General features: G+C 67.3%; 61 protein-coding genes, 2 pseudogenes and 1 other annotated feature (1 of these 64 cut by a window edge). Of the genes and pseudogenes, 31 read left to right on the forward strand and 32 right to left on the reverse strand.

All coding sequences use genetic code 11. From position 1 onward, the window contains the following. The first annotated feature begins 274 nt into the window (after positions 1 to 274). Entirely contained in the window at positions 275 to 715 is a 441-nt protein-coding gene (locus tag CA982_RS14510; RefSeq protein ID WP_049942645.1) for a hypothetical protein, read from the forward strand. 20 nt (positions 716 to 735) lie between these two features. Then, a complete protein-coding gene (locus CA982_RS14515; protein WP_014928975.1) occupies positions 736 to 1296 on the forward strand; it encodes an RNA polymerase sigma factor in 561 nt (186 codons plus the stop codon). Positions 1297 to 1314: 18 nt separating this feature from the next. On the opposite strand, the gene CA982_RS14520 is transcribed toward CA982_RS14515, so the two are convergent. Further along, positions 1315 to 3264 (reverse strand): MucR family transcriptional regulator, encoded by a 1950-nt coding sequence (locus tag CA982_RS14520; protein ID WP_044508777.1) that lies wholly within the window; start codon positions 3262 to 3264, stop codon positions 1315 to 1317. Positions 3265 to 3319: 55 nt separating this feature from the next. Beyond that, positions 3320 to 3745 carry an Rv3235 family protein gene (locus CA982_RS27195; protein WP_425269086.1) on the reverse strand — a complete coding sequence of 142 codons (426 nt, stop codon included), beginning with the start codon at positions 3743 to 3745 and terminating at the stop codon, positions 3320 to 3322. Positions 3746 to 4116: 371 nt separating this feature from the next. Here CA982_RS27195 and CA982_RS14525 point away from each other — a divergent pair, with 371 nt between their 5' ends. Together CA982_RS14525 and CA982_RS14530 are read left to right on the forward strand one after the other, a co-directional pair. Then, entirely contained in the window at positions 4117 to 4569 is a 453-nt protein-coding gene (locus tag CA982_RS14525; protein ID WP_158097810.1) for a lipoprotein LpqH, read from the forward strand. A gap of 539 nt (positions 4570 to 5108) precedes the next feature. Next, positions 5109 to 5549, forward strand: a complete 441-nt coding sequence (locus CA982_RS14530; protein ID WP_208617955.1) for a hypothetical protein — start codon at positions 5109 to 5111, stop codon at positions 5547 to 5549. Between the two features lie 170 nt (positions 5550 to 5719). Here the strand turns inward: CA982_RS14530 and CA982_RS14535 are convergent, their stop codons facing one another. Continuing rightward, positions 5720 to 5938: a hypothetical protein gene (locus CA982_RS14535; RefSeq protein ID WP_244176275.1), complete on the reverse strand. Its 219-nt coding sequence runs from the start codon at positions 5936 to 5938 to the stop codon at positions 5720 to 5722. A 234-nt stretch (positions 5939 to 6172) separates the two neighbouring features. Here CA982_RS14535 and CA982_RS14540 point away from each other — a divergent pair, with 234 nt between their 5' ends. Both CA982_RS14540 and CA982_RS14545 read left to right on the forward strand, forming a co-directional pair. After that, complete coding sequence (locus CA982_RS14540) at positions 6173 to 6499, forward strand: hypothetical protein (RefSeq protein WP_014928971.1); 327 nt, start codon at positions 6173 to 6175, stop codon at positions 6497 to 6499. Then, complete coding sequence (locus tag CA982_RS14545; protein WP_044508773.1) at positions 6496 to 6708, forward strand: hypothetical protein; 213 nt, start codon at positions 6496 to 6498, stop codon at positions 6706 to 6708. Before CA982_RS14540 ends, CA982_RS14545 begins: the two co-directional genes overlap by 4 nt. 97 nt (positions 6709 to 6805) lie before the next feature. On the opposite strand, the gene ligD is transcribed toward CA982_RS14545, so the two are convergent. Next, a complete protein-coding gene (ligD, locus tag CA982_RS14550) occupies positions 6806 to 7759 on the reverse strand; it encodes a non-homologous end-joining DNA ligase (RefSeq protein WP_044508770.1) in 954 nt (317 codons plus the stop codon). Between the two features lie 48 nt (positions 7760 to 7807). On the opposite strand from ligD, the gene CA982_RS14555 reads away from it, so the two are divergent. Beyond that, entirely contained in the window at positions 7808 to 8116 is a 309-nt protein-coding gene (locus tag CA982_RS14555) for a hypothetical protein (protein WP_044508768.1), read from the forward strand. 214 nt (positions 8117 to 8330) lie between these two features. Here CA982_RS14555 and CA982_RS14560 read toward each other — a convergent pair whose 3' ends face one another. The 6 genes from CA982_RS14560 to CA982_RS14585 form a co-directional block, all read right to left on the reverse strand. Beyond that, positions 8331 to 8537, reverse strand: coding sequence for a hypothetical protein (locus CA982_RS14560; protein WP_044508856.1), 207 nt, complete (start codon positions 8535 to 8537; stop codon positions 8331 to 8333). A 127-nt stretch (positions 8538 to 8664) separates the two neighbouring features. Further along, a complete protein-coding gene (locus CA982_RS14565) occupies positions 8665 to 9750 on the reverse strand; it encodes a GmrSD restriction endonuclease domain-containing protein (RefSeq protein WP_086536015.1) in 1086 nt (361 codons plus the stop codon). A gap of 205 nt (positions 9751 to 9955) precedes the next feature. Beyond that, positions 9956 to 10657 carry a helicase associated domain-containing protein gene (locus tag CA982_RS14570; RefSeq protein WP_014928967.1) on the reverse strand — a complete coding sequence of 234 codons (702 nt, stop codon included), beginning with the start codon at positions 10655 to 10657 and terminating at the stop codon, positions 9956 to 9958. Between the two features lie 4 nt (positions 10658 to 10661). Further along, positions 10662 to 11309: a helicase associated domain-containing protein gene (locus CA982_RS14575; RefSeq protein ID WP_482793322.1), complete on the reverse strand. Its 648-nt coding sequence runs from the start codon at positions 11307 to 11309 to the stop codon at positions 10662 to 10664. Positions 11310 to 11404: 95 nt separating this feature from the next. Then, complete coding sequence (locus CA982_RS14580; protein ID WP_014928965.1) at positions 11405 to 12157, reverse strand: RES domain-containing protein; 753 nt, start codon at positions 12155 to 12157, stop codon at positions 11405 to 11407. Beyond that, a complete protein-coding gene (locus CA982_RS14585; protein WP_014928964.1) occupies positions 12154 to 12546 on the reverse strand; it encodes a hypothetical protein in 393 nt (130 codons plus the stop codon). Before CA982_RS14585 ends, CA982_RS14580 begins: the two co-directional genes overlap by 4 nt. Positions 12547 to 12694: 148 nt before the next feature. Between CA982_RS14585 and CA982_RS14590 the strand changes: the two genes are divergently transcribed. Next, positions 12695 to 13330 (forward strand): helicase associated domain-containing protein, encoded by a 636-nt coding sequence (locus tag CA982_RS14590; RefSeq protein ID WP_014928963.1) that lies wholly within the window; start codon positions 12695 to 12697, stop codon positions 13328 to 13330. A 27-nt stretch (positions 13331 to 13357) separates the two neighbouring features. Here the strand turns inward: CA982_RS14590 and CA982_RS14595 are convergent. Next, positions 13358 to 14429: pseudogene (locus tag CA982_RS14595) on the reverse strand (IS3 family transposase). Beyond that, positions 14023 to 14151: a sequence feature (AL1L pseudoknot), on the reverse strand. Its footprint overlaps the pseudogene before it by 129 nt. A gap of 47 nt (positions 14430 to 14476) precedes the next feature. Between CA982_RS14595 and CA982_RS14600 the strand changes: the two are divergent. Beyond that, positions 14477 to 15175, forward strand: a pseudogene (locus CA982_RS14600) (low temperature requirement protein A); the annotation flags it as partial. Positions 15176 to 15228: 53 nt separating this feature from the next. Here the strand turns inward: CA982_RS14600 and CA982_RS14605 are convergent. Further along, positions 15229 to 16125 (reverse strand): LysR family transcriptional regulator, encoded by an 897-nt coding sequence (locus CA982_RS14605; protein ID WP_086536016.1) that lies wholly within the window; start codon positions 16123 to 16125, stop codon positions 15229 to 15231. Positions 16126 to 16209: 84 nt separating this feature from the next. Between CA982_RS14605 and CA982_RS14610 the strand changes: the two genes are divergently transcribed. Then, positions 16210 to 16986 (forward strand): SDR family oxidoreductase, encoded by a 777-nt coding sequence (locus CA982_RS14610; protein WP_086536017.1) that lies wholly within the window; start codon positions 16210 to 16212, stop codon positions 16984 to 16986. Between the two features lie 29 nt (positions 16987 to 17015). Then, positions 17016 to 17327, forward strand: a complete 312-nt coding sequence (locus CA982_RS14615; protein WP_086536018.1) for a nuclear transport factor 2 family protein — start codon at positions 17016 to 17018, stop codon at positions 17325 to 17327. A 35-nt stretch (positions 17328 to 17362) separates the two neighbouring features. Here CA982_RS14615 and CA982_RS14620 read toward each other — a convergent pair whose 3' ends face one another. From CA982_RS14620 to CA982_RS14635, 3 genes are all read right to left on the reverse strand, one after another. Next, positions 17363 to 17875: a hypothetical protein gene (locus tag CA982_RS14620; RefSeq protein WP_086536019.1), complete on the reverse strand. Its 513-nt coding sequence runs from the start codon at positions 17873 to 17875 to the stop codon at positions 17363 to 17365. Between the two features lie 181 nt (positions 17876 to 18056). After that, entirely contained in the window at positions 18057 to 18440 is a 384-nt protein-coding gene (locus tag CA982_RS14625) for a hypothetical protein (protein WP_144066033.1), read from the reverse strand. A gap of 242 nt (positions 18441 to 18682) precedes the next feature. Beyond that, entirely contained in the window at positions 18683 to 19306 is a 624-nt protein-coding gene (locus CA982_RS14635; protein ID WP_086536022.1) for a TetR/AcrR family transcriptional regulator, read from the reverse strand. Positions 19307 to 19495: 189 nt separating this feature from the next. Between CA982_RS14635 and CA982_RS14640 the strand changes: the two genes are divergently transcribed. The 4 genes from CA982_RS14640 (at position 19496) to CA982_RS14655 (ending at position 22596) form a co-directional block, all read left to right on the forward strand. Beyond that, positions 19496 to 20797 (forward strand): glycosyltransferase, encoded by a 1302-nt coding sequence (locus CA982_RS14640; protein WP_086536023.1) that lies wholly within the window; start codon positions 19496 to 19498, stop codon positions 20795 to 20797. 94 nt (positions 20798 to 20891) lie between these two features. Next, complete coding sequence (locus CA982_RS14645) at positions 20892 to 21302, forward strand: ester cyclase (protein ID WP_086536024.1); 411 nt, start codon at positions 20892 to 20894, stop codon at positions 21300 to 21302. Next, positions 21299 to 22300, forward strand: a complete 1002-nt coding sequence (locus CA982_RS14650) for an alpha/beta hydrolase (protein WP_244176280.1) — start codon at positions 21299 to 21301, stop codon at positions 22298 to 22300. Before CA982_RS14645 ends, CA982_RS14650 begins: the two co-directional genes overlap by 4 nt. A 44-nt stretch (positions 22301 to 22344) precedes the next feature. After that, positions 22345 to 22596 (forward strand): DUF6480 family protein, encoded by a 252-nt coding sequence (locus tag CA982_RS14655; protein ID WP_086536025.1) that lies wholly within the window; start codon positions 22345 to 22347, stop codon positions 22594 to 22596. A 19-nt stretch (positions 22597 to 22615) separates the two neighbouring features. Here the strand turns inward: CA982_RS14655 and CA982_RS14660 are convergent, their stop codons facing one another. Together CA982_RS14660 and CA982_RS14665 are read right to left on the reverse strand one after the other, a co-directional pair. Then, positions 22616 to 23071 (reverse strand): hypothetical protein, encoded by a 456-nt coding sequence (locus CA982_RS14660; protein WP_086536026.1) that lies wholly within the window; start codon positions 23069 to 23071, stop codon positions 22616 to 22618. A 78-nt stretch (positions 23072 to 23149) separates the two neighbouring features. Beyond that, on the reverse strand, positions 23150 to 23821 hold the full coding sequence (locus CA982_RS14665) for a helix-turn-helix transcriptional regulator (protein WP_208617956.1): 672 nt from the start codon (positions 23819 to 23821) through the stop codon (positions 23150 to 23152). A 268-nt stretch (positions 23822 to 24089) separates the two neighbouring features. Between CA982_RS14665 and CA982_RS14670 the strand changes: the two genes are divergently transcribed. Further along, a complete protein-coding gene (locus CA982_RS14670; protein WP_086536027.1) occupies positions 24090 to 24827 on the forward strand; it encodes an MSMEG_1198 family transcriptional regulator in 738 nt (245 codons plus the stop codon). Here the strand turns inward: CA982_RS14670 and CA982_RS14675 are convergent, their stop codons facing one another. From CA982_RS14675 to CA982_RS14695, 5 genes are read right to left on the reverse strand one after another with little or no spacing between them, the layout of a single operon-like run. After that, entirely contained in the window at positions 24828 to 25682 is an 855-nt protein-coding gene (locus CA982_RS14675; protein WP_086536028.1) for an HAD family hydrolase, read from the reverse strand. It lies immediately after the preceding gene. Then, positions 25679 to 26803, reverse strand: coding sequence for a cysteine protease StiP family protein (locus CA982_RS14680; protein WP_086536029.1), 1125 nt, complete (start codon positions 26801 to 26803; stop codon positions 25679 to 25681). The genes CA982_RS14675 and CA982_RS14680 overlap by 4 nt, the downstream gene beginning before the upstream one ends. Further along, the gene (locus CA982_RS14685) at positions 26803 to 28101 is read right to left on the reverse strand and encodes a phosphoribosyltransferase family protein (RefSeq protein ID WP_086536030.1); all 1299 of its coding nucleotides are present in this window, start codon (positions 28099 to 28101) and stop codon (positions 26803 to 26805) included. Before CA982_RS14685 ends, CA982_RS14680 begins: the two co-directional genes overlap by 1 nt. Continuing rightward, positions 28098 to 29315: an HpcH/HpaI aldolase/citrate lyase family protein gene (locus tag CA982_RS14690; protein ID WP_086536031.1), complete on the reverse strand. Its 1218-nt coding sequence runs from the start codon at positions 29313 to 29315 to the stop codon at positions 28098 to 28100. The genes CA982_RS14685 and CA982_RS14690 overlap by 4 nt, the downstream gene beginning before the upstream one ends. Beyond that, positions 29312 to 30424, reverse strand: a complete 1113-nt coding sequence (locus tag CA982_RS14695; protein WP_086536032.1) for a coiled-coil domain-containing protein — start codon at positions 30422 to 30424, stop codon at positions 29312 to 29314. Before CA982_RS14695 ends, CA982_RS14690 begins: the two co-directional genes overlap by 4 nt. A gap of 247 nt (positions 30425 to 30671) precedes the next feature. Here CA982_RS14695 and CA982_RS14700 point away from each other — a divergent pair, with 247 nt between their 5' ends. Genes CA982_RS14700 through CA982_RS14710 form a run of 3 tightly spaced genes read left to right on the forward strand, consistent with a single transcriptional unit; the run spans position 30672 to position 32780 of the window. Further along, a complete protein-coding gene (locus CA982_RS14700; protein WP_086536033.1) occupies positions 30672 to 31292 on the forward strand; it encodes an AIM24 family protein in 621 nt (206 codons plus the stop codon). A gap of 16 nt (positions 31293 to 31308) precedes the next feature. Next, positions 31309 to 32019, forward strand: coding sequence for an AIM24 family protein (locus tag CA982_RS14705; protein WP_086536034.1), 711 nt, complete (start codon positions 31309 to 31311; stop codon positions 32017 to 32019). Next, the gene (locus CA982_RS14710) at positions 32016 to 32780 is read left to right on the forward strand and encodes an AIM24 family protein (protein WP_086536035.1); all 765 of its coding nucleotides are present in this window, start codon (positions 32016 to 32018) and stop codon (positions 32778 to 32780) included. The genes CA982_RS14705 and CA982_RS14710 overlap by 4 nt, the downstream gene beginning before the upstream one ends. 126 nt (positions 32781 to 32906) lie before the next feature. Here the strand turns inward: CA982_RS14710 and CA982_RS14715 are convergent, their stop codons facing one another. The 5 genes from CA982_RS14715 to CA982_RS14735 all read right to left on the reverse strand — a co-directional run bounded on the left by CA982_RS14715 (position 32907) and on the right by CA982_RS14735 (position 37460). Further along, positions 32907 to 34073: a DUF475 domain-containing protein gene (locus CA982_RS14715; protein WP_086536036.1), complete on the reverse strand. Its 1167-nt coding sequence runs from the start codon at positions 34071 to 34073 to the stop codon at positions 32907 to 32909. A gap of 145 nt (positions 34074 to 34218) precedes the next feature. Continuing rightward, on the reverse strand, positions 34219 to 34794 hold the full coding sequence (locus tag CA982_RS14720) for a TerD family protein (protein ID WP_086536037.1): 576 nt from the start codon (positions 34792 to 34794) through the stop codon (positions 34219 to 34221). A gap of 181 nt (positions 34795 to 34975) precedes the next feature. Next, positions 34976 to 35401 (reverse strand): hypothetical protein, encoded by a 426-nt coding sequence (locus tag CA982_RS14725; RefSeq protein WP_086536038.1) that lies wholly within the window; start codon positions 35399 to 35401, stop codon positions 34976 to 34978. 213 nt (positions 35402 to 35614) lie between these two features. After that, positions 35615 to 36706 (reverse strand): inositol-3-phosphate synthase, encoded by a 1092-nt coding sequence (locus CA982_RS14730; RefSeq protein WP_086536039.1) that lies wholly within the window; start codon positions 36704 to 36706, stop codon positions 35615 to 35617. Continuing rightward, on the reverse strand, positions 36699 to 37460 hold the full coding sequence (locus CA982_RS14735) for a PadR family transcriptional regulator (protein ID WP_086536040.1): 762 nt from the start codon (positions 37458 to 37460) through the stop codon (positions 36699 to 36701). Before CA982_RS14735 ends, CA982_RS14730 begins: the two co-directional genes overlap by 8 nt. Positions 37461 to 37746: 286 nt before the next feature. Between CA982_RS14735 and CA982_RS14740 the strand changes: the two genes are divergently transcribed. The 4 genes from CA982_RS14740 (at position 37747) to CA982_RS14755 (ending at position 42738) form a co-directional block, all read left to right on the forward strand. After that, positions 37747 to 38139 carry a DUF5318 family protein gene (locus CA982_RS14740; protein WP_086536041.1) on the forward strand — a complete coding sequence of 131 codons (393 nt, stop codon included), beginning with the start codon at positions 37747 to 37749 and terminating at the stop codon, positions 38137 to 38139. Positions 38140 to 38265: 126 nt separating this feature from the next. After that, a complete protein-coding gene (locus CA982_RS14745; RefSeq protein WP_086536042.1) occupies positions 38266 to 40611 on the forward strand; it encodes a transglycosylase domain-containing protein in 2346 nt (781 codons plus the stop codon). After that, positions 40571 to 42214, forward strand: a complete 1644-nt coding sequence (locus CA982_RS14750) for a glycosyltransferase family 87 protein (RefSeq protein ID WP_086536112.1) — start codon at positions 40571 to 40573, stop codon at positions 42212 to 42214. Before CA982_RS14745 ends, CA982_RS14750 begins: the two co-directional genes overlap by 41 nt. Positions 42215 to 42330: 116 nt before the next feature. Next, positions 42331 to 42738 (forward strand): hypothetical protein, encoded by a 408-nt coding sequence (locus CA982_RS14755; protein ID WP_086536043.1) that lies wholly within the window; start codon positions 42331 to 42333, stop codon positions 42736 to 42738. Between the two features lie 7 nt (positions 42739 to 42745). On the opposite strand, the gene CA982_RS14760 is transcribed toward CA982_RS14755, so the two are convergent. Continuing rightward, the gene (locus CA982_RS14760; RefSeq protein WP_086536044.1) at positions 42746 to 43318 is read right to left on the reverse strand and encodes a GNAT family N-acetyltransferase; all 573 of its coding nucleotides are present in this window, start codon (positions 43316 to 43318) and stop codon (positions 42746 to 42748) included. Then, on the reverse strand, positions 43315 to 44799 hold the full coding sequence (locus CA982_RS14765; protein WP_167383360.1) for a hypothetical protein: 1485 nt from the start codon (positions 44797 to 44799) through the stop codon (positions 43315 to 43317). The genes CA982_RS14760 and CA982_RS14765 overlap by 4 nt, the downstream gene beginning before the upstream one ends. Positions 44800 to 44966: 167 nt before the next feature. Between CA982_RS14765 and rpsF the strand changes: the two genes are divergently transcribed. The 4 genes from rpsF (at position 44967) to rplI (ending at position 46705) form a co-directional block, all read left to right on the forward strand. Beyond that, on the forward strand, positions 44967 to 45248 hold the full coding sequence (gene rpsF / locus CA982_RS14770) for a 30S ribosomal protein S6 (protein WP_004020660.1): 282 nt from the start codon (positions 44967 to 44969) through the stop codon (positions 45246 to 45248). Positions 45249 to 45373: 125 nt separating this feature from the next. Continuing rightward, positions 45374 to 45889 (forward strand): single-stranded DNA-binding protein, encoded by a 516-nt coding sequence (locus CA982_RS14775; RefSeq protein WP_086536045.1) that lies wholly within the window; start codon positions 45374 to 45376, stop codon positions 45887 to 45889. An 83-nt stretch (positions 45890 to 45972) separates the two neighbouring features. Beyond that, the gene (gene rpsR, locus CA982_RS14780) at positions 45973 to 46230 is read left to right on the forward strand and encodes a 30S ribosomal protein S18 (protein ID WP_004020662.1); all 258 of its coding nucleotides are present in this window, start codon (positions 45973 to 45975) and stop codon (positions 46228 to 46230) included. A gap of 19 nt (positions 46231 to 46249) precedes the next feature. Then, positions 46250 to 46705: a 50S ribosomal protein L9 gene (gene rplI / locus CA982_RS14785; protein WP_004020663.1), complete on the forward strand. Its 456-nt coding sequence runs from the start codon at positions 46250 to 46252 to the stop codon at positions 46703 to 46705. 255 nt (positions 46706 to 46960) lie between these two features. On the opposite strand, the gene CA982_RS14790 is transcribed toward rplI, so the two are convergent. After that, positions 46961 to 47623 carry a hypothetical protein gene (locus tag CA982_RS14790; protein ID WP_086536046.1) on the reverse strand — a complete coding sequence of 221 codons (663 nt, stop codon included), beginning with the start codon at positions 47621 to 47623 and terminating at the stop codon, positions 46961 to 46963. Between the two features lie 573 nt (positions 47624 to 48196). Here CA982_RS14790 and dnaB point away from each other — a divergent pair. The 3 genes from dnaB (at position 48197) to CA982_RS14805 (ending at position 53052) form a co-directional block, all read left to right on the forward strand. Continuing rightward, a complete protein-coding gene (dnaB, locus tag CA982_RS14795) occupies positions 48197 to 50428 on the forward strand; it encodes a replicative DNA helicase (protein ID WP_086536047.1) in 2232 nt (743 codons plus the stop codon). 190 nt (positions 50429 to 50618) lie between these two features. Next, positions 50619 to 51626 carry a hypothetical protein gene (locus CA982_RS14800; RefSeq protein ID WP_244176290.1) on the forward strand — a complete coding sequence of 336 codons (1008 nt, stop codon included), beginning with the start codon at positions 50619 to 50621 and terminating at the stop codon, positions 51624 to 51626. Positions 51627 to 51780: 154 nt separating this feature from the next. Then, entirely contained in the window at positions 51781 to 53052 is a 1272-nt protein-coding gene (locus CA982_RS14805; RefSeq protein WP_086536114.1) for an MFS transporter, read from the forward strand. On the opposite strand, the gene CA982_RS14810 is transcribed toward CA982_RS14805, so the two are convergent. Both CA982_RS14810 and CA982_RS14815 read right to left on the reverse strand, forming a co-directional pair. Continuing rightward, complete coding sequence (locus tag CA982_RS14810) at positions 53049 to 53921, reverse strand: LLM class F420-dependent oxidoreductase (RefSeq protein WP_086536049.1); 873 nt, start codon at positions 53919 to 53921, stop codon at positions 53049 to 53051. The genes CA982_RS14805 and CA982_RS14810 overlap by 4 nt on opposite strands. A 131-nt stretch (positions 53922 to 54052) precedes the next feature. Next, a complete protein-coding gene (locus CA982_RS14815) occupies positions 54053 to 54604 on the reverse strand; it encodes an OsmC family protein (protein ID WP_244176281.1) in 552 nt (183 codons plus the stop codon). Between the two features lie 112 nt (positions 54605 to 54716). On the opposite strand from CA982_RS14815, the gene CA982_RS14820 reads away from it, so the two are divergent. Next, positions 54717 to 55222, forward strand: the 5' portion of a protein-coding gene (locus CA982_RS14820) for a helix-turn-helix domain-containing protein (RefSeq protein ID WP_208617959.1). It continues 526 nt past the right edge of the window; the window shows 506 of its 1032 coding nt (coding positions 1-506); the start codon lies at positions 54717 to 54719; its stop codon lies beyond the right edge, outside the window.

A 55222-nucleotide genomic window follows, 5' to 3' on the forward strand; every position in this document is an offset into this window, starting at 1 on the left:
CGCATCGGCGCGCATCGGCGGGGGCAGCGTCGGGGTTGTAGGGCTCGTCGGGGCTGATGATGGGGGCGTCGCTGCTGGGGGTACCGGACATGGTGGGTCCTCTTTCGAACTCGGTCTGTGAGCGTGTCGGGAATCTGTTGCCACCAGGAATGAGGAATGTTCCCGCCCACGATCGCCGCGACCCCGAATCCGCGTCTATCTGGCGAGGAGGATTACATCACAGCTGTCGGGACCGGGTCGGGAACACCAGGGGTGGGCCGTAACATCTCACCTGGTGACCGGGCCGACGGCGACCTTCGTCGGCGACCACCTCACCAGAAACGGAGGTCAACACATGCAGGAGGACGAACCGTCGCCGGTTCTGGCGTCACTCGGCATCGACCCCGCCACCCTCGCCGCCGACCTGCCGCCGGGAGTGTGGGACAACGCGTTGCAGGCCGCCTTCGACCCCGACGCCGTCGCCGACCCCGACACCGTCCCCGACATGGACGACACCCCGCCGGCCGATCCCGATGAGGACATCGACCTGGGCGACGACGACCCCGACGGCCCGCCCGAGGCGCCGGCTGATCCGCCGGTCGCTCAGGCCGCCCAAGACGCCTCCGAGGAGGGACAGCTCCCGCCCGCCGAGGAGGGCAGCGCGAGTGTCGACCTCGCCGACGCCGGTGTCGAGGACCCGCACCCCGGTGCCCACGACACGCACGACGACATCTGAGAATCGGGTTGGGGGAGTTGATGGACGAAGCACGTCTGCTGCTGCAAGCACGTAACGGCGACCAGCACGCCTTCGCCGAGCTCGTCGGCGCTCACCGCACGCACGTGTGGGCGGTGTGCCTCAATATCTGTTCCAACCCCCACGACGCGGAGGACGCCCTGCAGAACACCCTTGTCGCGGCGTGGCAGAACCTGCACAAGTTCCGCGGTGAGTCGAAGTTCAGCACCTGGTTGCACCGGGTGGCCGCGAACAACGCCTTGATGGTCGTGCGGCGCCGCAAAGCCAACACCACCATCACCGACTTCACCGACCCTGACCAGCCGATCCAACTCGTCGACGACACCCACCAGTCAGCGTTTGATGACCAGATCGCGCTGCGCGACGCGGTACGCGACGCTCTGGCACAACTGCCCGAGGATTTCCGAGAAGCCGTGGTGCTGCGCGAATTTGGCGATCTCACCTACGCCGACATCGCCGCCCACCAGGGCGTTGGTGTTCAGACCGTCAAATCCCGATTGAACCGAGCCCGCACCCAACTCGCCGAGCTGCTACGCGACACCGCCGCAGCGACAGGCCAGTAGCGTCGAACGAGACATCGATCAGCGAGATTGGTCGTTGAGGAGGGCTGACGGTAGATCGGTCAGGCGTGGCGCGTTCGGGTTTCGGCGGAACAGTTCCGAGGTTCGGGGGTTGGTAGCGACCTGGTGCTGCTGCCGCTCGCGAATCTCGGTAGAGACCAGCCCGATGCGCTGTTCGATGCCGTGGCGCTGTTTGTACTCGCGGGCGGTCAGGTCGTGGGTTTCCAGATGGGTGCGGGTCAGTGCACGGAAGCGCTCACCGCATTCATGGCAGGCGATTGTCTCGCCGTCGTCGTCGAGGTGTCCCCACCAGCCATGTCCTGACCGGCGAGGAGTCGGCGTGGTGGAGGAATCGACGCCTGCGGGGTCGAGTAGCACGCGCTCGCGTCGCCGCTGGATCGCGTGCGCGTAGCAGCGGTCTTGTTCCACCGCCCACCATTCGCATTCGGGCACAACACATTTACGCGCTTGTCCGTTGCGTTCCAACATCTGAACCAACACGGTGGACAGATCGTCTCCGGCTCGGCCGGCGATGGTGTCGAGGGCGGCCGACAGCGCAGTAGCCACGATGTGCTGTACCCGCTCGGCGGTGAAGCGCCGCTGCCACATCCCGCCCCAGATGGTGGCCGCCAACAGGTCGTCGGAGACACCCGCGGTGCGGTAGACCCGGTCGAGGATGGCGCGCGCATCGCAGACCACCGTGCGCAGGCGGGCGCCGCAGGCAGCGATCGCCGCCACGATTGCGTCGCGATCGGGGCGGCCGGCGGCAGCGATGGCGATGTCGGCGAAGTAGCCGGCGAGGTCATCGACGAGCCGACCACGGCTGTCTTGGCCCAGGTCGCGGATAGCCGCGGCCGGGGTGAACACCGGCAGGCCGTCAACAATGTCGACGTCGTCCCACGACAACGCCGTGGAGCGGCCCAGATATCGGGCGGTCGTGGTCGTACGTGAGCCGTTTCTGCGCTCCTTGGTGATCGCGAGCTGCGGCAGTCCCTTACCGGGCTGTCCGAGGCCATGGATGGCCACGGCGGTTGTGCCGGTGATCACACAGTCAGGGCGGGGCGCCGCTAGCCGTTGAGCAGGGGTCGAATCCCGTACGGCCGCTACCCAGGCCAGCTGCGCGGCGACGAGGACGCCCTCACCGGGACGGTCGGCTTCGCGCATCACTCCGTTGGCGACGGGGACCACTAGGCGCGCGTTGCGCAGCTTCTTGTGATCGCTGCGGGTCACGCCCTGCTGCTGGAGCTGGGCGCTGGTGATCAGGCCCCACTGGGCCGTCCGCAGCGACGCGGTATCGGCCCATTTGCGAGCAAGCAGCGGGGGCAGGGGAGACGACGGGGCGTCCAGGCGGACACCGGTGGCCGCGATCGCGGCGACGATGGCGGCGCGATCGGGGCGGCCGGCCGCGGCCCCGACGATGGCAGTGAAGTAGTCGGCCAGGTCGTCGGTGAACCGGGCGCCACCGTGTGCGGCGAGATCGCGGATCGCCGCGGCTGGGGTGAAGACTGGCAGTCCGTCGAGGACTGCCACGTCATCCCACGACAGTTCTGCTCGTCGAGGAACGATCGCGTAGGTGGCGGTTTGCCGGTGCTGGAAGCGCCCGGTGACTGCCAGCTGCGGCAGCGTCTCGACTGGGGGATCGGCGAGTCCATGCAGGGCCAGCGCGGTGTACGCGGTGACCACATAGTCTGGTCGCTCGGCCGAAAGCCGTTCCTTCGGAGTTGAATCCGGTGCTGCCGACACCCAGGCCAGCTGGGCTGCGGCAAGCAGGTCGTCCGACGGCGGGCGGGGTTCACGCATTACACCTCTGGCCACCGACACCAGCAATCCGTTGCGCCGGAGCAGAAGCTGACTCGACCCGGCCACGCCGAGGCGCTGGAGTTGGGCGCTGGTGATCAGGCCCCACTGCTGGGCACGCAGCGGTGCAGAATCGGCCCATCTCTGAGCCAACACCGACGACTGCGCAACCACCGGGAAAGGATAGGTCACGCCGAGCCGATGACAGATGTCAGCGCCAGCCCTGGACTCAGCAGAACTCGAGAGCAACCAGCTGCCACCGATAGGCGACACGGCCCAGAGTGGATCGGCTGCCCGGCCGCGCGGCGGCACGTATCCGACATGGTCTTCGCTCGACGCGGGCGGCGAATGGCCGCACCTGGCCGTCCGTGGTGACGGAACCGAAGATCTCGGCGCCGCAGGGGTCACACAGCTGTACATGCAGTCGATGCACCGATGGCCCGATCGAGGACTTCTGGGTCCTATTTGCCGTCGCGGCAACCATCTTCGCGATATGGAAGGCGTCGTGACGGACCAGCACCGCGATCTGGTCCGCGACCGTTGGAGCGACCGTCTCGCCAAGACGAGACGGTCCTCGATGGCGTCCGATCACCTCGCACACCAGCTGCATGACAGCAACCGAGAAACGGTGGGCCTCCCTCGCGGCTGACGACATCGCCAGTGACGCATTGCCCCTGTGCGCGAGCGGGTCTCGCACTCGGACGGTGCCGCTCGGGGCCGCCGCGCGCACGGACGTGTGCGCAGAAGCCGACCGCACTCGGGGGTGCGGCAGGAATATCCCTGTCGGTGACGCGCGAATCAATGGCTGCACGGTGATGAGTTGCAGCAAGGACCCCGCCCGGTTCCCAGCCGGTGTGTGTTCCGTCTCGGCGACCCCGGCGGTATGTGACCGATCGGCGCCGCGGCGATCCGGTGCCTTCCCTTCGCGGTCTCGACCGGTACAGTCCCGCAGCAAGCAAGCAGATCGTGAGCCTCACGACCAGCCCAGGGGGAGACAGAGTTATGGCTAGCCGTCAGCGTTTCGTGGTGCCACTGCTGGTGGCATCGTGGGTCGGCCTCGTAGTAGCCGGATGTTCGGAATCCGATGCCTCCGAAGCCGCGGATACGCGGCCGAAGTTGTCCAAGATCGACATCCCCTACGCCGAACTCAGCGTCACCGTCAATGGCCAACCACTCCCGGGCATCGACCCGGCTGAGTTCATGTGCTACCGACAGAGCGATTCCATCAGCATCACCGGACAGGACCCCACCGACGGGCAGCCCGGGCTCATTGCCGATCTCCAACCAGGCAATCCACCGAAACTCGTGAGGGTGTCGTTCGGACTCGATGGGGTCCTTTACACCGCCAAGCAGGGCAAAGGATCGGGCGAAGACGTCTACGAAGACGGTTCCCGAATTACGGTTCGCGGGACCGCGGAAAGCTGGGATCTTGCCGTACCTATCACTAAGCAATTCGAGTTCTCGGCAACCTGCAACTGACACCGCACAAGCCTTGGATCGCCGGGTCGCCCGCTGTCGTGGGCAGTGATCGACTCCGCGGCCATCACCCAGCTTCCCGGCGGTCAGTGATCAGCTCGACGTAACACCTGAGGAGCTCAGTTCCACCGACGCCGTGGGCCAGGCATGTCCGGCTGATCGGTCTGAGCGGAACATCACGGCAGCCCCAATGCATCAGACCCTCCGAACAGCCAGCCGATCCGCGGCGGCTCCGGACGGTAAGGACTCGCGATGCCAGGCTGCGTTCCCGCGCTACCCACGCAGGGAAAAGTCGACCGCCGATCGACAGGACCGATGTGACAGCGACGTCGAGGCGAGAGCGCGTCTACCGGCGCCTCGCCGCCGACCTCGCCCACGCCGCTTCTTCGCCACACTCGGACGGACACCTCGGCGTAGCCGACATGCGGCGGATGTCCTGTCCCACGTGCGTTCTCGTGGACTGGTTGCGCCATGTCGAGGAGCGATCCGGGTTCACCGACAGCAGCGAGGTCGATCAACTCCGGATCGATCTCTGCCGGTCGTTGGCCAGCACCGGCACCCGCGATTGCGGCGCCGCTGAGGCCGTCATCGACCAGTTCTACCTTCAGCCACCAGTGAGCGCTGAAGTCTTGACCGAAGCGGCGCAAGCGCTGCGGGAGTTGGCATCTCGCGACCATCACGTCGAACTATCGAGGCTCGCAGCAGACCGCGCACTGGGCGCCTGTCGATCGGGGATCCTCGAGTGCCTGACCGAGCATGGCCAGCAGCAGGATGTGCATCTCGTTGCCGACCAAATCAGCGATCCCAGCGTGCGGGCGACAGCGATAGCCTGCCTCCGACGGTTCCGTCCGACCCCAGTCCATCTCATCGGCACGGTCGAGGCCTACCTCTACGACCCCGACAGCGCTGTCCGCGAGGCAGCATCCCGGACCGTGGCAGTCCTCTACGCCGCAGTGTTCGCGGCGAACAGCGGTGCAATCTGAGTCCCCGGGCACCGTCGCGGGGCCCGTGTCGCGCGGTCCGGCAGGCCGGATCGCCACGCCCTCTTTATAGGTCGCGTGACGATCCAGTGCGGGGCGAAGATCTGCGGTGTCGGTCCATCGCTGCATCAGCGGACAGAGCGGCGGGCCGCGAGGGGCGAAGACGTCACGAGTCAGTCCTGGTCGAAATAGGTCTCCATCGCCTCGATCATTCGATCCTCGTAGGCCTCCTGGTTGATGAAACGCGCCTCGAAACCCTCTTCGGTGTAGCTGCCCTGGGCGGCCTGCTCCCCGAGGGCGATGATGCGTGCGGTGCGCTCGTCGTCGTCGAGAAGGGATTCGAGCTTCTCGCGCAGACGTTGGAGAGCGTGCTCTTCGGAATCCGCTGTCACAGACCATTTTTCTCCGCCATAACGGCCCGTCCAGACACCGTTGTCGTCCTCGGTGAGGATGGCACGTTGGGTCACGTGCAACCGTGGTCGCGCATCCACCGATTCACCTCCCGCGGTGGGAACGGCGGGGGTGCGTACGGTTCCGGACTTCCCTTCCGGTCACACCCCCGCCTACCCGTACAAAACTACACGACCATCGAACAACCATTCGAGTCATCGAGTTAGACTGATGGCATGTTCGACCACTGGCCCGACTCCCGAACGCTGCGCGTGTTCGATCCACCGAGGCCCGTGCTGATCGACATGGCGATCGCTGACCCGTCCTGCGGACGGTCGTATGCCGCCGGTGGGGGAGTGTCGCTGCGGGTGCGTGCCTCCGGTGCCCGTATCGAGCCGACCATGCCGGCGCTTCTTTTGGCGTGGTTGCAGGTCTCAAATGGCTTGTGGCGCGGGGTTTGTCAGATGCCGGTCGAAAGCGCTAACCATGTCTCGTCGGCCGTCATCACGATGTGGGTGCCGCCCGAGGCGCTGCAACCGCGAGAGGACGCCGCCGAGCGATGACCGAGAACAACGATGCCGGGGCCGGGCCCACCAATCGCGTCGCATCCACACGCGGCCGCGTCGCGATAGGCGAGTTGACGTTGATCGTGCGGCCGCCCGGTAGGCCGGCCGGTGTTCGGGTCTACACCGACGACGAAGCCACCGAGGCCCAGGCGTACGCCGATGAGGTCGGCGGACAGGTCGAACGACTCGGAGAAGCCACGAGCTGACTCCGCTGGCGCTGCGCTGCCGCCCTCCCCGGCGGGTCGGTTGCCACAGGGCCATCGTGGTTGCGTTGTGCGGGTGGGTGAGTCGACGTCCGAGTAGTCAGGGCTGGGTGTCGTGTTCGGGCCAGATCACCTCGTCCGGGGTTTTGTCGGTGCGCAAGCCTTTCCACGAGGGATGTCGCAGCCGGCGGGTGAGTTCGCGGTACTCGATGGTGCCGATCAACACCGGTCGCACCCACCGCACGTTTGTGATCCTGGTGGGGGAGTGCTCGGTGGTGAACGGATGCTCGGGCCGCGCTATCGCGGCGAGTTGTTCGGCGATCTCGCGGCGGTGCCGCTGGGTGAACCCGGTACCGACCTCGCCGAGGTAGACCAACTCACCCGAGGGTCGGTAGCCGCCGACCAGCAGCGACCGCACCATGGTCGGGCCGCCGGTCCACCCGCACACGATCACTTCGGCGCTGAGCCGCAATGGGACCTTGACCCAGGCCGGGGATCGCTGCCCCCGCACGTATCTCGACGTTGCTCGCTTGGCGACCACGCCTTCCAGGCCGAACGTCGTCGCGAGTTCGAGCATCGGTTCTGCGGAGCTGTCAGGCCAGTACGGGGTGACCTGCACCGCGCCGGTGCTGGTGAGCGAGGTGTCGAGCAGTTCGCGGCGCTCGAGGTAGGGCAGCGGTGCGACGTCGGAGCCGTCGAGCTCCAGGACGTCGAACAGGTAGAACGCCGCCGGAACGTCGGTGAGGAGCCGCCGGCCCGGCCGCGGGGTGTGCATGCGTCGTTGCAGAAGCGAGAACGACGGCCGCCCGGCGGCGTCGAGGGCCACGATTTCGCCGTCGACCACGACGTCGCGGCCGCCACTGGCGTTCACCAGGGCGGCCGTGATCTCGGGGTAGGTCGAGGTGATCGGGCTGAGGTTGCGGCTCAACAGCGACACCTTCCCGCTGGCGATTCGGGCGACACAGCGCTGGCCATCGAACTTCATCTCCCACGACCAGCCCGAACCCGACGGGGGAGGACCCGCAGTTGCGAGCATCGGCGCCATGGAAGCCATACGTTCCACTGTCCTCGCTCACCGACCGGTCGGGTCTATCCTCAGGCCGTGATCGAACGCGTACGCATCACCGCAGAGACCACCGCGATCAACTACGCCGCCCGATTCGGTTACCCCGGCCGCACCCTCGCCGACTATCTCGACCAGCTCGGCGGATGGGACGGCTACGTCGATGACCCGTTCGGCACCCGGCCGTGGATCTCCCTGCGCGCCTTCGACGGAGCCGACCCCGGCCTGTTCCTCAAACTCATGTTCGCCGTCCCACAGATCCCCGGCGATGACTTCCCGCCCGTCTACGGCGACGAGGTGGTCCTCGCCGAGTACGACCTCCCCGAGGGCACCGTCATCCCGCGGTGACTGCACACACGGCGGTGCTTGTGACGACTGAAGCCGCCGACCCCGAGTGGGGTCGACGGCTTCAGTGCGTTGAGGGACGGTGCCGGTCAGTGCGCCTCTCGGCGAGTGGCCGCACGCAGCGGCGGAAAGGGGTGAGGCCCGGGGCAATGAGCCCGCCACCGTCGCACGAGTCAACGGTGGCCCCACCCGTGGTTATTCCGCGCAGCTGGCCGATCTATTCGGCGAGCTTGGCGACCGCCTGAGCCCAGAGGAAGAACTTGTTGGTGCCCAGGTCACGCACGGTCTTGATGTTGAACGCCGCCTGGAGCTTTTCGGCGTCGCCGTCGCTGACGCCTTGCAGCGCCGCGACCGGCGCATCGGCCAGCTCGGCCAGCGACTTGTCTTCGTATGCCTTGTCGAACTTGTCCGCAATTCCAGCCATGACCACTCCTTGAGAGTTCTCGACGACAGGGTTCGCAACACCCGGGAGGGTGCCGCGACCGCAGCCTAGACCGCCGTCACGACGATCCGAAAGGACCGTCGTGACGGCGTGTGGGATGGCGGGGTGACTATTCGCAGGCGACGCCGTCGCCGTCGCGGTCGAGCTTGCTGCTGTAACCGGGCTGGCCGGCGTAGATCGGGGCCGCGCCCGCGGCGCGGACTGCCGAGCAGTTGGCGTAGTAGACCGACGACGGCGCCTCAGCCGCAGGTGGCGGGGTGTAGGTCGTCGTCGGCGGCGTGTAGGCCGGTTCCGGGAGCGGTGTCGCCGTCGAGGTCCGGGTGTTGGGGATCTGGCGGGTCGTCGGTGCCGGAACCGCGGCGCCGCAGCTACCGAGAACGCGGGTGATGGCGTCCTTCTCGGCCTGGGTCACCCACAGCTGGTAGGCAGCTTTGACCTCGACCTGACGGGCGACGTAGGTGCAGCGGTAGGAACGGTTCGGCGGCAGCCAGGTCGCAGCGTCACCGTCGCCCTTCTGCTGGTTGGTGGGGCCGTCGGTGGCTTGCAGGTTGCGCGGATCGTTGGCGAAGTCCGCTCGCTGAGCCGCGGAGAGCTGCTGGGCACCCTTCTGCCATGCATCCGACAACGCGACGACGTGGTCGATCTGCACCGCCGACGAAGTCTGCTGGCCACGCACGAACGGGATGGTGGTGCCGGTGTAGGGGTCGGCAATGGTCCCGGACTGCACCGCGCAGCCGTTCGAGCCGGGCTTGAGCACGATGTTGGTGAGATCGCGGCGCAGGATGTCGTTGCGGGTGTCGCAGCCGTTGTGGCCGCTGTCGACGTTCACGTCATCGGTCCAGGCCTGCCCGAACAAGGCACGGTCATACCCCGTCTTGGGTGCGCGACCCTTCACCTCGAGCGTGTCCAGCGTCGCCAGTGCTTTGTTCGCGGCCGGTGCCGCCGACACCGTGACGACCGGCGTCGCCGTGGGCAGCGACACCACCTCCGACGCCGTCGCGGCCGACGTCGTCGTCGCAGGCAGGGTCGAGGTGTCAGCGACCCGCTCGGTGGTCGTATCGGTCGTCCCGCACGCCCCCAGCGCCAGGGCCAGCACAGCCGCGCAGCTACCGATCAGAACCCGGGATCGCGTCCTGCGAGGTGACGGGGTGGCCGGCGACTCTGGAGAGGAGACGGCAGGGGGGAGCGGGGGCATAGCCATTGAGCGGGAGAGCCTTTCACACAAGCGGCGACCGGCACGCACTGGCCGATCGAATGTCAACTACCTATAGCAACCCACTCGGACATCGTTACCAAACCGGACAATCCCGTCCCACGTTTGCTTCGGTGCCCCCGGACAGACTCGAACTGACACTGGACGGGCTTTGAATCCGTTGCCTCGGCTCCGCGGGTCGGTCGGATCAGGAACGGCCTCGCGCAGTCCACCGCCAGTCCGGAAACTCGGTTTCGAGGCGGCGGACCCGGCCGGCCGACAGTCGGCCTCGACGGTAGTCGGCGCGACGGTTCGCTGCCCACTGGCCGATCGCGAAGCCGTCGATCACCTCACGCTGGCGGGGGTTGCTGGTGCCGTGCACTACTCGATACCGATGCAGGTGCGCGAGGCCGGCCTCGAACGCGGCGGCCGATGCCGCGTCCTGGGGGTTCCACAGCCAGTCCGCGAACTCGTTGTCGAACAGCGCGATTCGGTCAGCCGACAGTCGGCCCTTGCGGTAGTCGGCGCGACGGTTCGCCGCCCACTGCCCGATCGGAAAACCGTCGATGACGTCGTGCTGGCGTGGGTTGCTGGTGCCGTAGACGGCGACGTAACGGCGCAGGTGTGCGATCCCGGCCGCGAAGGCGGCATCAAGCACGTTCCACCGCCAGCCGGGAAACTCGGTTTCGATGCGGCGGATCCGCTCGGGCGACAACCTGCCCAGCCGGTAGTCGGTGCGTCGGCTGTCGACCCAGCCACCGATCGCGAAGTCGCCGATCGTCGCGTGGCGGGCCGGCGAGCTCGAACCATGCGCGGCGACGTAGCGGTGCAGGTGCGCGATCCCGTCGTCGAACCGCCGCTCGTCCGCATGACGACGGCCAGCGGTCGGGGAGTCGTGCTCGCTGGGCACGGCGTCACCGCCTGCTCTTCGTGGCGGCGGGTCGTACCGTCCACCGCCAGTCCGGGAACTCGGTTTCGATGCGGCGGATCCGCTCTGCGGATAACTGACCTTTGCGGTAGTCGGCGCGCCGGGTGGCGACCCAGGTACCGATCGGGAACCCGTCGATCACATCCCGCTGCGGGACCTGGCTGGTGCCGTGGGCGGCGACGTAGCGGCGCAGGTGGGACAGTCCGGTCTCGAACGCCGTCGCGAAGGCCTCGTCCTGAGGCAGCCACCGCCAGTCCGGAAACTCGGACTCCAGACGCGCGATCCGCTCGGCCGACAGTCGGCCTCTGCGGTAGTCGGCGCGACGAGACGCGACCCAGGTACCGATCTCGAAACCGTCGACCACATCGCCTTCTCCGGCGTTGCTCGTGCCGTGGACGGCGGCGAAACGGCGCAGATGGGTCACGCCGACGTCGAACATCGCTTCGCGCACATTCCACACCCAGCCGGGGAACTCGGTTTCGAGGCAGCGGATCCGCTCGGCCGACAGTTGGCCCCGCCGGTACTCGGCACGGCGGTTGACGACCCACTGACCGATCGCGAACCCGTCGATCGTCGCGCCGCGGGGAGGTGAGCTGGAACCATGCATGGCGACGTAGCGGTGCATGTGGGCGATCCCGGTGTCGAAGAGACGGTCGTAGGCATTACCACGGCTGGTCGAGCCAGCCTCCTGCTCGTTCGACGATGCGGGACAGCCTGTTTCAGGTCGGTCTATGCGGGGGTCCACTCGAGTCCGAGGAGGGTCAGGGCGCGGGCCAGGTGTGGATCCGCGGCGTCGATGGGGCAGTGGTCGACCACGTCGATGTGGGGGCTGATGTCGGGGTCGGCGGCGCGTTCGTAGAGCGCCCACATACGCAGCTGGTCGCCGTGGCGGGAGTCGAACTCGATCCCGTCGACCGCTGCCTGTCCGTGGTCGGTGAGGGCGTAGAGCCAGCGGGAGATGGCCTGGGTGAGACCGCGGGGCCGCCCGTCCCGCAGAGCGGCGGTGTCGAGGTCATCGAGTCCGTAGCGGATCGCGAGCGGCCGAAACACCGTCCGCAGGGTGGCGAGGCTGTCCGGGTCGGCGGGCACCGCGAACCGGCCGGTCAGGGTGGCGTGGCCGAGCATCCTTGCCTCACACCACGATCGCGGGACGCGCCCGGGCGGCAGCGTGGGATAGTCCTGCTCGTCTTCGTCGTCGACGACGATGTCGTCGAGGTCGGCGATCAGTTGCGGGCTGGGTCGGGCGAAGGCGAGGACTTCGAGGTAGCAGGCCAGGGGAGTGTCGGCGCAGTACAGGGTGCGCCACACCCCGTCGGGGTCGTCCCAGCGGCCGGCGAAGCGGCCGTCGGTGGCGTACTCCCACGGCGTCCACTCCCACGGGCTTGGCGCGTACCCGACCCGGAAGATGGGCGTGGCGGCCCGGATGCTGGTGGTGATCGGGCCGTGCAGGGTGCCGATCGTCGACGTGCGGGGTTGGTTCATCCCACCGCGGCGAACTGGCGGGCAGCGTTGAGTACCTGGGGGCCGACGTCGGCGAGTTCGCCGTCGCGCAGCAGCAACGCCGGCGCCCGGTCGTCGAGGACCGGGTTGAGGCCCTGAAACCACGCCTGAGCGACGGCGGGGGTGTCGCGTTCGGTGATCAGGCGGGCGGCGCGGTAGGCGATCCGGAGCCGTTCGACGTCCTCGGGGTTGGCGATGGTGCGGGTGCCCTCAGCCCACTGCCGCACCGCTCGGGTTTCGCTGACCCGGCCCAGGTAGGCCACGAGTTTCGCGCCGAGCAGATCGCGCAACGCAGCCACGAGTTTGGGCTGCGACATACGGGCCGCTTCGGCGTAGGCGGCCAAATCCGGCCGGGGATGCGCTGCAGTCATGGTGATCACCTCTCGATCCCAGTATAGATCCCATACCGTGTGACAGCCAGCCGCCAGGGGGATTGCCTGCCGGCGACACCTCGGTGGTCGTGGGTGAAAACGCCGGGTTGGTGGTCGACCGCTCGCTGGCGACAGGCACACTAGGACTGTGACCAGCCGATTCGATGAGGGTGTCGCCCATCTACATCGGTACGTCGCCGTGCACGGCACTAGTAGCCCGCGCCAGCGGGACGTCATCGACGGCTTCCCGATAGGCCGGTGGGTCAACACACGCCGCACCGACTATCGCCGCGGCGTCTTGCCCGCGGAGCGGATCGCGCAACTCGAGTCCGAGTTCCCCGACTGGCGATGGAAGACCAACGCACGGACGTCCTTCGCTGCCGGCCTGACCCATCTGCGTCGCTACGCCGCAGCCCATGGCACCGGCAACGCCCGCCGACACGACGTCATCGACGGATTCCCGATCGGTACCTGGGTCGCCAGCCGCCGCGCCGAATACCGGGCCGGACAAATGCCACCTGAACACGTCCGCCAGATTGAAGCCGAGTTCCCCGATTGGCAGTGGACCCTGCGGACACGAGCACCGTTCCACGTCGGCCTGGACCACCTGCACAGCTACGCCGCGGCCCACGGCACCAGCTCGCCACCCCGCCACGCGACTATCGACGGGTTCCCCATTGGTGCCTGGGTGGCCAAACGCCGCACCGAGTACCGACGACACCGACTCTCGAGCGACCGGATCACCCAGATCGAAACCGAGTTCCCCGACTGGCAGTGGAACTGAATCGCCCCGGGTTTGCTGGAGGCTCGGTTAGTTGGTTCCAGCGTTTGCGGGGACCGGGTTCTCACGGTAGCTGGTGACGGTCTGGGTCGACCAGTAGGCGCTCTCGTACTCGACGGGTGGGACGTGTCCGATCTCGCCGTGCAGGCGGCGGTGGTTGAACCATTCGACGTACTCAGCGACGGCGATCTCGACCTCGCCCACACCTGCCCAGCCGCCTCGCGGGCGCATCACGGGGTTACGGATGCATTCGGCTTTGAACAGCGAGTTGAACGCCTCAGCCATCGCGTTGTCGTATGAATCCCCTTTGGAGCCAACAGATGTCACCGCTTCGGCTTCGGCCAGTCGTTCGGTGTAGCGGATGGCTCGGTATTGCACTCCGCGGTCGGAGTGGTGGATCAGCCCGGCCACGTCGTGGCCGGCACGCGACCGTGCCCACAATCCCATGTTCAGGGCGTCGAGGGCGAGGTCGGTGTGCATGGTGGTCGAGACCTGCCAGCCGACGACCATCCGCGAGAACACGTCCAGGACGAACGCCGCGTACACCCAGCCCGAGTGGGTGCGGATGTAGGTCAGGTCCGCCACCCACAACGCGTTCGGTGCCGCCGCGGTGAACTGACGGTTGACCCGGTCAGCCGGCCGGGGTGTTTCAGCTCCCTCGCTGCGCGTGGGCTCAGGTGGGCTCGTACCGTGGACGGAGCGATCTGGGCGGACGTATCGCGCAATGCCGCACAGATCGGATCGACTCCGTGTTCATCGCGGTGAGCCGCGACGAACTCCACGATCAGCGCTGTGGGCGGTCGATCTCCGCCGCAAAGAAAGCCGAAGCCTGCTTCAAGATCGTGTTCGCTCGCCGCAGTTCACGGTTCTCCCGCTCCAACGCCGCGATGCGGTCAGCGTCCTCACTCGTGGTGCCCGGGCGGACCCCGCCGTCGATCTCGGCCTGACGAACCCAATTGCGCAACGCCTCGGGATGGACTCCGAGCTGATCGGCGATCCGCTTGATCGCACCTCTCGACGAATCGGGATCTCGTCGCGCTTCACATGCCATCCGGGTGGCCCGGTCCTTGAGTTCCTCACTGTACTTGCGTGGTGCTGCCATGCTCTCCATCCTTCACAGGTTCGAGAGCCTCCGACAGACCCGGGGCGGTTCACTGGCTGCTGTGGCTGCTCGTCCCGTCGGGCACGGCCGCGACCATCGGGTTCGTGGTGCTCGTCGGCGCCGAACTCGCCGTGCCGGTGATCGCCGAACGACAAGGGAACACGCCATGGCATCCGCACCACATCACCGAGCGCTACGGCCTGTTCACGCTCATCCTCCTCGGTGAGAGTCTGCTGGCGTCGTCGAACGCGATCATCGAGGCGCTGCACAGCGAGCAGGAGCTCGCGCCGCTCATCTCGATTGCGATCCTGACCTTCATCGCGACCGCCGCCCTGTGGTGGATCTACTTCTGGCCGCCGCATCACCGGGCCATCGGCGGATTGCTCGCCGATTCACTCCGATACGGATACGTGCACTACTTCGTCTTTGCGGCGGCCGGAGCCTTCTCGGCGGGCATCGAGGTCGAAATCGATGTCCTGACTCATCACAGCGAGCTGACGGAAACCCAGGCGTCGTTCACCGTCACGATCCCCATCGCGGTCTTCATCATCGGCATCTGGTGGATCGCCCTGCGCGCCAATGCCGATCGCGTGGTCAACACCGTGGTCCCGGTGGGCGCGCTGCTCGTGCTGCTCGACCCGGTCATCCCGGTTCCGTTCGCGTTGACCGCGGTGTTCCTCATCGCGATCGTCGTCGTGCTGGTCCTGCGGCCGCCGCTGAGCGTGGAAGGCGGCGCGCACGGGTGAACTGACGCCCATCACGACGCTGAAGTGGTGTGGACGGACGACTGCTGGAACTGTCAGACACCGGGCCCGCGCACCATCGCATCACGGACAGCGGAGTGAGTGTGCGGCAACCACATCGCCTGCACGGGGGCCAGCGGCGGATCGTCGAAGGCGACGACACGGACCGCTCCGCCCTGGAGGTCCCCGGGAACGTCGGTGACGAAAGCACACGCCTCGGGGTATCGCTGAACCGCGGTGAAAGGTGGCGTTCCCTGGATCGGGTTCACGATGAGGGTGGGCTCGAAACCTTTACGGCGGCAGTAGGAGATGAGGAAGTCGGTGTAGAACGACCGGCGTTCGGGTGCCCAGACCACGATGGGAGTGCCGATGAGGTCGGGCGCACTGACGGAGCTACGGTTGGCGAGGTGATGGTCGGCGACGACCGCGATCCGCAGCTCGTGATAGGCGAACACGGCCGAGGTCAGGTTTGCCGGCGAATCGACGCCGCGGCGGAGTGCGACGTCGACCTCGTTGGCGAACAGCAGTTCGTGGAGCTGCCCGGGAAAGACCTGCCGGGCCGTGATCGGCTGGTGTGGCATCGACTCGATCGCGGGCGTGATGAGGTGGTAGACCTCTTCGCCCGAGATGGCGGGAGAGTGCCCGACGACGAAAGGTCTGACCACGCCACGAGCGGACTCGCGAACGTGGGTGAGAAGGGCGCTGTTGCCCGCAAGTATGGACTTGGCGCCCGAGTAGAGCGCGTTTCCGGCGTCGGTCAGGTGCAACTTGCGCCGGCTGCGATCGAAGACTGCGACGTCCACCTCGCGCTCAAGCTGACGCATCGACGCGGACAGGGCTTGCTGGGTGAGGTAGAGCTGTTGGGCCGCAGCGGACAATGTGTCGGATTCGACCGCCACCACGAACTGATGGAGTCGCCGGGTATCGAGCAGTTCGAGGTCCGGTGGTGTCATGAACATCGATCATACAAGTGTGGTTTGTGATAACACCATGCATGATCGATTGAACTTTGTGCGTTGTGCTCCAACACTGGGGGCATGACCACACAGGAGAAAGCAACAGAATCCACTCGGCTCGATGGCAAGAGCGCTCTCGTAGCGGGCGGCGCGAAGAACCTGGGAAGGCTTGTCGCCCTGGATCTGGCGCGTAGGGGCGCCAACGTGTTCGTCCACTACAACAGCGACGCGACGAAGACAGCTGCAGACGAGACGGTCACAGAGATCCGTGCGCTGGGTGTGGAGGCCGCCGCCTATCAGGGCGACCTCACGACGGCGTCGTCGGTCACAGACTTGTTCGATACCGCGACCAGGGATCTCGGTCGGCTCGACATCGCGATCAACACCGTCGGCAAGGTCTTGCGCAAGCCGATCCTCGAGACCACCGAGGATGAGTACGATGCGATGTTCGCCATCAACTCGAAGGCCGCGTACTTCTTCCTCAAGGAGGCCGGGACGCACCTCGAACGGGGTGGCAAGGTGATCACGATCGTCACGAGCCTGCTCGCCGCCTACACGGACGGGTACTCGACCTACGCGGGTGGCAAGAGCCCGGTGGAGCACTTCAATCGCGCGGCGTCGAAGGAGTTCGCCGACCGTGGCATCTCGGTCAACGCGATCGGACCCGGCCCGATGGACACGCCGTTCTTCTATCCGCAGGAAACGCCCGAGCGCGTCGAGTTCCACAAGTCGCAGGCCATGGGCGATCAGCTGACCAAGATCGAGGACATCGCGCCGATCGTCACGTTCTTGTGCACCGAGGGCTGGTGGATAACCGGACAAACACTCTTTGCCAACGGCGGTTACACCACACGCTGATTCCCACCGACGACGAGAGGAGGCAGTACATGGTCGAAGCAGTGCAGCGGTTACTCGACGCCGTCAACAACGGCGACACGGACGCCTTTCTGGCAGCGTTCAGCGTGACCGGTCGTGTCGATGACTGGGGCCGGCTGTTCACCGGTCGTGAGGAGATCAGGCGCTGGAGTGATGCCGAACTCATCGGCAAGCATGCCACCCTGGCTCCCCTCGCGGCGCTCCGTGACGCCGAAGTGGTCACCATGACCGCCACGGTGGGCGGTCACGGCTTCAACGGCCCTTCGACATTCACATTCACCATCGACGGTGACGAGGTGACCCAGATGACCATCCGCGAATAGCCGTGTACCGGTGAATGGCCGCGCGAGGTCCGGGGTCAGGGGGCGGTGTATTCGGCGGTGCAGTCGTCGTAGGACGTTGCGGTGCTGCCTCGCGTATTCGACACGCTGGCGACCACGGTGACGCGCCCCTTGCCGACGTTCTGGGCGGGGAGCGTGATCGTGGTCGTGCCTGCCTCGACCTGCGCCTCGGTGCGGGAGTCGTAACCGCCGCCGCTGAGCCCGGTGTCGAGATTGCTCCACGTCACTGCGGCGGCCTGGGTGTACGGCGAAGTCGCCACGGACTCGGTGCGGAAGACGAACGTCGTTTTCCCCTCGCCCGCGGACGAGACGCTCACCTGCGCCGATTCGGTTCGCTCGGTGCCGCCCGGTTGGTAGAAGGTGAAGGTACACAGCTCGGATTGCGTGGCCGGAGACAGTGACCCGAGGTCAAGATCGGGCAGGGTCGGCACCGCGCGTGGTGCGGCCTCGGCCAGCGCGGGAAGGCCTCCGATGGCCAGCACAGCGGCTGCTGTGGCGGCGATCCTTGCTCCGGTTTTCGCGAGTTGCATCATCGATCCTCTCCGTTCTTTTCCTTATCCATGCGTGTGTTCACTCAAGCACAGAACTCCCGGCTGATCAGTGTGGCGAACAAGGCGGTTCTTCGCTCGAGTGCGGAATCGAGGCGAGCGGGTAAGGCTGGGCTCAGGTCGCGAGGATTGATTGCGGCCCCTATGACCCAGATCGGCGGGGTCAGGGCCCCGACCACGGTGCCAGCGAGGCGCTCGAGGACGTCAGGAGCGTGACCAACACGATCGCTGCGAGGACCGTTCCCACCGACATCACGACCGTCATCGCACCGAGGACGGCCGTGACGACCCGCGTCTCCCGCTTCTGTGGTGCCTCAGTGGTCGAGGTGCGTACCGCCGCGCCGGCCGACAGTGCGAAAAGGGCTGTGTTCACACCGAAGAAGGCGATCGTCACGAGGTTGGCGAGCACGGCGAAGCCGGCCGACACGGGATGGTCGTCGAATCGTGCGAGGACGACCACCCAGGCCGGACTGGCGATCACGACGGCCAGCGCGACCACCAGCACCACGACGACTCTTCTCAGAGCGCGAACCAACTTGTCCGGCACGTCCACCGTCCGCTGTCACGTGGGGGCGATCGTCTACCGGTTCACGGGTCCGTTGTCACATCGAGGGATCGCAGTGCGTGGCCTCCCGCGGTGCGTGCGGCAGGGGGCCGACCACTTCGATCGGGTCATCGGGGTGACCGACCGGATCGAGGAGGCCTCGTCGAGCTTCCGCGCCGAGTGTACGCGTCGCGCACAACGCAATTGACAACGCCGACACTCAGATTCGTTGTGAGCCTCGGTGTTCAGTGCATGGTTGCCGCGATGCTGGTGAGCAACCAGCTCCGTAGGCGCGCCGCGGTCCAGTTCCGCTCGACGGTGAAATAGCGGTAGGTGACGGGGCTGGTGAGATAGCTCAGGATGTCGGCGAACTCGTCGATCCGGGTGTCGGCGATGAGGCCGCGGTGGACGAACCAATGGCATCCGGTGTGCACGTCGTCGAGTCGCCGGAGCTCGGATCGTTCGAGCTGTTCGCCGATGGCAGGGTCGGTGTCGGCCGCCAGCGTCGCCGCGTGCCACAGGTCCGCGATCCGACTGTTCGCCGCGATGATGTGGTCGACGTACCGGCCGATGGCGCGGTCGGTGTCGGAGTCGTTCATGATGGCGACGAACTCTGGGCGCTCGAGCAGCGACACGAACTTCTCGTCACCCGTGAACCCGCGCTCGAGAACAGCCATCATGAGCGACGCCTTCGACCCCGCTTGGTGCACAGTGCCCACAGCGACGCCGGCGTGCTGGGCGATCTGCTGCACTGTGGTTCGCGAGTACCCGTGCTCGACGAACAACGCCTGCGCCGCGTCGAGGATGCGCGTGCGCGTCTGCGCCGCGCTGATCGCGCGCTTACGCGGTGTGTAGGGGCGCTTGGTCACGCCGGCCTCCGCTCGGATCGGACTCCAACAGCATCGATAATAGCGTCGACGACGAACTGGTTGTAGACCCAGATCCTCCGTCGCGGGAACCGAACCGGTCTCGAACTGCAAAGATGAGACCGATCGGTGGAAGACGCGCGGCTTCCCCCTGAATTCGATAGAGTCGGGGTCTACCGAATTGGAGGCGCGATGGCGACCGTTCTGCTGTGTGCCACGCCGCTGGCCGGGCACGTCGGACCGCTCACCAGCGTCGGACGTGTGCTGGCCGAACGGGGCCATGAGGTGATCATGGTGACCGGCTCACGGTTTGCCGACCGGGTTGCCGACGCCGGGCTTGCCCTCCTTCCTCTGGGCGGCGCTGCTGATCTCGACGAACGGGATCCCGACAGTTTCACCCCGGACCGGCACCGGTACCGCGGACTGGCGCTGTCGCGCTACCAGGTGGAGCGGACGTTCATCACGCCGCTGCCGGAGCAGGCGGCCGCTGTGGAATCGGTTGTCGGCAGTCGCGCGGTCGACGCGATCCTGTGTGACGGCACCTTCGCCGGCATCATCCCCCTGCTGTCCCGGCCTCCCGGTCGGCGTCCACCTGTCATCGGGATCGGCACCATGCCACTCGCGCAGACGAGCGTCGACGTCGCGCCGTTCAACAGCGGCCTGCCCCCGATGGCCGGTCGGCTGGGACGGGTGCGTAACCGCTTGGCCCACACCGCGGTGCGGCGTGTGCTGTTCGCATCCACGCAGAGGTCCGCGCGACGTCTGGTTCGACGCGCCGGGGGCACCCTCGACCACTTCGTCCTCGACATCTCCCGGGCGTTCGACCGGTTCGTTCAGTTGGGGCCGTCCGAATTCGAGTATCCGCGGTCGGATCTCGACCCGAACACGGTCTTCGCGGGTCCGGTGTTCGCGGGGGGCGGTGATGTGGCTGCACCGTCGTGGTGGCCGGAGATGCTCGCCGACGGCCGCCCGGTCGTCCACGTCACCCAGGGCACGCTCGACAACGACGATTTCTCGCAACTGGTCGAACCCGCGGTGGCCGGGCTGGCGGAGCACGATGTCCAGGTCGTCGTCACGACCGGAGGTGCCGACCCGGAACCGGTTCCGCACGCGGCGAATTCGCGGGTCGCGCGGTATCTCGACTACGACGAACTGTTGCCGCGGACGTCGGTCCTGATCACCAACGGAGGCTACGGTGGAGTGCTCCAGGCGTTGCGGGCCGGAGTGCCGGTGATCGTCGCACCGGGCGGAGAGGACAAGCCCGAAGTCGCCGCGAGGGTCGCACACTTCGGGGTCGGGATCGATCTGCGGACCCGACGCCCGACTCCCGAGACCGTCTCCGACGCGGTGCTACGCGTTCTCGCCGACGACGCTGTGACCGACCGGTGCCGGCGGATGGCGCGCGCGATGGCCGAGTACGACACGGTCGCGACCCTGCTCGGCGAGCTCGATCGCGTGATCCGCAGCTGTGACCGAAGCCGCTCGGAGAGTTGAGAGTTCATCCCTCCAGGCATGGCCGAGCGCCGAGCCGCCCACCCCCCGATTGCATCGGGACGCCTACCGCAGACAACCCGAAGGAGAACCCGACATGACTGATGCCCGAGCAGTGATCGACGCGCACATCGACGCGTTCAACAATCGCACCCCGGAGAAGGAACCCTGGGCGGCGGACGCCGAATTGGTCTCACCGGGAGGGGTGTTCACCGGTCGCGAGGGCGTCCTCGGTTTCCTCTCGGTCTTTCAGGGTGCATTCTCCGACGGTCGCCTCACCGTCGGCTCATCGGTGATCGACGCCGACAACGCCTCGGTGGAGGGCACCTTCGACGGTGTGCACGACGGAGTGCTGCAGAGTCCGTCGGGTCCGATCGAACCCACCGGGCGCACGGTCTCGTTCCGGTGGAGCGCGACCTACCGTGTGGCGGGATCCCAGTTGCTCTCCGAGCACCTCTACTTCGACCAGCTCGACTTCCTCGGGCAGTTGGGCGTCCTCCCGGGATGAGTGGTGCGTGGCGCCTGGTCGTCCGGCTTCTGTCGACGACGATCGCCGCCGGGATGATCGTCGGGGTCGCGCAGCCGGGGATCGCATCGTCGGCGCCCACGCGGGCGAGCCCGTCGATGGCATGGGTGGTGAGCAGTGCGGCGGTGGGGCACCAGCGCCATGACCTGTGGATCCGCTCGCCCGCGATGGGCCGGGATGTGCCGGTGACCGTCCTGCATCCGGCTCACGCCCGACCCCGCGGCACGCTGTACCTCCTCGACGGCGGCGGTCGCAAGACGGCGGTCAGTGACTGGATCGGCGACGCCCGCGCAGACCGGTACTTCGGCGACAAGGACGTCAACGTGGTCCTGCCCGGCGGTCAAGGCGCCTTCTACACGAACTGGCAGAACGTCGACGCGACCTTCGGCCGTCCGCAGTGGGAGACCTTCCTGACCGTCGAACTCCCGCCGTTGATCGACGGTCGGTTCCACGGCAACGGCAAGAACGCGATCGCCGGGCTCTCGATGGGCGGGCAAGCCGCATTCACCCTCGCGACACGCCGACCCGGGCTCTACACGGGCGTCGGGTCGATCAGCGCATGTCCGTTCACCACCGGTGTGCTGCACGAATCCCAGATCCGCGCCGCGGTGATCCGAGACGGCGGGGACCCCACCAAGATGTGGGGACCGTGGGGGGCGCCGGGGTGGGCCGACCACGACCCGGGCCGTCGGCTCCGGGCCCTCACGGGCAAGCGTGTGTTCCTCGCGTCCGGGACCGGCGTGCCCGGCCCTCTCGACCAGGAGACCAGGCTCGACCCGGGTCGCCACCGCGCGGAGAAGATCGCGTCGGGGGCGGTGCTCGAGAGCTCGGTGAACGCGTGCTCGACGGAGTTCGCGCGAGCGATGCGGGCGGACGGTCTGCGGCCCGTCACCCACTTCCGGGCGGTGGGAACCCATGCGTGGCCCTACTGGGCGCAGGACCTGACCGTGATGTACCCCGTGCTCGCGACGGGTCTCTGATCGACCACGAGTGAGTTCCCGCCATTCCGGGTACACCGACCCCCATGGCAGACAACGACCCCGCCCGGAAACCGTTCAACCCGCAGAACCCCGACCCGGCGAGTACACCGGGACTCGAGCCCGGGGGCGGCGTCGCACCTGGTGACACCCCGCCGGCCGAGTCGGCGGTCGGTGGCGAAGAGCATGAGCCGCCGCAGCGCAGGCGGACCGGCGGTGTGATCGTGATCGCCATCGCGGCGATCATCTTCCTGCTCGTGGCACTCGGCCTGGTCGGTCGCGCCGTGGGGTTGTTCTAGGCGCGCGGAGCCGCATCCCTCAGTGCGCCGCCCGGGCCACGACGCCACGGCGCCACCACATGGACAGCCCCACCTCGATGAGCCCGACCACGACCATCACGGGCTGTAGGAAGAAGAACACCTGGAGCAGTGCGAGCTGGAGGACGATCCAGGCGACCAGTGACCCGCCGGCGAGCAGGCCGCCGAGGATGCCCAGACGAGCGGGCACGGACAGCACGGCGATCAGCGCGGCTGCGATGACGTGCGGGACCGCGATCACGGCCATCAATGCGATTCCAGGGCCGGTCCACGTGGCGAACGGCGTGTGGTGCAACCACTCCCGTGACATCCCCCAGTGGTCGCCGATCAGGGCCAGCCCGCCGGCGACGGCCGCGAACGCCACGAACACCTCGACGACTGCGAGCGTCCAGGCGGCGACCGTCCGCCGGTGACCGAGTCGATGGTTGCCGGAGAGATCGTCAGCTGTCGCGGTCATGCTCCCCAGTCTCTCGCACGTGGTGCCTCGTGTCCTGAGGCGAAGGGCACCAGTGGATCGTGTCCGGGCGCCGGGAACTCAGGGTCGCACCCAACCGTCGTTCATCAACTCGACGAGGAGCTGGGCTTTGTTGCCGATCGGTCGTCCGGCTTCTTCGTAGCGTCGAGCGACTCGTCGATAGTGTTCGCGGACGGTGCTTTCCGCGATCTCGTGAGCGCGCGATGTCTGGCGCAGCGTGGCCCCGAGGGTGTAGGTCTGCAGGATCTCCAGTTCTCGGTCGGTGAGTCGTACCCGGTTCGTGAACGCGGGTGGGGATTGGGGCCCGGGTGGGCCCGCAACCGTTGCCAACGCGCGCTGCAGCGCTTCCTCGGCGCTCGGGGCACGGGGGGAGATCCGGATGTGATCGAATCCCGCGACCCCGTTGCCCACGAAGATGATCCTGGTCGAGCGCAACGCCGGCACCCGGCGGACGAACCCGAGCATGGCGGCGGACCGGACCAGGATCGCTGCGGGGCTCCGCAGGGCGGCGAGCTGAGCGGGTTCGACGACGGCCGCGTCGTATCCGGCACTTTCGACGAGAGCGACCAGGGCGGCGTCGAAGATGTCGCCCTCGGCGACGACGGCCGTGACGCGTGCCTCCGGACGCGACGTCGTGGTGGCGTCGGGGCGAGGGTTCTTCGACCCCCGCCTGATGGGCGCGCTCTCGGTGGGTGGGACCGATCGGCGGACGCCGTTCAGGGGTAGGGACACGGGCCGGCTCTCCTTGTCGAGTTCGTCTCGAACCGTGGGAATCCGATGCCGATGCCGGCGGGGCTCCCTCGGACGATCGAGCTGGCTCGCGATCGGGCGTCGAAGACTTTCGTTTCTCGAACGTCTACTTCTTCAGCCTTACGAAGTTGAGACTGTTTGTCACCGGTATCTCGGACCGTATCGGGCCAGAGCCAGGTAACTACACACCCGGGTAACGAATCGCGTGCGAAATCACGCACGATGACGAATCTTCGAGCAAGATCATGCTGTGCCGAACCACCTGCGGGTACTGGTCGCTTCGCCGCTGGGACACGTGATCGCGGTCCCGCTGGCCAAGTCGCTCGATCAGGCCACGGTCACCGTTGCCGCCGGGCGGGACGAGTTCGTCCACTGCGTCGCCGGCAACGTGCGATTCGATGTCGTGGTGGCGGATCTCGTGTGGAATCGGCCCGATGTGGAATGGACCTTCGACGGTCTCGACATCATCGACGTCCTCGAGGAGCACGACCGGCACGCCCCGGTCGTCCTGGTGACCCAGGGCCTCGGCATGGAACAGGATCATCTCGACGAGGCGCGACTGCGCGACGAGGTGGTGGGCGTCATCGCCAGGTCCGACGGATTTGCCTCGCTGGTCGGCGTCGTGCGATCGGTGGCGCTCGGTCAGGGGCTGCCGGACAAGGCCTCCGACGGACCGCGTCCACCGCTCTACGAGCTGTTCACCGGGCGACGCGGCCACACCGCGGGTCGACTCGCCGGGGCGATCGCCGCGGGCAGCGCGTCGGACAACTCGTCACTCGCTCGGGTTGCCACGGTGTCGCCGAACACGGCCAACAAGGTGACGAGCCACTACCTCGGGCCGATCATCGTCGAACGCGGTGAGCACGAGGCATCGCTGCCGATGACGCAGGCGGCCGTCTACCGGTGGTGTGGCCTGCACGCGCCGTACCTGATCAGCTGGTGCCGACGCCACGGGCACTCCGACGTCCTCGGCTCGATGCCCACCTGATCAGCGCGCGTCGACGCCGACGGCTCGGCTCAGGTCCAGGCCGCTGCGGTCGCCGAACCACCGCAGGATCTCGACACCCGCGAGGGCTCCCGTGTCCGCGGTGATCGTCAGTCCCGGCGACGACCATCCGAGCGACTCCAGCTCACCGTGCCGCGGGCGGATCGCGTGATCCGCGGCCAGCAACAGGTCGGTGTCGAGCCAGCCGTCACCGGCCGCGCAGAGCGCCGCCGACTCGTCGAGGGTCCCGTCGGCGACCAGCCGTCGCCGGACCTCGGCGATCGCCGCCGATTTGGTCACCGGCTGTGGGGTCGCGTAGATCTTCCGGCCCTGCTGGGACGCGGTCCAGCCACGCGCATCGCACCACTCCTGCCAGTGCCCGAGGAAGTGCGGAGGCTGGGCAGAGGGGTCGACGACCAGATAACAGAAGAGGTCGTCGGCGGTACGCAGCGCGGTCACCCAGGAGTCGTCGATGCGGTTTCGGAGCTCGCCCAGTACCTCATCCAGCGTGGCGCCGGCACGGGACGCCTCGCGATCGATGTGCGTTCGCCAGTCCGGGTCATCGGCCCCGTCGACGAGGATCCGGCCACCGTTGCTGACCACGGCATAGCGGAACGGACTGCCCGGCAACGTGATCCGCGCGTACTGCGCCGGGGTCCGGGTGGTCGTCGGCACGACGACGACCTCACGTGCCAGCCGGGACATGAGCTCGACGGCGGTCGGCGCCATGTACGACAGCGGCGCCTCACGGTAGATCTCGACGCACACCGGCTCCAGGGCCGCGAACTGCTCCTCACCCATCGCGGCGCGCGAGTAGATCATCGTCCGGTCGAGATCCGTGGCGATGAGGGCGGTCACGAGTCCTCCTTGATCAGCCCGACACATGAGTACGCGAGATCGGGCGAGACCTCCACGGGCACACCTCGTTCGGCGGCGAGCAGCCGGATGTGACGATGTTCGGGCAGGTCGTCGGCGCGCACCAGGATCCGCCACGGCACGCGGCGGAGCAGCACCCGGGTGGTCTCGCCGACGCCGGGCTTGACCAGGTTGATCGACGACAGGCCATACTCGGTCTGGATGCGTTCCACGGACTGCCAGCCGGACCAGTCAGGCCGGCGCGACTCGGGGGTCATCGAGGCGATCGTCGACCGAACCCGGTCGGCGACCGCGCCGAACTCCGCACTGACGGTGTCCAGGAAGACCTCCGACACATCGAAATCCGTCAGATGTCGATAGAACTTGGCGCCGTGGAACTCCCCCGGGCCGATGTGGTCGGCGTTGAGCACGGTTCGCGAGACGAGCCCGGACACAGTGGAATTGAGGCAGGCGGACGCGATGAGGAAATCATCCCGGGTTCCGTGGAGCGTCGTGCAGGAACCGGGATCCGCCAGCACCGCGAGCTCGTCGTGCAGCTGTGGTCGGCCGGCGCGTGTGTACTCCTCGACGGCGTCGGTGAGTTCGCGCTGGATCGCACCCTTGCCGGTCCAGCCGTCGACGAAGACGACCGACTCGGCCGGGTGGCGTTCGACGATGTGATCGAGTGCGACGGTGTCGATCCCGCGGGCGCGCACGATCGAGATGGTGTAGTGCCGGGGCTCGATGTCGTGGACCGCGAGCATCCACCGTCGGATCAGGATGCCCACCGGGGTTCCGGCGCGCGCGAGCGACACCAGTGTCGGCGCGGAGTGGCGCTCGGCCAGGATGAGTTCGGACACGACACCGACCGCTTCGGCGAGGCGTTGAGCCGAGGATCGCAGCGTCGCGTGGAACAGTTCCTGGTACTCGGGACCCGGCTGATATTCGATCGGCAGGGACTCGGCGTAGTGCGCCTGTCCGGATTGGATACGACGTTCCCGTTCGCGCAGGTCACCCTCGAGCGCCACGTCGGACAGGTTCTTGAGCAACCAGGTGACCTCGTCGGCGCCATACGACCCGAACCGCGGTCCGCGCAGCGGTGGCGTGCCGGCGGCGATGTCCATCAGCGCACCGACTCTCGTGCCTGCGCCGATGACCGCTGGTGGGTTTCGGGCAGGACGGCCAGCACGACCGGGTGCCCGGCGGCGGTGAGCACATCGACCAGTCCGCCCGGTGCGCGCAACTCGTCGGTGTCGGCCGGTGTGTCGATCACGAGTACGACCTGGGGGTCGGGGTGCTCGATCGATGCCACGTTGTAGACGTACCGGGGCCTGCCCGGGTCGGATTCCGGTGCAAGAAAACGGAATCCGCGACGGAGCGGATATCCCGGGACGTCGTGCACCTGGGCGGGTGATCTCGTCGTGGTCTGATACGCGGTGCCGAAGCCCCGGCGCTCCAATGCTTCGGCGATGCACAACGGTGCGTACATGAGCTCTTCGTGTCCGATGACGACCACCGGACGCCGCGGATCGAGATGCGCTGTCACGTTGTCCGCCGCGTCGTCCGCGGCCCGGTGGAAGTGCGTCGAGTCGGCGCGGAGGATCCCGTGCCGGCCTCCGTCGGGAACTGTCGACGGCCAGTCGAGTGCCACCGCGACCAGGTCGCCGCGTCGGGGTGCCACCGGATTGAGGTCGTCGGCCTCGAGCCCCCACACGTCCTCGAGCAGTGTGGGCGGAAGCGTGACCGATCCGCGGGCGAGTGACACGTAGGTCACCTCGACGCCCGATTCCGCTGCGAAGGAGTCGCATTCGGATCTCTGGGCAGCGGTTCTCATGTCCACCAGGGACGCCACGACGAACCGCGTGCGGGGCCGGTCGGCGACGATGGCCTCGATGGCACCGAGCGCGGTCTTGCCGGTCGAGATCTCGTCGTCGACCAGGATCAACACCTCCTGCGGTGTCGTCGCGTCGAGGAAGGCGGGATCACTGGGCTGCAGGAGATGCGTCGTCGCGTGCGAGTGCCCCTCCTCGAAGGTTCCCGACACCGTCACGCCGGGTCGTCTGCGTCGCGTCGAGTGCAGATACCGAGATGCGGAGATACGTTCGGCCACACAGTGTCCGAGACCGGTCGCGGTCTCTGCGAAGCCGAAGACGACGGCCCCGCGCGCCGAATCGGCACCGATCTCGGCGATGATCGCCGCACCGAGATCGTCGGCGGCGCCGCGGACGACCGCCGGTGGGGTCGGGATGTGCTTGCCCAAGACGGTCGAGACCAGCAGATGCGCACGGCGTCGATTGTGGCGCAGGCCGAGCGAGACGAGGTCGTGCACCGTGCGGCCCGCGCGAGCGTCGCCGGTGGCGGAGATCTCGACACCGAAACGGTCGGTCACCCAGTCGACACCGACGGTGCCGGGATCGCTCATGAGGGAACCGGTCCCGGCGAGGCGAGCGCGGTGAGCAGATCGACGAAGGAGACCCCCTGCCGGGTCACCCCGAAAGCGGCAGCGCGGTCGACGATGCGCAGAGCCCAGTTGCGGTGCGGCTTCAGCTCGTTCATCTTGTTGCGGTACGACGAGGCCCGTACCCCGCCGGACTCCCCGGCCAGGATGTCGAGTGCATCGTGATACTCCTCGTGGGTCACCGCCGACAGCGCGTGTACCGCCGCGACGTGCGCCGGGTGGATGACCGTCTTGCCGTGCAGGCCGTTGGCGCGGTCGAGGGTGATCTCGCGCAGGAGGCCGTCCATGTCGCGGCTGACGAGTTGCTGCCGGAAGTAGACGGCGTCGTTCTCGCGGAACGGCGTGTGCCGCAACAGCGGCTGGAACATGCGCTCGTGATCCGCGAAGTACTCCCAGACCGGGCCGGTCACGACGAAGCCGCTCTCGTCGCTGCGGCCGAGATGATTGACGATGCCGGCGATCACGTCGGCGGCCACCCGGACGTCGTAGATGGTCAGGTCGCGATCCCGGCGGATGCCGAAGTAGCCGCAGATGTCGGTGGCCCCGATGCGGACCGCCAGCACGCGGTCCCGGTGCGCGCCGAGCAACGATGCCAGGGCGGTCAACTCGTCGTCGCGGGTCTCGCGGTGCACGACCGACGCCGACTCGAGGACCGGCATCACCCAGAGGTGCCCGTCGAGGATCTCGCTCGCACGGGCGACCGCGTCGAGGGCGGCGGTCGCATTGTCCGAGGCGAACTTCGGGATGACGAACCCGGTCAGCACCGACGGGGTGCTCAGGGCCTCGGCGATCGGCACGATCCGATCGGCCGAACGCGGCCGGACGAACAGCAGCATCGGCCGGCCCGGGTTCTCGGCGATGCTGCGCAGCGCGGCCACGGCACGCTCGATCGCCTCGGCCTCCTCGTGGTCGGCGACCGCGTCCTCGAGGTCGATGACCATCGAGATGACCCCCTCGGCGCGACGTCGGCGGATGACGTCGGCGAGGTCGGGGCGGGTCGCCGGGACATACAGGGTGGCACCGAGGGCGACCGCGAGACGGTGGGCGGGCCAGGTCGGCTCGATCGGCTCGGGCTGCCGGTAGAACAGGTGCTCGGCGACCGACGGCTCCAGGTGGTCGAAGTGCCGGATCGTCCCGGGTTCGAGACCGGTGGCGTCGTGTCGTGCAGTGGTGGTCATCCTGCGGCCACCTGTCCTCTCATCCGCGAAACGATCTCGGTGATCCGGTCGTCCACCGCACGCAGCTGGGTCAGATAGCTCCAGTAGTCGGGGTGGATGCGGTCGAGGTCCCCCTTGGCGCGTTCGATCCGGTCGGCCTGAGCATCGAGGACCGAACCCCATTCGTCAACCAGGGCATGATTGACCGCGAAGAGCTGGGCGTCGCGCAGACGGAAACGAACCCGCTGCTCGGCGCCCTTGGGATCGGCCCGGACCTCCCGCAGCAGGCGCAGCCGGTCGAGCACCGCGTCGACGGCCTTCTCGGCGACCGCCAGGTCGTCGCGGGCCGCATCGGCGCGATCGATGGCCTGGTCGGGGGCGTCGGCGGCCATCGACCGGGCGGCGGCGAGCTCGGCGTCGGCATGCACGAGCCGCTCGTCGACGACCGTGCCGTTGCGTTGGAGATCGAGAGAACAGTCGGCACTGAACTCCCGCCGCAGCGCGGACAGGGTGTCGGGGACCTGCGCGCTGCGGGTCGACACCGCGCTCCGGCGGGTTTCCACCGAACGGATGACCTGCTGTGCCCGCTCCGCGAACGCGGGTGCTTCGGCCAGAAGTTGTTCGAGGCGTCGCGCCGAGCTGAGTACGGCCGCCGCGGCGGTCTGTCGTTCGCGTAGGCCCGTGCCCTGGTCGAATCCCGCGAGCGCCTGCGCGAGTTCGTCGGTGGCCTCCGACACCGACCGCAACCGGGCCACCGCGGGAGCCGCGCCCTCCAGGGCGGTCATCGCCCGATTGGCCGCCACCCGGGCTTCGTGGTCCTGGACATCGGCGGCGCGCATCGTGGCCCGCGCCCGTTCGAGGGTGCCGGCGTTGGTCTGGGCGAAGTCGCGCATCGACGCGGTGATCGCCCGCAACGCCTGCGTCGAACGGTCGAGGTCCTGCGGTGCGACACGTGAGCCCATGGGTGGCGACACCAGTCGGAGATAGTCCGACGTCGCCTGGGCGTGCTGCTCGCGGAGCTCCGACCAGGCGGCGCGCAGTCGCGACCGGGGGTCGAGCGAGGAACTCACGGCGACGGCCGGATCGATCTCGGCCAGGACGGATTCGGACTCCAGGAACGCCGCTGTCATTTGTTCCGATGATGCAGGTGGTGCGGAATTCGTGCGTGAATCGTTCCCGAACCATCGACGTACGAAGTTTCCGGGCACCACACGATGCTATCGGCTATTTTCATCTCCGTATGAGGCCGGATTCCCCGGCGCACGGCGGGCTGGGATGCCGGTCGCCTGCGGGTGCCGTGGTGCGGGGGTGGCGTCGGGAGACGAACGAGGGACGGTCGATCGGCGACCTCCCCGCGGCGCGAGAGAGGCACGTCGAATGCAGTTGGTACAACGGTCCAAACGCGTGGTGGAAGCCAGGCTGAACAATTCCGCGGTGCGCGCGATCAGCGGGTCGATGGTCGCCTACGAGGGACAGGTCACCTTCAAATCGGCGGGCTTCGGCGGCGGCGACGGGGTGCTCGCGGGCCTCAAACAGCGGGCCACCGGAGAGGCGTTGTCGCTCATGGAAGCGTCGGGCAACGGCATCGTCTACTTCGCCCACAATGCCGCCGAGACGACGGTCATCGAGCTCAACAACGAGACGCTGCAGGTGGAGTCCGAGCAACTGATGGTGCTCAACGGCAACCTGCAGACCAACGTCACATTCGCCGGACTGCGCGGCGCGTCGTCGGGTCAGGGTCTGTTCACCACGACGGTGAGCGGCCACGGTCAGGTCGCCTTGCTGTCCAACGGCGGTCCGCTCATCCATCTCGAAGTGTCACCGCAGTATCCCCTCGTGGTCGATCCGGACGCCTTCGTCTGTGCCCGTGGCCAGTTGAGTCAGTCCTTCGTCACCGACGTGTCCTGGCGGTCGGCCCTGGGACAGGGTGGCGGCGAGGCGTTCTCGTTGCGCTGGGACGGCAGTGGCGTCGTGTCGATCCAGCCGGCCGAGCGGTGAGGGTGAGGTAGCGAGAATGTTCACCAAGGTCAACAGCAAGGTCGTCTCCGTCGACATCGGCCGGACCGGTCCGGTGATCGCCCGACGCGGAGCGATGCTCTTCTACAAGGGCGACGTGCACTTCCAACCCCACCAGATCGTGGGTGCCGGCGGGATGGGCGGCGGGATGCCGGGACTGGGCGGCATGGCCGGTCGGATGCTCGCCGGCGAACACGAGTCGACGATGATCGCCCAGGGGCACGGTGAGGTGCACTACGGCTTCCTCGGCATCGAGGTGCACGTCGTGGATCTCGGGGCGGTCGGCGGCACGATCCGCGTCGAGGCGTCGCGATTGCTCGCCTATGCCGCCAACCTGCAGGCGTCCGTCGTCTCGGTCGCCTCGCAGGGCGGCGGTGGTGGCGGTGGTGGCGGCGGACTGTTCGGGGCGCTGCGGAACGCGGCGGCCGGTGCAGTGACCGGCCAGGGCATGTTCACGACCCAGTTGTCCGGGCCCGGCTCGGCGGTCCTCCTCGGACACGGCGGGGTCTTCGACCTGGAGGTGTCGCCGCAGAAGCCGCCGGTGACGGTCGATCCGCAGGCGTTCGTCGGGTCGGCAGGCCAGGTCAACACCAGCCTGCGATCGGCGATGAGTTGGCGGAATGTCGGTCGAACCGGCGGCGAGGCAATGCAATTGGAGTGCTCCGGGCAGGGCATCGTGTACGTGCAGGCATCGGAGGAGAAGCTGTGAGCCAACTCAACACCGTGTGGAGTCCGATGAATCTGCCATCGGATGACAATGTGCCGGACAACAACTACTCGTTCTGCATCGACCTCGATCAACCCTGGTTCATGTCCAAGGGCGCGATGATCGCCTACTACGGTCAGATGCAGTTCACCGCACTCACACAGGGTCTGCAGGGCAACATGCTGCAGATGGTGGCCCAGCAGTTCTCCGCCCCGCTGTACCTCGGTGACTACGTCGTCGCCGAAGGGCACGGCAAGCTGATCATCGGTGACCGCGGTTACGACATCAACGCCTACGACCTCGAAGACGGCAACCTGACCATCCGGGCGGCCAATCTGCTTGCCTTCCAGCCGAACCTGTCGCTGAACCAGTCCATCGTGCCGGGCTTCCTGACGCTCATCGGCACCGGCAAGTTCCTCGCGTCGTCGAACGGTCCGGTCATGTTCGTCGAACCGCCCGTGCGCGTCGACCCCGAAGCCCTCGTCGGGTGGTCGGATTGTCCGTCCCCGAGTCACCACTACGACGAGGCGTGGGTCAACGGGTTCATCGCCGCCGCGGGCCGGCGGATGGGGCTGAATTCCGGTGAGGAGCGTCAGTTCGACTTCACCGGCGCCGGAACAGTTCTGGTCCAGTCGAGCGAGAAGGTGCGCGACGATTCGTCGATCCTGCGCACCATCCAGGGGCACCTTCCGGGCATGTCGGTGCCGAGTCTGCACCAGATCAACCAGCAGGTCACCCAACAGCTCGGTCAACAGCAGGGCTGAGTGCACGGTCAGTAGAAACAACTGCGCCGCAGATCCTTTCGGACCTGCGGCGCAGTTGTCTGCTCTGCTCCCTGAGGAGCGCCCGGAGCTTGCGGAGGGCGCGTCACGAAGGGCCTGGCGACAGGGTCAGACCTCGACCTTCTCCACTTCACCCCGCGCCGCGAGGCGGTTGCGGCGGATGATGCTGGAGATCAGCGCGGCGATGATCAGCGTGACGCCGATCAGGCCGGTGATGATCTCGGGGACGTGCGTGCCGATCGAGTACAGCAGGATGAACGCCAGCGCGCCGATCGCCCAGTGCGCACCGTGCTCGAGGTACACGTACTCCGACAGCGTGCCCTTGCGCACCAGGTAGACGGTGAGCGAACGGACGAACATCGCACCGATGAGGCCGAGGCCGAGGGCGATGATGATCGGGTCCGCGGTGATGGCGAACGCGCCGATGACGCCGTCGAAGGAGAACGACGCGTCGAGCACCTCGAGGTAGAGGAACAGGAAGAAGCCGGCCTTACCGGTTGCCTTGGCGAGATCCGACGGACCGGTCCGGCCGTTGGACTTCTCGGCGGGCTTCTCCGCCGCCGACTTCTCGGCCGCGTCGGTTCCCGGTTCTGCTGCCTCGTCGTCCTCTTCGGTCTCGACGTTGAAGTACTCGCCGAGGCCGTTGACCAGGATGTAGGTGATCATGCCGAGCGCGCCGGCGATCATGACCGTGGACTGTTCGTCCGGCGCCGCGATGTAGCTCGCGGTGAGAACCAGCAGCGTGATCGCGATGACGACCTCGAGCATTTCCAGCTTGCCGATCTTCTCGAGCGGGCGCTCGATCCAGGTCAGCCAGGTCAGTTCCTTCTGCTCGAAGACGAAGCCCAGGAACAGCATCAGCAGGAACATGCCGCCGAACGCCGCGATCTGCGGGTGGGCGTCGGTGATGATCGTCTCGTAGCTGGGATCGCCGTTGGCGAAGTACGCCGCGTCGTTCGGCGGCGGGTTCAGTGCGAGGTCGAGTGCGTCGACGGGGTTGAGACCAGAGGCGAGCCACACGATGACCAGCGGGAACACCAGGCGCATACCGAAGACGGCGATCAGGATGCCGATGGTGAGGAAGATCTTCTGCCAGAACTCGCTCATCCGGCGGAGGATCGTGGCGTTGATGACCGCGTTGTCGAAGGAGAGCGAGATCTCGAAGACGCCGAGGATGGCGGTCAGGATCAGCGCTTCGACACCGCCATAGAGGAACGCGATGATCAGCGACACGATCGTCACGACGACCGAGAGGCCGAAAATTCTTACTACCACTGGACTGTGGCCTTTCTAGGGTGCAAGTGGACCAGCCGACCGCGTCGTCGGAGAGGAGTGGTGACGCGCGGATGCCGCACCCGTTGACAAAACGGGTGCGGCATCCACGGGTACGTTCAGGCGGACAGCCGGAGTCTACGAGGACTCAGACGTTCACACCGAAATCGCGGGCGATGCCCGCGAGACCCGAGGCGTAGCCCTGGCCGACCGCGCGGAACTTCCACTCCGACCCATGACGGTACAGCTCACCGAAGACCATCGCGGTCTCGGTGGAGGCATCCTCGCTGAGGTCGTAGCGGGCGATCTCGGTGCCGCCGGCCTGGTTCACGACACGGATGAACGCGTTGCGCACCTGACCGAAGGACTGCGAGCGTGCGTCGGCATCGTAGATCGAGACGGGGAAGACGATGGAGTCGATGTTCGGCGGAACGCCGGCGAGGTCGACCTTGATGACCTCGTCGTCGCCTTCGCCCTCACCGGTCAGGTTGTCGCCGGTGTGCTCGATCGAGCCGTCGGGCGAACGCAGGTTGTTGAAGAAGACGAAGTGCTGATCGGAGACGACCTTCTTGTCGGTACCGAGCGCGATGGCGCTGGCGTCCAGGTCGAAGTCGGTTCCGGTGGTGGTCCGGATGTCCCAGCCGAGGCCGACGGAGACCGCAGTCAGACCCGGAGCCTCCTTGCTGAGGGAAACGTTTCCGCCCTTGCTCAGGCTCACGCCCATGGTTTGCGCCTTTCTGTTGGTACGGGGTCTCGTGATGTCCGATGTGCCCGATACCGGGCCACTCGGAGCAATCGACAACACTCTATGTGAAGGGTCTGGCGCGGTCACTGATTTGGTTGGATGACCTGCGGTTTCGTCGAGCGGAGGTGGTGAGACTCGGTGTGGATGTTCCTTGTCGCACTCACCGAACGAACCCGGTCAGACGGTAGGTCTCCGGTGCGGCCGTCACCGACGAATAGAGCGACACCCGGGTGAACTCACCTCGGGACGGAGCGAACAACCAGACCGCGACTGGGCTCGATCGGATGCCGCCGGTCGCGCAATCCGGCTTACACAGCCTGCGGTGCTCCGTGCCGTAACCGGCGGCCCACGCATCGGTCCATCCCAGCCAGGTGATCTGCGTGACGATGACGCCTGCGTCGCCGCAATAGATCGACGACAGATTCCGCGGTTGAACCTGTTTCGTGCCGTCGCATCCTCCGACCACTGTGACAACGGGGGTCGCAGGAGGTGCGGCGACCGCTTCGCCGGGGACAGCGAAACCCACCAGGACGATAAGCGCAGCGGCGACTGTAGCGATGAACACTCTGACACTTGTCGAACCCATGTGAGCCACCTTCGAATGTTGAGTCGTCGACGCGGACGCGATGCACCGTTGTCCTATCTTGCGAGACCGGGGGTGACTCAGAGCGGAGTTTCGGCAAGTGCGGTCCCCGCGACGTCGAGGGCGCCGATGTCGAGGGCGCCGATGAGGACGGAAACAAGGCAGCGGCGCTTCCTGATCAGATCAGGAAGCGCCGCTGCGATCGTTCGACGAGGCTCAGGCCTCGATGATGAACTCCTCGAGCTGGGCGCGCGCGACGTCGTCGGCGAGCTGCTTCGGCGGGGACTTCATCAGGTAGGCCGAGGCCGGGATGACCGGTCCGCCGATGCCGCGGTCCTTGGCGATCTTCGCGGCCCGCACGGCGTCGATGATGATGCCGGCCGAGTTGGGGGAGTCCCAGACCTCGAGCTTGTACTCCAGGTTCAGCGGCACGTCACCGAAGGCGCGACCTTCCAGGCGGACGTAGGCCCACTTGCGGTCGTCGAGCCAGGCGACGTGGTCCGACGGTCCGATGTGGACGTTCTTGTCCTCGACCTTGCCGGCGAGCGAGCCGGTCAGGTTGGAGGTCACGGCCTGGGTCTTGGAGACCTTCTTCGACTCCAGACGCTCACGCTCGAGCATGTTCTTGAAGTCCATGTTGCCGCCGACGTTGAGCTGGTACGTGCGGTCGAGGGTGACGCCGCGATCCTCGAACAGCTTCGCCATCACGCGGTGGGTGATGGTGGCGCCGACCTGGCTCTTGATGTCGTCGCCGACGATCGGGACACCGGCGTCGGCGAACTTCTGGGCCCACTCGGGGTCCGAGGCAATGAACACCGGGAGGGCGTTGACGAACGCGACGCCGGCGTCGATGCAGCACTGTGCGTAGAACTTGTCGGCCTGCTCCGAGCCGACCGGGAGGTAGCTGACGAGGACGTCGACCTCGTTGTCCTTGAGCGCCTGGACGATGTCGACGCCGGAACCGTCCGCCTCGGTGATGGTCTCGAGGTAGTACTTGCCGAGGCCGTCGAGGGTGTGACCGCGCTGGACGGTGACGCCGGTCGGCGGCACGTCGGCGATCTTGATGGTGTTGTTCTCGCTCGCGAAGATCGCGTCGGACAGGTCGAAGCCGACCTTCTTGGCGTCGACGTCGAACGCGGCGACGAACTCGACGTCGCGGACGTGGTACGGGCCGAACTTCACGTGCATGAGGCCGGGAACGGTGGAGTTCTCGTCGGCGTCCTTGTAGTACTGCACGCCCTGCACCAGGGATGAAGCGCAGTTTCCTACGCCCACAATGGCAACGCGCACCTTATTGGGCTCACCCATGGTCGGGTTCTCCTTCTTCTCGCGGCATCGCAGTCGTTCGCTGCGCAACCGGTGTTTTCCGTTGCTCGGGTTCGTCGAGCTGTTCGTCCCGGCTCGGCGTCGAGTCCGGGTCTTGATGTTCGTCATCGGCTCGTCCGGTGGAGGCCGTGGGCCGCCCCGGATCGAACGGTGACCGTTCGCCGTCGGCGAGGTCGTCGTCGAACTGCGTGTCGAACGGATCGGGCGTGCCGTCCTGCTGGGAGCTCTCGGCTGCGATCAACTCGTTGAGCCAGCGGACTTCGCGTTCGCTGGACTCGAGGCTGAGCTGATGCAGCTGACGGGTGTACCGGTCGACGGTCCGATTGGACCGTCCGACGATCTCCCGCAACCCCTCCCGACGCTCCTCGACCTGCCGGCGGCGGCCCTCGAGGATGCGCATGCGCGCAACCGCGGGGGTGCGGCTGAAGAACGCCAGGTGCACACCGAAACCGTCGTCGGTGTAGTTCTGGGGTCCCGTGTCGGCCACCAGCTCGGCAAACCGTTCCCGGCCCGCGTCGGTGAGCTGGTACACGCGACGGCCGCGCCGCACCTTGACGCCCAGGGGCGTCTCGGGCTCGTCGATGAGGCCGTCGGCCTGCATACGACGCAGCGTCGGGTAGAGCGACCCGTACGAGAACGCACGGAACGCGCCGAGTAGGCCGGTGAGCCGCTTGCGCAGCTCGTACCCGTGCATGGGGGATTCGAGAAGCAATCCGAGGATGGCCAGCTCGAGCACTTCGCCACCCCCTTCACGGTCCTGCCGATGATCTGTCACTTTCTCCTCGGACTTGATGTACCGGCACGCTCTGACGTGCCGACACCTCATTCCGATGTAGTTGCCAATGTATCGCACCGATATAACTGATGTCCACGAGCGGTCGGTCAGGAGACGGGAAGGTGTCCGGCGGGCATCCGGCGAGGGCGTGATGCGGATCTCCGTGCGTCGACGGACCGCTTTCTGCGACCTCCTCGCCGGACCCGTCGCACCGACGCCCCGGCAGAGACCACGTACCCTGAAAACCGTGCAACGCCAGATCGTCGACTACGCCCTGCAGCGGCGCGCTCGGCTGTCCTCGGTCCATGCCGGCCGGACTGCCGTTGCCGAGGTCTGCGATGCGAGTCCGTACCTCCTGCGCGCGGCGAAGTTCCACGGTCGGTCCAGCACCACGATGTGTCCGATCTGCCGAAAAGAGCAGGTCACCCTGGTGTCGTGGGTGTTCGGCGAACGGCTGGGTCAGGTCAGCGGCTCGGCACGGAGCAACGAGGAGATCGCGCGGCTCGCGACGACTGCCGAGGAGTTCTCGGTCCACGTCGTCGAGGTGTGCCGGACCTGCAGTTGGAACCATTTGGTCCAGTCGTACGTTGCCGGGCTGCCGCCGCAGTCCACGCGTCGTTCTCGACGCGTGGCGAAGTAGCGCGCCGGCCTGCGGGTTTTTGCCCGGGGCGGTTGCCTGCTGTCACAGTGGAGCGGCACGAGGCCAGAGAAGGTAACCGAGATCCACGGGCGATGACGTCCGCTCGATCCGGTAGGAAGGTGGACGATGAGCGAGGCACGTGGTTCTTCGCCCACGCCGCGACGCACCGGCATCCGGCCCGGTCCGGGCGGCGCCGGCCAGAACAGAACTGATACGGCGACAACGCACCGGCGGTTCGCATGGGCGCTGGGGATTGTCGGCGCCATCGTCCCGGCGATCGTGCTGGTGCTCATCGTCGCGTTCGCGTTCACCTACTTCACCGCCGAGATCCCGGAACCCGAGGTGAGCCAGAAGGCCACCATCGTCGACACCTCCGGACGCACTCTGGCCGACGTCACCTCGCCCGACGGCAACCGCACGGTCGTGCCCTTCGACGAGATCCCCGAGACGATGAAGCAGGCGATCGTCGCCGCCGAGGACCGCGAGTTCTGGACGAACAACGGCTTCTCCCCGCGCGGCCTGTCCCGCGCCGCCATCGGTCAGATCACCGGCAACGAGACCGCAGGCGGCGGCTCGACCATCACCCAGCAGTATGTCAAGAACGCGATCGTCGGCGACGAGGTCAGCTACGCCCGAAAGTTCAAGGAACTCGCGATCGCCGCGAAGATGAACGACCGGCACGGATGGTCCAAGGAGAAGATCCTCGAGGCCTACCTGAACACGATCTATTTCGGTCGAGGTGCCTACGGCGTCGCGGTCGCCGCGCAGAAGTTCTTCAACAAGTCGATCACCGACAAGCGTCGCGCCGAACGCAATCCGCTGACCTTCGAGGAGGCCGCGCTGTTGTCGGCGGTGATCCGCGCGCCGTCGTACTACGACCCCGACACCAACCGCGAGGTCACCGAGGCACGCTGGCGCTATGTCCTCGACGGCATGGTGGACACCGGTGCGATCACACGTGCGCAGGCCGACAACGCCGTCTTCCCCAAGACGGTCAAGGCCCGCGTCAGCGATTCCGACGAGACACCGGGCCCGAACGGACTGATCAAGCGACAGGTGCTCGCCGAGCTCAACCGCATCGGCATCACCGACAAGCAGCTGCGCACCGGCGGACTGAAGATCAGCACCACGATCGATCCGCAGGTCCAGAACGGCGTCGTGCAGGCAGCCTGCCGCAAGAACCGGATCTACAACTGCCCCGAGGGTGAGCTGAACGGCGAGCCCAAGGACCTGCTCGCCTCAGCCGTGTCCATCGACCCGCAGACCGGCGGTGTGCGCGGCTACTACGGCGGCGACAACCCGGGCGGTTGGGACCTCGCCCAGGCGGGTCTGCAGACGGGGTCGTCGTTCAAGGTGTTCGCACTCGTCGCGGCGCTCGAACAGGACATCCCGCTGTCGAAGACCTACAGCTCGGCGCCGTTCCAGGCCAGCGGTGGTCTGACAGTCGAGAACTCCGACGGCGAGAGCTGCGGCACCTGCAACCTCGCCACGGCGATGAAGATGTCGCTCAACACGGTGTACTACCGCCTGATGATGGATCTCGACGGTGGGGCGCGCGCCGTCGCCGACGCCGCACACCGTGCGGGTGTCGCCGAATCCTTCGGCAACATCGAACGGACCCTGGAGGAGGCGAACGGCCAGCCCGAGGGCGGTGTGGTCCTCGGCCAGTACCAGTCGCGGGTGATCGACATGGCTTCGGCGTACGCAACGCTCGCGGCGTCGGGGGTCTACCACGAGCCGTACTTCGTCCAGAAGGTCGTCGACTCCGAGGGGCAGGTCCTCTACGAGCGCAAGACCGAGGGCAAGCGTGTCTTCCCCGCGAAGGTCGCCGACAACGTGACCGCCGCCCTGCAGCCGATCGCGGCCTACTCCAACGGGAACTCGCTCTACGACTCGTCACTCGGTGCGCGGCCCTCGGCCGCCAAGACCGGTACCGTCCAGCTCGGCGACACCGGGCAGAACAAGGACGCGTGGATGGTCGGCTACACCCCGCAGCTGTCGACCGCCGTGTGGGTCGGCACGAGCGACGGCACGGCCTTGACGAACTACAACGGCGCCTCGATCTACGGCAGTGGCCTGCCCTCGTCGATCTGGAAGTCGGCGATGGATGCTGCGCTCGAGGGCAAGGAGATCAAGCAGTTCCCGGAGCCGGAGTCGGTCGGCGGCGTGGCCGGAGTTCCCTATGAGGCCCCGGTCACCACCGAGGCGCCCACGCGGACTCGCGGACCATCCGCGCCGACCTTCGACATCCCCGACCAGGGCGGGGACGGCAACCTCACCCTCGCTCCGGGCGTGACGATCCCGATCCCGGGCGCTCCGCGGAACGGTGGCGGTGGCGGCGGTGGCGGCAACAGCCCGGGCGGCGGCGGATTGGCCCCCGGCGGCGGCGGTGACGGCGGCGGCGATTCCGGCGACGGTGTACCCGGCGGCGGTGACGGAGGCGGAGGAGTCCCTGAACCGCCCATCGGCTGACCCGGACCCGGCGGCAGACTCCGCGACGAGCGCCTCCGACCCCGTCTGGGACAGCCCTGCACCCCTCGCGAGCGATCAGCGTGTCGACGACGCGCGGATCCTGCCGACGCGCACCGACGGCATGGTGCGTGAGGCGAGTTCGCTCGTCGGTGGACCGGTGGGGGCGCACGCCGTCATCGGCCGGAGCCGGCATCTGACACCCCTGCGGGTGCTGTTCGTCCTGGCGCTGTGCGGACTCGCACTCGGATGGTTCGGCAAGGCCGCGTGTCTGCAACAGGCGCCGGCCGACCGCGGCACGACCGCGGGCGCGGAGATGCGGCTCGACTGGGACGATCAGCGCCAGTTCACCAACCTCTGCTACTCCGACGTCATCAGCCTGTTCGGTGCCGAGCGGCTCAACCAGGGTGCGTTGCCCTACCGCGACTTCTGGTTCCAGGAGGACTCCGCGGGACAGACCATCAAGCGGTACATGGAGTACCCGGTCCTCACCGGGATGTTCATGTACGGCGCGGCGCAGCTGACCCAGGGGTGGCTCTGGGCCGAGACCAACTGGGGCGTACCCGGGGCGCTCGACGTCGTGCTGTTCTTCACGATCGTGGCGCTGGGACTGGCGGCGTTCTGGCTGGTGACCATCTGGGCCACCGCGCTGACCGCGCGAACGCGCATGTGGTCGGTGTGGCTGGCGGCGTTGTCTCCACTCGTCTTCGTGCACGCGTTCACGAACTTCGACGCCATCGCCACCGCGGCGGTGGCGGTCGCGCTGCTGGCCTGGTCGCGGGAGCGCTTCTGGCTGGCTGGTGTCTTCATCGGGCTCGGCGCCGCGGCGAAGCTGTACCCCGCGCTCCTGCTGGTGGTGCTGGGCGCGCTGTGCCTGCGGACCGGGAAGGTCCGCGAGTTCGGGGTCGCGGCCGCGACGGCAGTCGGAGCCTGGCTCGCGGTGAATCTGCCGATCCTGATCCCGTACCCGTCGGGCTGGTGGGAGTTCTTCCGATTCAACGGCGACCGGTCCGCGGACCCCGACACCATCTACCGGGTGGTCGCCGACGCCGCTGGTTTCACATGGAACACCGGGTATCTGAATGCGCTGTCGGTCGGCCTGACCGTCGTCGTGATCGCCGCGGTGGCTGCGATCGGTGTCCTGGCGCCGCACCGGCCTCGCGTGGCGCAGTTGGCGTTCCTCGCGGTGGCCGGCTTCCTGCTGGTGAACAAGGTGTGGAGTCCGCAGTATTCGTTGTGGCTGGTTCCGCTTGCGGTGCTTGCCATTCCACATGCTCGCCTGCTGCTGGCCTGGATGGCCGTCGATGCACTGATCTGGGTGCCACGGATGAGTCTGTTCCTCGACGCCGAGCGTCGCTGGCTCCCCGACCAGTGGTTCACGGCCGCTGTGGTGCTCCGTGGACTGATGGTGCTCGCACTCTGCGCCGTCGTTCTCTGGCAGATCTGGCACCCGCGAGACGATCTGGTCCGTCATGGGAACGGCGGCAGGTGGTATGACGACCCGGCGGGCGGTGTCCTCGACGGCGCGCCGGACCGAATCGGCCGACGGTCGAGAACGACCAGGTCGGCAGACGCGCTGCGCGAACCGGAACCGGTGGGCGGCTAGCGGTCACGCGGGGGACGTGGAACCGAACCGGTCTCATGGGTTTCGCGGGCCGGCACTCCCATCACGGGCAGCCGTATCCACGATTGGGTGACCACGTCCCTGGGTATTGACCGGTCATGTCGGATACCGCACCACACATCTCGGACGACACCGCAGAAGCGGTCGGCAAGGTGGGGGAGGCGCTCGAGTACATCGAGCGCGCCCGCGGCCACCTCTTTTCCTTCCATCAGCTCATCGGGCGCGGCGACCTGCTGCTCGGGGAAGCCGTCGACGAGCTGCGCGAGGCGGGCCACACCGAGTTCGCCGACGAGCTGTCTACCGAGCTGGTGGGTCGTAACGTGCTGGAGGGCCGTTGGACGTTCCAGGTCGTCGAGGAGTTCGACGACACCTACTGGGGCCCGTTGCGCGAGTATGTCGGCCGCGTGCGAGCCGATCTGACCGACGGCCAGCGGCACGTCCACGAGGCGCGGATGAAGGAAGAGCGGCGTACCCGGGGTCACTCGGAGCACACCAAGAACCCGTAGGTCTCCCTCAGTCGGTGATCCGCTGTACCAAGCGATCTCTGGCCGCGGGCCACTCGTCATCGGTCATCGCATACAGGGCGGTCGTGCGCCAGCCGTCGCCGAATCGGCGATGCTTGCGCAGAAGACCCTCGAAGCTCGCACCGAGCTTGGCGATCGCGGCGCGCGACTGTGCGTTGTCCTCGTGCGTGTGCCAGGTGAGGCGCACGGCGCCGCATTCCTCGAACGCGTGGCGCATCAACAAGTATTTGGCGGTGGGGTTCACCGTGGTCCCCTGCACGCGTTCGCCGTAGAACGTGTAGCCGATGCACGCGGACCGGTTGGGCTCGTCGATGTCGTAGAAGCTCGTGGATCCGACGATGCTGCCGTCGGTGTGGTCGACGACGGCGTAGGCGACGCGTGAGGCGAGTGCCGACTCGACGTACCGACGCGCACTGTCCTCGTCCGTCGGCACGCCCGGCGACCACCGGAAGCGCGTCGGGTCGCCGACGACGCGCGCGAGCGGCCCGATGTCCTCGATGCCGATGGGCCGCAACGTGACCCGATGATGCACCAGGGGTCCGGTCGCCAACCATGAACTCATGACCAGCCTTTCGTCATCGCGTCGCGCGGGGGGCGGCGGGAGGTCTCGTCGCGTGACGGATCGGCGTCGCGTGGTGCGCGTGCGCCCAGACGGGTGGACAACGGCTCACGGAGCGGGGTCCGGACGAAGGCCACGATCAGGTAGGCCAGCAGAACGGCGTGCACCCACACCGAACCGGCGACACCGGTGACGATCCACCACGGCAGCGGATCGCCGGCATCCCGGATCGGGAACAGGCGGAAGATCGTCAGGTCGAGAGCGAGGTCGGCGAGCAGGTAGGTCAGGATCACCGGCCAGCGCACCTTCATCAGGACGAAGAACGGCAGGATCCAGAGTGTGTACTGCGGCGAGTGCACCTTGTGGAACAGCATGAATCCCGCCAGCATCGCCCCGCTCACACCGATCCACGGGAAGACCCCGACACGTTCGAAGCGGCGCCACCCCAGGTACATCGCCACCGCGAACGACGCGAGGATCAGCAACGGCGACAGCACACTGACCACCGAGTGGTAGGAGTCTCCGGTTCCGGTGACGTACCGCAGACCCCAATACCAGATGGAATTGGTGTCGACGTCGGCCCGGCGGCGGCCCTGGAAGGACAGTGCCGCCTTCCACCCGTCGAACCCGAGCAGCATGAACGGCAGCTGGATCGCGGCCACCGTCACGACGGCGGCGCCCGCAACCCAGCCGGCGCCCGTCCAGTCCAGGCCGCCCCCGGCATCTCGCCGTCTCGCAACCGTGCGTGCGCCGCCGGCGCCACACGTGAGAACGTATGCGGCCAGCGGCAATACGAAGATCCCGGGATAGAGCTTGAGGCAGAAGCCGACCGCGAGCAGGACCGCCGCGATGACCGCGCACGTCCGAAGCGGTAGTCGTCGTCGATCTGTGCCGGGGCGGGTGGACGCGCCCCAGGCCATCACCGCGACCGCCCCGACGGCCGTCGCGACGACCGGCAGTTCCCAGTTGTGGAAGGAGTACAGGACCAGCGGGGGTGTCGCGGCCCAGAGCAACGCCCACCATCGGACCATCAGGGCGAGCATCACCGTGATCGCGAAACCGAACGGCGCCAACAGCAGTGCGGAGTGGATGAAGAAGTCGGTGTCGGTGTCGGCGCCGATCGCACCGAAGAACATGAGCACGCCGGAGAGCACCGGATACTCGACGACGCCGCCGAACAGGGTGCCGTCGGAGGCGATCCCGCCGTGGATGTAGGGGAAGACGTGGGTGTTGATGTCCCGGCCGAGCCAGAGGTACATCAGGTCCGAGTAGCAGGGGATCAGGGCGTCCGGATCCCCGACCGGCCAGTTGTCGCTCCGCCCGAACCCGTCGAAGGGTGCGCCGCCGCACCGGAGCTTGGCCTGGAAACTCCAGAACATCGTGGCCGCGGTCGCCAGCACCGAGACCAGGACGATGACAGCCGTCTCGCCGCGGCCGGACAGCTGTGCGGACCATCGCCCCGGGGTCGTCCGCCGCTCCGACATGGGCAACAGCGTAGGTGGTCGGGCGGTGCGTCGCGGAGCCGACCCGTGACCACGGATTTCGCTGCGTACGGGCAGGTCATGTATCTTGGACCGGTTGCCGACGCAGGCGACCCTCCTGCCACGGACAGTCCGTGGCCGACCTAGCCCATAGGAGGTGATGTGGTCTTATGCGTCACTACGAATTGATGGTCATTCTCGATCCGAATCTGGACGAGCGCACCGTCGCACCCTCACTCGATACGTTCCTCAATGTTGTCCGCAAGGATGGCGGTTCGGTGGACGGCGTCGACATCTGGGGCAAGCGCCGTCTTGCCTACGAGATCCTCAAGCACAACGAGGGCATCTACGCCGTCATCGATCTCAACGCCGAGCCCGCCACGGTCACCGAGCTCGATCGTCAGCTGAAGCTGAACGAGTCGGTTCTGCGCACCAAGGTCCTGCGGAAGTAATCCACAGGCTTTCTTGATCGTCTGAACACGTCGGTACCGGGTTCTAGGGTTGGACCCGACAGTTCAACACAAACCCGGTGCATGTCGATCAGCGAGTGCCCACCACACGACCCAAGGGGAAACACATGGCAGGCGACACGGTCATCACCGTCATCGGCAACCTCACCGCCGACCCGGAACTGCGGTTCACGCCGTCGGGCGCAGCGGTTGCCAACTTCACGGTGGCTTCCACTCCGCGCACCTTCGACCGCCAGACCAATGAGTGGAAGGACGGCGAAGCGCTGTTCCTCCGCTGCAACATCTGGCGCGACGCCGCGGAGAACGTGACCGAAAGCCTGACCAAGGGTTCTCGGGTGATCGTGCAGGGACGGCTCAAGCAGCGGTCCTACGAAACCAAAGAGGGCGAACGACGCACGGTCGTGGAACTCGAGGTCGACGAGATCGGCCCCTCGCTGCGGTATGCCACCGCCAAGGTCAACCGCGCCTCGCGCGGTGGCGGCGGATTCGGGTCCGGTGGCGGCGGCGGTAGCCGCGGCGGCGGGAACTCGAACCAGCAGGTTGCCGACGATCCCTGGGGCAGCGCGCCTGCCAGCAACAGCGGGGGATCGTTCGGTGGCGGGGACGACGAACCACCTTTCTGATATCGCTCGGGGCGCGATGATCCGCCCCGAACACCCGGGAACGGCATGACCGTCCCCGAAGCATTGACTGGAGCAACACACACATGGCAAAGGCAAAGCCGAGCCGGAAGCCTCGCGTCGAGAAGGTCACCAAGACCAAGGCGTGCAGCTTCTGCAAGGACAAGAAGGCCGTCATCGACTACAAGGACACCGCGCTTCTGCGTCGTTTCCTGTCCGACCGTGGCAAGATCCGGTCGCGTCGTGTGACCGGTAACTGCGTGCAGCATCAGCGCGACGTCGCTGTGGCAGTGAAGAACTCGCGTGAGGTGGCCCTGCTGCCCTTCACCTCGACCAGCCGATAAGCGGAAAGGATCAGTTGACATGAAGCTCATCCTCACCGCCGCCGTGGAGAACCTCGGCGAAGCCGGCGACATCGTCGTGGTCAAGGACGGCTACGGCCGCAACTACCTGCTGCCCCGCGGCCTGGCCATCAAGGCCACCCGCGGAGCCGAGAAGCAGGTCGAGGGCATCCGCCGTTCGCAGGAAGCCCGCGAGGTCCGCGGTCTCGAGCACGCCAACGAACTGAAGCAGGCCCTCGAGGGTCTCGCCGATGTCTCGCTGGACGTGAAGACCCACGACTCGGGCAAGCTCTTCGGTTCGGTCACCGCGGCAGACGTCGCCGGTGCCATCAAGACCGCCGGCGGCCCGACCGTCGACAAGCGCAGCGTCGAGCTGCCCAAGGGTCACATCAAGGCAACCGGCAGCTACCCGGTCGTCGTCAACCTGCACCCGCAGGTCTCGGCGACCGTGCAGCTCGCCGTCGTCGCCGCGAGCTGACCTCAGCGTTCCGACACAAGGCCGGGTGGAGATCCTCCACCCGGCCTTTGTCATGTCCGGTGCTTGGGGGCCGCGGTCTGTTTCTGCTCCCTGAGGAGCGGCCGGAGCTTGGGGCCGCGGTCTGTTTCTGCTCCCTGAGGAGCGGCCGGAGCTTGCGGAGGCCGCGTCACGAAAGGTCCGGCGACCGAGGTTGGAAGACCCTTCGTGACGCTCGGGAGCTTGCTGCTCAGAGCGCGAGTCTCGAGGGCCGAACCCCTACTTCGGCGCCGGCGGAGTGGCAGGCAGCTGGTTCCAGTACTGCAGTCGTGGCGGAAGGTACTGCGGCGCCGGGTTGGCGCTGTGGTCGACCGCGTTGTTGCCGGGCCCGAGGGTGTCCCACGACGGGAAGAAGAACTTGTGCCAGGCCGGCGTGAAGATCAGCGCGCGCTCGCCGGTGCGACAGGCCACCGTGTCGCGGCGGGGGACCGTGCACGTGACGCCTTCGATGGTGACCCGCTTGCCGACGCCGAGGAGCGGCGGACGGAATCCGCTCTTCGAGCCGAAGCGGTAGGTCTGGTCGGTGCGCGCCCACCACGGCCCCTGCTGGTCGTCGGCGATGACCGCGCCGGTCGCGTTCGGCGGGGCGGTTGCGGGACGGCCCGCGCAGCCGGCGTAGCGGTAGCCGGGGCCGATCTGGCACACCCATCGACCGGTGGTGAAGAAAGACCGGCCGTTGTCGGCGTAGGCGAGGGAGCGGAACGTCGCCGGGTTGACCGGCTGATAGCGCGACAGATCGAACTCGACGGGCATCGAGGGGCCCGGCGCGGCGATGGCCGACGGGGCCGACGCCAGCCCGGCGGCAGCAGTCAGGGCGGCCAGTACGGTGACCACTCGACGGACGACGACGGACCTCAACCCCAACCTGGACACGATCGACATTGCATCACATCCGGCGGGGGTGTCGTCGGCGTTCCCAGGTAAGTCGAGCGATTGAAGAGGCCTGCGACCTCGTCTGGCCAGGTGTAACGCAGACCACACCGGATGTTCACCCGAATATTCGCCACGCGGAGTTGAACGGGCGCCCGCAACACGCCCGCAAGACGACGCGCCGAAGAAGTCCAAAGGATTTCCAATTGCTTGATTGTGGAAATTAGTGGGCGCTCTGACCTGCGGAAACGATGTTGTTCACACCCGAATTCCTCAGGTTGTCCACAAAGGGTGCACAACGCGTCCCCTGGCCACTCACACACGCTCCACAAGTCATCCCCAGATTCGTCAACAGGTCGGTTTGAGTCGGGGTCGCAGACGTCCTAGTGTCACGCCTCAGCGTCTCCGTCCGTCTCGGCGCACACGACAGATTCGATGTCGGTGCCACCCGATAGGAAGAGACTGACCGAAACACGACGTCGACACCGGGGACTCGCGACGTGGCCTACCGGGGCCGACACCAGACTCAAGGTCGTACTCATTCGATGTCGGGTGGGATCGAGCGTTGCGAGAGGTTTGACACGCGTGGCTGTTGTGGATGACCGCGGGCGCGGCCCCGCCGCCGGAGGCCGAGCACGGGGCGAAGAAGAGATCCCCACCGAGGACTTCGGCAGGCAGCCCCCGCAGGATCTGGCTGCCGAGCAGTCGGTGCTCGGCGGCATGTTGCTGTCCAAGGATGCGGTCGCCGACGTCGTCGAGAAGATCCGCACCGGTGACTTCTACCGTCCCGCCCATCAGGCGGTGTTCGAGGCGATCCTCACCCTGTACTCGAAGGGCGAACCCGCCGACGCCGTCACGGTCGCCGCGGAACTCGAGCGCGCGGGCGAACTCAAACGGATCGGCGGTGCGCCCTACCTGCACACCCTGATCTCGACGGTGCCCACCGCCGCGAACGCCGGCTACTACGCGGAGATCGTCGCGGAGAAGGCGCTGCTGCGTCGGCTCGTGGAGGCCGGCACCCGCATCGTCCAGTACGGCTACGCCGGCGCCGACGGCCAAGACGTCGCCGAGGTGGTCGACCGGGCCCAGGCCGAGGTGTACGAGGTCACCGAGAAGCGCACCGCGGAGGACTACGTCCCGCTGGAGGATCTGCTGCAGCCGACGATGGACGAGATCGACTCCATCGCCTCGCGGGGCGGTATCTCGCTGGGTGTCCCGACGGGGTTCGCCGACTTCGACAAGCTCACCAACGGCCTGCACCCCGGCCAGATGATCATCGTCGCGGCCCGTCCGGGTGTCGGCAAGGCGCTGGCGCTCGACACCCCGCTGCCGACACCCACCGGCTGGACCACGATGGGCGAGGTGGGGGTCGGCGATCACCTTCTCGATGCGCACGGCCGACCCACCCGGGTCGTCGCCGCCACCGAGGTGATGACCGAACGTCCCTGTTACGAAATCGAATTCAGCGATGGCGCGATGATCGTCGCGGACGAGCAGCACCAGTGGGCGGCCGAGATCGACGGCAAACGCCGCGTCGTCACCACGGCTGGTCTGCGTGCGCACGTCGGCTGCGCGGTCGTGCGCAACACCGCGCCGCTCGAGTTGCCGCGCAAGCGTTTCGCCTATGGCCCGTACACGGTGGCGGCGCTGGCCGGGATGGCCTTCGACGATCCCGAGATCAGCATGCGGATCGACGCCGAGGGGCCGGTCGACGTCATGACGCTGATGGCCGACCTCGGTGGGCGCATCCCGTACGAGTACCTGCGCGGTTCGATCGCGCAGCGCCGGGCACTGCTCGCAGGACTGCTCGACGCCCGCGCCTCGGTCGACGATGACGGCTGGATCACCGTGCCGGCCGCCACCCGGCACATGACGGCCGTGGTCGCCGATCTCGTGGCCGGACTCGGGTTCAACTACAAGCGGTCGGCCACCGGCTGGTTGCGCGTCGACGCCGACGACGACGTGTTCACCGTGCATCACAAGGCGATTCGGCACAAGGAGCTGCGCAGGCGGGCCGGTGTCCGACGCGTCGTCGCCGTCCGTCCCGTCGACCCGGTTCCCGTGCGCTGCGTCCAGGTCGACAACCCCGACCACCTGTACCTCGCGGGCGAGGCGATGGTCCCGACCCACAATTCGACTCTGGCGATGGACTTCCTGCGCTCCGCGGCGATCGGGCACGGTCTGACCGCCGCCATGTTCTCGCTGGAGATGAGCAAGACCGAGATCGTCATGCGTCTGCTGTCGGCGGAGGCGAAGATCAAGCTGGCCGACATGCGTGCCGGCACCATGAGCGATGACGACTGGACGCGTCTCGCGCGCCGGATGGGCGAGATCTCGGAGGCCCCGTTCTTCATCGACGACTCACCCAACCTGACGATGATGGAGATCCGCGCCAAGGCTCGTCGTCTCAAGCAGCGGCACGACCTGAAAGTCGTTGCGGTGGACTACATGCAGCTGATGACGTCGGGTAAGAAGGTCGAGTCCCGCCAGCAGGAGGTGTCGGAGTTCTCCCGTCAGCTGAAGCTGCTGGCCAAGGAACTCGAGGTCCCGGTGATCGCGATCAGTCAGCTCAACCGTGGTCCGGAGCAACGTACCGACAAGAAGCCGCAGGTGTCGGACCTCCGTGAGTCCGGCTCGCTGGAGCAGGACGCCGACATGGTCATCCTGCTGCACCGTCCCGACTCCATCGAGCGCGACGACCCGCGTGCCGGCGAGGCCGACATCATCGTCGGTAAGCACCGTAACGGCCCGACCGCCACGATCACCGTCGCACACCAGCTGCACCTGTCCCGGTTCGTGGACATGGCACGGGGGTAGTTCGTCGCCTCCCCTGAGCGTGGGGTGAGAACTCGCTGATAATCGCGCCGCCGGGGGCTTCTCGATGGGGGCAGTCGTCCGCCGGCCCGGTACCGTTCGCCCGGGACGGTGGTCACGAGAGTCGTGGTGAAGTCGGATCGGTCGGCGTGTGAGTGTGACATCAATTGTGAGAAGACGGGTTCCGGTGTCGATGGCGCCGGCGGGCGCACTTGCTGTGTTCTTGACGGCTCTGCTGGTCGGCGGGGCGGTCTACCTGATTCTGCCCACGGACCCGGCCGACGCCGCGGACACCAGGCCACCCGCCGAACAGATCGATTCGGCGAGCGACTCGGTCTCGTCGGCGAAGATGATGTTCCAGCTGATGTCCGCGGGACTGAACAGCGCGACCGGCGGTATCGCGACGGCGACCGCGAGTGCGCGCGACGTCTTCGACGCCGTCGACACCGCCGCCTCCGCGTCGGATCAGCTGGTGCGCGGTCTGGGCAATGCTCCGGACGTGTCGTCGGCGACACGCCGGGTCAACGACGGTGCGCTGGCGGTGTCGGCGGTTCTCGGGCAGGTGTCCTCGCTGTCGGACTCTGTCGCCCAGCTCGATTCGCTGGTGACGCCGCTCATCGGTTACCTCGAGAGGTCGCGGACCCCCGGGTCGGCGGACGCCCTCGAACAGCTTCGCGCGCTCCAGGGGTCGAGTCGGGAGATCAGCGAGCAACTCGGCTCCCTCGATTCGCTGCAAGGCGAGTTGGCGACGATGCGCAAGTCGCTCGACTCCTCGGCCGCCGGGATCGACTCCGCGATCACGCAAGCACGGACGGCCGCCGGCCAGCTGTCGACGGGACTCAACCGCCTGGCATCGGCGAGGAACGACACCCTGAGTGCCACCGACAAGGTGAACGCCGGGGTGAAGCAACTCCAGGGCGTGCTCAACTCGATCAACGACGACCTCGACAACGCGGCGAACAACCTCACACCCGCCGCGCCCGACGACTCCGCGTCGCCGGCGTCGAACGAATCTGTCGGCAGCGTCGCCGAACGTGTCAGCTGGGCGATTGTCGTGGGCTCGGCGGTGGGCGCGATCTTGTTGGCGTTGCTCCTGATTCGAGTCGCCCGGTCGCGGCGGGGCGGGCCGGGCGATGATGATCTCGACCCGGACACCCAGGACACCGACCTGGTCGCAGCGTCGGCAGGCGCCGGCCGCTGACCCGGCAGACCGCAGAGTGCGGGATCTGTTCCAGTGGCCGGTGGCCCGCAACTCTGGGGGCTCGCGCGACGGTGCGAGCCGTGCCGGACAATAGTTAGGTGATCGAAAGAGTTTTGCCGGAGGGACCGGACGGCGAGGCGCACCGGTGACCTCGATGTTCGGAACGCGACAGGCGGTTGCGATCTGGGTCGTCGGTGTCGCGGTCTACTTCGTCGCGGTACTGCAGCGCTCGTCTCTGGCCGTCGCCGGCCTGCTGGCCGCCGAGCGATTCGAGATCAGCGCATCCCAGCTGTCGACGTTCGTCGTTCTCCAGTTGCTGGTGTACGCGCTGATGCAGGTCCCGGTCGGTCTTCTCGTCGACCGATTCGGGCCGCGTCGTGTTCTCCTGACCGGCACGCTGATCCTCTCGACGGCGCAACTGAGCTTCGCGTTCGCCGACGACTACACCTGGGCTCTGTCGTCTCGATTCTTTGTCGGCGTCGGCGACGCCATGACCTTCGTGTGCGTGCTGCGCCTGGTCTCGAGTTGGTTCCCGGCGCGGCGTGTTCCGCTGATGACCCAGCTCACCGGCGTGCTCGGTCAACTCGGCGCGGTCACGGCCGCCATCCCGATGACCTGGGCGTTGTCGACGTGGGGGTGGAGTCGTGCGTACACGGCAACCGCCGGGCTCGGCGTCGTCCTGCTCGTCGCGACCGTGCTCGTCGTGCGGGATTCCGCGACGGTCCGATCGGTGTCGGGCCCGATGCTCGGGTTGGCCGGCATCCGGCGAAACCTTCGCGACTCGTGGGAGCATCCCGGCACCCGGCTGGGTTTCTGGATGCATTTCTCGACGCATTTCAGCGCCACCGTCTTGGGCCTGTTGTGGGGCTACCCGTTCTTCGTGGAGGGCCAGGGGATGAGCTCCGGTGCGGCGGGTCTGCTCCTGACGATCATGGTGTTCGCCATCATGGCCTTCGGCCCGCTCTTCGCATGGCTGATCACTCGGTGGCCGTGGCACCGATCGACGGTGGTGCTGGTGGTGCTCGCGAGCATCGCGACCACCTGGACGGTGGTGCTGGCGTGGCCCGGCGGTGCGCCGTTCGCGCTCCTCGTGCTCCTGGTGGTGGTCTGTGGGATGGGCGGTCCGGCGTCGATGATCGGTTTCGATGTAGGCCGCACCTCGAATCCCGACTCTCGGGCAGGTACCGCCACCGGGATCATCAATCAGGCGGGATTCATCGCGAGCCTGATCCTCGCGGGCCTCATCGGCCTCATCCTCGACTGGCGGACGCCGGACGATGTCCAGGGTTATCCGCCGGAGGCGTTCACCTGGGCGATGTCGGCCCAGTTCCTGCTCTGGGGACTCGGAGCTGCCCAGATCTACCGCTACCGACGCAAGGGGCGCGCACGTTTGTTGCGGGAGGAGCCCAACCGGTGGTCGCGTTAGTCTGCTCCCTCGACTTCCCAGCGGTCCGTCAGCTCGTCCAACCACCCGGGTACCGCGTCGGCGTCCTCGGGCGGTGACTCCACGAGCACGAGCTCGTCGATTCCGAGAGCAGCGAGTCTGTTGCGGTCGGCGGGATCGGGATTCCGCAGTGCGACAGCGAGATCGAGCTCGTCACGAGCGCGCCCGTCTACCAGGCAGAGCCGGTCGATCGTGTCGATCCGGTCGGCCACCGCGTCCACGTCGTCGAGGTTGAATCCATACCAGCCATCGCCCCAGCCGACGACCCGGCGTAACGCCCGATCACTGTTGCCGCCCACGACGAGCGGAATCCGGCCTGCCGTCGGTTTCGGATTGACCCGGATGTTCTCGAAGGCAACGAATTCCGAGCGATGAGTGGTGATCTCGTCCCGCCAGAGCGCGCGCATCGCCTCGACGTAGGCGTCGGTCCGGGCACCTCGTCGAGCGAACGGAACACCCAGCGCATCGAATTCCTCACGGGACCAACCGACTCCGACGCCGAGGGTGAGCCGTCCGCCACAGAGGCGGTCCAGCGACGCCGCCTGTTTGGCCATGATGACCGGGTTGTGCTCGGGAAGGAGCAACACCCCGGTGGCGAGGCGGATCGTCTCGGTGGCAGCGGCGGCGAAGGCGAGGGCGATCGTCGGGTCGAGCCAGTCGGCGGCCGCGGGAACCGCGATCTTCTTGTCCGGGGTGTACGGGTACGGCGATGCCGGTTCGTCGACCATCACGACGTGCTCACCGCACCACAACGTGCGAAAGCCGCGTGTCTCCGCCTGACGCGCGACGGCATCGATGATCTCGCGGCGCGCTCCGGTACCGATGCCCAGCGTGTGCAGTCCCAGTCGCATCGTGACTCCGAATCCGTGGGGCGGGTCGTGGTGACGTGGCTGGTCGGAATCGTATGTCACTGCACGACGGCGCACCCTCGCTTCGGACCGCACACAGTCGCGGAGGTGCCCGCTGAGCGAGGCCGGCCGGTTCAGCGAGGGTCGACGCGCAGTTGTGATGTGATCGTCGTCGGACGGCTGATCGTCTGTGCCACGGGTGATCCCGCGATTGCACGGTTCCACAGATCGGTCAGTGTCGTCGCGTCTGCGTCGCCGGAGATGCGCCCCGACACCTGGAGTGCGCCGAAGCCCGGGTTGCCGTCGGTCGCCAGGCCCGCCCAGCGCAGGATGTTCTCGAAGGTCCCGGTCACCCGTACCTCGAGGCTGTCGATGCGGATCCCCTGCGACGTCGCGTGGAGTACGACGCCGTCGGTGATGCACGCGGCGACCGCCGACAACACGTACTCGTGCGGCGTCGGCGCCGAGTCCTGTGCGGTGAGATCGGCGGGTTCGTCGAACTCGATCGTGTGTCCGCGGGCTGTCGCGTCGACGCGGAATCCGCCCCGCCAGACCGTTTCGACCTCCCAGGGCCCGCTGAAGGACGACACCCGCTCGCGGTCCCCCAGCCGAGCGGAGAGTTCACGACGATGCGCGGCGCTGATACCGTTCAGCGAATCGTCGTCTGAGTCCTGTGCTCCGGTCACGGGACCAGCGTAATGGTCGACGGTGCTGCAGCCCAGTGTCGCTCGGAGGCATCTCCGGCGATCGCGGGCTGGAGTCGGCGTCGATCCGGATCTCGGGGAAATGGCGGACTGGATGGAACTGGGGTCGGGCCCCGCGCGGTCGGAGCAGATCGGCTGCGGTATTGCCGAGTTGGATCATCTTCTCGGGCCACTGGTCCGGGGGGAGAACGTCGTCTGGGGCGTGACTCCCGGATGCCGGGATGATCTCGTCGGCCGGGTGATGTCGGGTGCCGGGGCGCCGGTGCTGTCCGGAGGTCTCGACGAACTGCCCGCGGCCCCGTCGGCCGAGACCACAGTCGTGTGGGTGGTGGACCTCACGCAGGTCGAGCCGTCGGAACTCCTTCGGTCGTCGGCCCGGATCGGGAAGGCCGTCCGGGCCGTCTTCGGTTCGGCGGCGATCTGCCACTGGCTGCTCGATCGTGACCAGCTCGACAACGCCGAGTGGCTCTGGTCGGTCCAGTGCGTGCTCGCGGTGGACGCCGGCGAGGTGATCGTCCATCGTGCCGACGGACGCCGGGTGGCGGACTCGGTGATCCAGACCGGACGCGGCGCGGGTAACGGTGCGAGCCGGCGAGCCTC

Origin of the sequence: Gordonia lacunae, assembly GCF_002149015.1 — a bacterium.
GTDB lineage: Bacteria > Actinomycetota > Actinomycetes > Mycobacteriales > Mycobacteriaceae > Gordonia > Gordonia lacunae.

Bases quoted from the DNA above. Each gene is read 5' to 3' on its own strand.
- CA982_RS14765 (WP_167383360.1), bottom strand. From the start codon at position 44,799: ATGTCGGAGCGGCGGACGACCCCGGGGCGATGGTCCGCACAGCTGTCC.
- CA982_RS14585 (WP_014928964.1), bottom strand. From the start codon at position 12,546: ATGACTGCAGCGCATCCCCGGCCGGATTTGGCCGCCTACGCCGAAGCG.
- CA982_RS14540 (WP_014928971.1), top strand. From the start codon at position 6,173: ATGTTCGACCACTGGCCCGACTCCCGAACGCTGCGCGTGTTCGATCCA.
- CA982_RS14745 (WP_086536042.1), top strand. From the start codon at position 38,266: ATGAGCGAGGCACGTGGTTCTTCGCCCACGCCGCGACGCACCGGCATC.
- CA982_RS14680 (WP_086536029.1), bottom strand. From the start codon at position 26,803: ATGGACATCGCCGCCGGCACGCCACCGCTGCGCGGACCGCGGTTCGGG.
- CA982_RS14620 (WP_086536019.1), bottom strand. From the start codon at position 17,875: ATGCAACTCGCGAAAACCGGAGCAAGGATCGCCGCCACAGCAGCCGCT.
- CA982_RS14755 (WP_086536043.1), top strand. From the start codon at position 42,331: ATGTCGGATACCGCACCACACATCTCGGACGACACCGCAGAAGCGGTC.
- CA982_RS14720 (WP_086536037.1), bottom strand. From the start codon at position 34,794: ATGGGCGTGAGCCTGAGCAAGGGCGGAAACGTTTCCCTCAGCAAGGAG.
- rpsF (WP_004020660.1), top strand. From the start codon at position 44,967: ATGCGTCACTACGAATTGATGGTCATTCTCGATCCGAATCTGGACGAG.
- CA982_RS14660 (WP_086536026.1), bottom strand. From the start codon at position 23,071: ATGACCGCGACAGCTGACGATCTCTCCGGCAACCATCGACTCGGTCAC.
- CA982_RS14810 (WP_086536049.1), bottom strand. From the start codon at position 53,921: ATGCGACTGGGACTGCACACGCTGGGCATCGGTACCGGAGCGCGCCGC.
- CA982_RS14705 (WP_086536034.1), top strand. From the start codon at position 31,309: ATGTTCACCAAGGTCAACAGCAAGGTCGTCTCCGTCGACATCGGCCGG.
- ligD (WP_044508770.1), bottom strand. From the start codon at position 7,759: ATGGCTTCCATGGCGCCGATGCTCGCAACTGCGGGTCCTCCCCCGTCG.
- CA982_RS14615 (WP_086536018.1), top strand. From the start codon at position 17,016: ATGGTCGAAGCAGTGCAGCGGTTACTCGACGCCGTCAACAACGGCGAC.
- CA982_RS14790 (WP_086536046.1), bottom strand. From the start codon at position 47,623: ATGTCGATCGTGTCCAGGTTGGGGTTGAGGTCCGTCGTCGTCCGTCGA.
- CA982_RS14580 (WP_014928965.1), bottom strand. From the start codon at position 12,157: ATGAACCAACCCCGCACGTCGACGATCGGCACCCTGCACGGCCCGATC.
- CA982_RS14545 (WP_044508773.1), top strand. From the start codon at position 6,496: ATGACCGAGAACAACGATGCCGGGGCCGGGCCCACCAATCGCGTCGCA.
- CA982_RS14725 (WP_086536038.1), bottom strand. From the start codon at position 35,401: ATGGGTTCGACAAGTGTCAGAGTGTTCATCGCTACAGTCGCCGCTGCG.
- CA982_RS14565 (WP_086536015.1), bottom strand. From the start codon at position 9,750: ATGCCCCCGCTCCCCCCTGCCGTCTCCTCTCCAGAGTCGCCGGCCACC.
- rpsR (WP_004020662.1), top strand. From the start codon at position 45,973: ATGGCAAAGGCAAAGCCGAGCCGGAAGCCTCGCGTCGAGAAGGTCACC.
- CA982_RS14560 (WP_044508856.1), bottom strand. From the start codon at position 8,537: ATGGCTGGAATTGCGGACAAGTTCGACAAGGCATACGAAGACAAGTCG.
- CA982_RS14685 (WP_086536030.1), bottom strand. From the start codon at position 28,101: ATGAGCGATCCCGGCACCGTCGGTGTCGACTGGGTGACCGACCGTTTC.
- CA982_RS27195 (WP_425269086.1), bottom strand. From the start codon at position 3,745: ATGTCGTCAGCCGCGAGGGAGGCCCACCGTTTCTCGGTTGCTGTCATG.
- CA982_RS14730 (WP_086536039.1), bottom strand. From the start codon at position 36,706: ATGGGTGAGCCCAATAAGGTGCGCGTTGCCATTGTGGGCGTAGGAAAC.
- rplI (WP_004020663.1), top strand. From the start codon at position 46,250: ATGAAGCTCATCCTCACCGCCGCCGTGGAGAACCTCGGCGAAGCCGGC.
- CA982_RS14695 (WP_086536032.1), bottom strand. From the start codon at position 30,424: ATGACAGCGGCGTTCCTGGAGTCCGAATCCGTCCTGGCCGAGATCGAT.
- CA982_RS14760 (WP_086536044.1), bottom strand. From the start codon at position 43,318: ATGAGTTCATGGTTGGCGACCGGACCCCTGGTGCATCATCGGGTCACG.
- CA982_RS14800 (WP_244176290.1), top strand. From the start codon at position 50,619: ATGGCGCCGGCGGGCGCACTTGCTGTGTTCTTGACGGCTCTGCTGGTC.
- CA982_RS14640 (WP_086536023.1), top strand. From the start codon at position 19,496: ATGGCGACCGTTCTGCTGTGTGCCACGCCGCTGGCCGGGCACGTCGGA.
- CA982_RS14605 (WP_086536016.1), bottom strand. From the start codon at position 16,125: ATGACACCACCGGACCTCGAACTGCTCGATACCCGGCGACTCCATCAG.
- CA982_RS14655 (WP_086536025.1), top strand. From the start codon at position 22,345: ATGGCAGACAACGACCCCGCCCGGAAACCGTTCAACCCGCAGAACCCC.
- CA982_RS14515 (WP_014928975.1), top strand. From the start codon at position 736: ATGGACGAAGCACGTCTGCTGCTGCAAGCACGTAACGGCGACCAGCAC.
- CA982_RS14775 (WP_086536045.1), top strand. From the start codon at position 45,374: ATGGCAGGCGACACGGTCATCACCGTCATCGGCAACCTCACCGCCGAC.
- CA982_RS14690 (WP_086536031.1), bottom strand. From the start codon at position 29,315: ATGACCACCACTGCACGACACGACGCCACCGGTCTCGAACCCGGGACG.
- CA982_RS14805 (WP_086536114.1), top strand. From the start codon at position 51,781: ATGTTCGGAACGCGACAGGCGGTTGCGATCTGGGTCGTCGGTGTCGCG.
- CA982_RS14610 (WP_086536017.1), top strand. From the start codon at position 16,210: ATGACCACACAGGAGAAAGCAACAGAATCCACTCGGCTCGATGGCAAG.
- CA982_RS14650 (WP_244176280.1), top strand. From the start codon at position 21,299: ATGAGTGGTGCGTGGCGCCTGGTCGTCCGGCTTCTGTCGACGACGATC.
- CA982_RS14645 (WP_086536024.1), top strand. From the start codon at position 20,892: ATGACTGATGCCCGAGCAGTGATCGACGCGCACATCGACGCGTTCAAC.
- CA982_RS14700 (WP_086536033.1), top strand. From the start codon at position 30,672: ATGCAGTTGGTACAACGGTCCAAACGCGTGGTGGAAGCCAGGCTGAAC.